Origin of the sequence: Enterobacter sp. RHBSTW-01064, from assembly GCF_014103035.1 — a bacterium.
GTDB classification, from domain to species: Bacteria; Pseudomonadota; Gammaproteobacteria; order Enterobacterales; family Enterobacteriaceae; genus Enterobacter; species Enterobacter mori.
In genome coordinates, this window is sequence record NZ_JABXOU010000001.1 from 1,209,950 (window position 1) to 1,267,620 (window position 57,671).

General features: G+C 52.9%; 53 protein-coding genes, 1 tRNA gene, 3 rRNA genes, 1 other RNA gene and 1 other annotated feature (1 of these 59 cut by a window edge). Of the genes, 26 read left to right on the plus strand and 32 right to left on the minus strand.

From position 1 onward, the window contains the following. Positions 1-182: 182 nt before the first annotated feature. Positions 183-872 carry a uracil-DNA glycosylase gene (gene ung, locus HV355_RS05580; RefSeq protein WP_182401165.1) on the plus strand — a complete coding sequence of 230 codons (690 nt, stop codon included), beginning with the start codon at positions 183-185 and terminating at the stop codon, positions 870-872. Positions 873-911: 39 nt separating this feature from the next. Here ung and HV355_RS05585 read toward each other — a convergent pair whose 3' ends face one another. Next, positions 912-2,042 carry a tRNA/rRNA methyltransferase gene (locus HV355_RS05585; protein ID WP_089598418.1) on the minus strand — a complete coding sequence of 377 codons (1,131 nt, stop codon included), beginning with the start codon at positions 2,040-2,042 and terminating at the stop codon, positions 912-914. 204 nt (positions 2,043-2,246) lie between these two features. Here HV355_RS05585 and trxC point away from each other — a divergent pair, with 204 nt between their 5' ends. The 5 genes from trxC (at position 2,247) to HV355_RS05610 (ending at position 7,967) form a co-directional block, all read left to right on the plus strand. Beyond that, a complete protein-coding gene (gene trxC / locus HV355_RS05590; protein ID WP_089598419.1) occupies positions 2,247-2,666 on the plus strand; it encodes a thioredoxin TrxC in 420 nt (139 codons plus the stop codon). Between the two features lie 69 nt (positions 2,667-2,735). Next, positions 2,736-3,434: a tRNA-uridine aminocarboxypropyltransferase gene (gene tapT / locus HV355_RS05595; RefSeq protein ID WP_089598420.1), complete on the plus strand. Its 699-nt coding sequence runs from the start codon at positions 2,736-2,738 to the stop codon at positions 3,432-3,434. A 35-nt stretch (positions 3,435-3,469) separates the two neighbouring features. Further along, positions 3,470-6,133 carry a protein lysine acetyltransferase gene (gene pat / locus HV355_RS05600; RefSeq protein ID WP_182401167.1) on the plus strand — a complete coding sequence of 888 codons (2,664 nt, stop codon included), beginning with the start codon at positions 3,470-3,472 and terminating at the stop codon, positions 6,131-6,133. Positions 6,134-6,245: 112 nt separating this feature from the next. Then, positions 6,246-7,598 carry a CDP-diacylglycerol--serine O-phosphatidyltransferase gene (gene pssA / locus HV355_RS05605; RefSeq protein ID WP_249420841.1) on the plus strand — a complete coding sequence of 451 codons (1,353 nt, stop codon included), beginning with the start codon at positions 6,246-6,248 and terminating at the stop codon, positions 7,596-7,598. 45 nt (positions 7,599-7,643) lie between these two features. Beyond that, on the plus strand, positions 7,644-7,967 hold the full coding sequence (locus tag HV355_RS05610; RefSeq protein WP_182401169.1) for a YfiM family lipoprotein: 324 nt from the start codon (positions 7,644-7,646) through the stop codon (positions 7,965-7,967). On the opposite strand, the gene HV355_RS05615 is transcribed toward HV355_RS05610, so the two are convergent. From HV355_RS05615 to rluD, 8 genes are all read right to left on the minus strand, one after another. Beyond that, positions 7,964-9,259: an MFS transporter gene (locus tag HV355_RS05615; RefSeq protein ID WP_120157677.1), complete on the minus strand. Its 1,296-nt coding sequence runs from the start codon at positions 9,257-9,259 to the stop codon at positions 7,964-7,966. The two genes, HV355_RS05610 and HV355_RS05615, sit on opposite strands and share 4 nt — an antisense overlap. Positions 9,260-9,470: 211 nt before the next feature. Continuing rightward, positions 9,471-9,586: ribosomal RNA gene (gene rrf / locus HV355_RS05620) — 5S ribosomal RNA — on the minus strand. Between the two features lie 72 nt (positions 9,587-9,658). After that, positions 9,659-12,564: ribosomal RNA gene (locus HV355_RS05625) — 23S ribosomal RNA — on the minus strand. Between the two features lie 192 nt (positions 12,565-12,756). Further along, positions 12,757-12,832: transfer RNA gene (locus tag HV355_RS05630), tRNA-Glu, on the minus strand. 84 nt (positions 12,833-12,916) lie between these two features. Further along, positions 12,917-14,456: ribosomal RNA gene (locus tag HV355_RS05635) — 16S ribosomal RNA — on the minus strand. Together the 16S, 23S and 5S rRNA genes with 1 tRNA gene alongside form the textbook arrangement of a ribosomal RNA operon. 428 nt (positions 14,457-14,884) lie before the next feature. Continuing rightward, positions 14,885-17,458, minus strand: coding sequence for an ATP-dependent chaperone ClpB (gene clpB / locus HV355_RS05640; protein WP_089600687.1), 2,574 nt, complete (start codon positions 17,456-17,458; stop codon positions 14,885-14,887). 129 nt (positions 17,459-17,587) lie between these two features. Next, on the minus strand, positions 17,588-18,319 hold the full coding sequence (gene yfiH / locus HV355_RS05645) for a purine nucleoside phosphorylase YfiH (protein WP_182401171.1): 732 nt from the start codon (positions 18,317-18,319) through the stop codon (positions 17,588-17,590). Beyond that, a complete protein-coding gene (gene rluD, locus HV355_RS05650; RefSeq protein WP_010434127.1) occupies positions 18,316-19,296 on the minus strand; it encodes a 23S rRNA pseudouridine(1911/1915/1917) synthase RluD in 981 nt (326 codons plus the stop codon). Before rluD ends, yfiH begins: the two co-directional genes overlap by 4 nt. Positions 19,297-19,427: 131 nt before the next feature. On the opposite strand from rluD, the gene bamD reads away from it, so the two are divergent. From bamD to pheA, 4 genes are all read left to right on the plus strand, one after another. Beyond that, positions 19,428-20,165, plus strand: a complete 738-nt coding sequence (gene bamD, locus HV355_RS05655; protein ID WP_010434129.1) for an outer membrane protein assembly factor BamD — start codon at positions 19,428-19,430, stop codon at positions 20,163-20,165. Positions 20,166-20,434: 269 nt separating this feature from the next. Continuing rightward, on the plus strand, positions 20,435-20,776 hold the full coding sequence (gene raiA / locus HV355_RS05660) for a ribosome-associated translation inhibitor RaiA (RefSeq protein ID WP_003863162.1): 342 nt from the start codon (positions 20,435-20,437) through the stop codon (positions 20,774-20,776). Positions 20,777-20,886: 110 nt separating this feature from the next. Continuing rightward, positions 20,887-21,012: a sequence feature (Phe leader region), on the plus strand. After that, positions 20,888-20,935, plus strand: coding sequence for a pheA operon leader peptide PheL (pheL, locus tag HV355_RS05665; protein WP_100249759.1), 48 nt, complete (start codon positions 20,888-20,890; stop codon positions 20,933-20,935). (Overlaps the previous feature by 48 nt.) A gap of 30 nt (positions 21,013-21,042) precedes the next feature. Further along, entirely contained in the window at positions 21,043-22,203 is a 1,161-nt protein-coding gene (pheA, locus tag HV355_RS05670; protein WP_182401173.1) for a bifunctional chorismate mutase/prephenate dehydratase, read from the plus strand. On the opposite strand, the gene HV355_RS05675 is transcribed toward pheA, so the two are convergent. Genes HV355_RS05675 through aroF form a run of 3 tightly spaced genes read right to left on the minus strand, consistent with a single transcriptional unit; the run spans position 22,200 to position 25,335 of the window. Further along, entirely contained in the window at positions 22,200-23,072 is an 873-nt protein-coding gene (locus HV355_RS05675) for an SMP-30/gluconolactonase/LRE family protein (RefSeq protein WP_182401175.1), read from the minus strand. The two genes, pheA and HV355_RS05675, sit on opposite strands and share 4 nt — an antisense overlap. Positions 23,073-23,132: 60 nt before the next feature. Then, entirely contained in the window at positions 23,133-24,254 is a 1,122-nt protein-coding gene (gene tyrA / locus HV355_RS05680; RefSeq protein ID WP_120159269.1) for a bifunctional chorismate mutase/prephenate dehydrogenase, read from the minus strand. 10 nt (positions 24,255-24,264) lie between these two features. Then, positions 24,265-25,335 (minus strand): 3-deoxy-7-phosphoheptulonate synthase AroF, encoded by a 1,071-nt coding sequence (gene aroF / locus HV355_RS05685; RefSeq protein WP_010434135.1) that lies wholly within the window; start codon positions 25,333-25,335, stop codon positions 24,265-24,267. A gap of 214 nt (positions 25,336-25,549) precedes the next feature. On the opposite strand from aroF, the gene HV355_RS05690 reads away from it, so the two are divergent. From HV355_RS05690 to HV355_RS05705, 4 genes are all read left to right on the plus strand, one after another. After that, entirely contained in the window at positions 25,550-25,924 is a 375-nt protein-coding gene (locus HV355_RS05690) for a DUF2799 domain-containing protein (protein WP_089600696.1), read from the plus strand. A 153-nt stretch (positions 25,925-26,077) separates the two neighbouring features. Next, the gene (locus HV355_RS05695) at positions 26,078-26,614 is read left to right on the plus strand and encodes a YfiR family protein (protein ID WP_182401177.1); all 537 of its coding nucleotides are present in this window, start codon (positions 26,078-26,080) and stop codon (positions 26,612-26,614) included. Next, positions 26,607-27,827: a diguanylate cyclase DgcN gene (dgcN, locus tag HV355_RS05700; RefSeq protein WP_182401179.1), complete on the plus strand. Its 1,221-nt coding sequence runs from the start codon at positions 26,607-26,609 to the stop codon at positions 27,825-27,827. The genes HV355_RS05695 and dgcN overlap by 8 nt, the downstream gene beginning before the upstream one ends. Before the next feature lie 13 nt (positions 27,828-27,840). Beyond that, positions 27,841-28,323, plus strand: a complete 483-nt coding sequence (locus HV355_RS05705) for an OmpA family protein (RefSeq protein ID WP_108416517.1) — start codon at positions 27,841-27,843, stop codon at positions 28,321-28,323. Between the two features lie 2 nt (positions 28,324-28,325). Here the strand turns inward: HV355_RS05705 and HV355_RS05710 are convergent, their stop codons facing one another. The 7 genes from HV355_RS05710 to ffh form a co-directional block, all read right to left on the minus strand. Then, positions 28,326-29,696, minus strand: coding sequence for a PepSY-associated TM helix domain-containing protein (locus HV355_RS05710; protein ID WP_182401181.1), 1,371 nt, complete (start codon positions 29,694-29,696; stop codon positions 28,326-28,328). A 38-nt stretch (positions 29,697-29,734) separates the two neighbouring features. Then, positions 29,735-30,139, minus strand: a complete 405-nt coding sequence (locus tag HV355_RS05715; protein WP_182401183.1) for a DUF2946 domain-containing protein — start codon at positions 30,137-30,139, stop codon at positions 29,735-29,737. 131 nt (positions 30,140-30,270) lie between these two features. After that, positions 30,271-30,618, minus strand: a complete 348-nt coding sequence (gene rplS, locus HV355_RS05720) for a 50S ribosomal protein L19 (protein WP_002914145.1) — start codon at positions 30,616-30,618, stop codon at positions 30,271-30,273. Between the two features lie 43 nt (positions 30,619-30,661). Then, positions 30,662-31,429, minus strand: coding sequence for a tRNA (guanosine(37)-N1)-methyltransferase TrmD (gene trmD, locus HV355_RS05725; RefSeq protein WP_010434154.1), 768 nt, complete (start codon positions 31,427-31,429; stop codon positions 30,662-30,664). Between the two features lie 31 nt (positions 31,430-31,460). Then, a complete protein-coding gene (gene rimM / locus HV355_RS05730) occupies positions 31,461-32,000 on the minus strand; it encodes a ribosome maturation factor RimM (RefSeq protein ID WP_021241995.1) in 540 nt (179 codons plus the stop codon). Positions 32,001-32,015: 15 nt separating this feature from the next. Then, on the minus strand, positions 32,016-32,264 hold the full coding sequence (rpsP, locus tag HV355_RS05735; protein ID WP_003863133.1) for a 30S ribosomal protein S16: 249 nt from the start codon (positions 32,262-32,264) through the stop codon (positions 32,016-32,018). Positions 32,265-32,380: 116 nt separating this feature from the next. Further along, complete coding sequence (ffh, locus tag HV355_RS05740) at positions 32,381-33,742, minus strand: signal recognition particle protein (RefSeq protein ID WP_003863132.1); 1,362 nt, start codon at positions 33,740-33,742, stop codon at positions 32,381-32,383. Between the two features lie 166 nt (positions 33,743-33,908). Here ffh and HV355_RS05745 point away from each other — a divergent pair, with 166 nt between their 5' ends. Both HV355_RS05745 and HV355_RS05750 read left to right on the plus strand, forming a co-directional pair. Beyond that, entirely contained in the window at positions 33,909-34,700 is a 792-nt protein-coding gene (locus HV355_RS05745) for an inner membrane protein YpjD (RefSeq protein ID WP_041951454.1), read from the plus strand. Between the two features lie 18 nt (positions 34,701-34,718). Then, complete coding sequence (locus HV355_RS05750) at positions 34,719-36,005, plus strand: HlyC/CorC family transporter (protein ID WP_089600713.1); 1,287 nt, start codon at positions 34,719-34,721, stop codon at positions 36,003-36,005. A 50-nt stretch (positions 36,006-36,055) separates the two neighbouring features. Here the strand turns inward: HV355_RS05750 and grpE are convergent, their stop codons facing one another. Continuing rightward, on the minus strand, positions 36,056-36,649 hold the full coding sequence (gene grpE / locus HV355_RS05755; protein ID WP_139157916.1) for a nucleotide exchange factor GrpE: 594 nt from the start codon (positions 36,647-36,649) through the stop codon (positions 36,056-36,058). 122 nt (positions 36,650-36,771) lie between these two features. On the opposite strand from grpE, the gene nadK reads away from it, so the two are divergent. From nadK to bamE, 3 genes are all read left to right on the plus strand, one after another. Next, a complete protein-coding gene (gene nadK / locus HV355_RS05760) occupies positions 36,772-37,650 on the plus strand; it encodes an NAD(+) kinase (RefSeq protein WP_042717523.1) in 879 nt (292 codons plus the stop codon). An 85-nt stretch (positions 37,651-37,735) separates the two neighbouring features. Next, positions 37,736-39,397: a DNA repair protein RecN gene (gene recN, locus HV355_RS05765; RefSeq protein ID WP_182401185.1), complete on the plus strand. Its 1,662-nt coding sequence runs from the start codon at positions 37,736-37,738 to the stop codon at positions 39,395-39,397. A gap of 138 nt (positions 39,398-39,535) precedes the next feature. Further along, positions 39,536-39,874 carry an outer membrane protein assembly factor BamE gene (gene bamE / locus HV355_RS05770; RefSeq protein ID WP_014884883.1) on the plus strand — a complete coding sequence of 113 codons (339 nt, stop codon included), beginning with the start codon at positions 39,536-39,538 and terminating at the stop codon, positions 39,872-39,874. A gap of 108 nt (positions 39,875-39,982) precedes the next feature. Here bamE and HV355_RS05775 read toward each other — a convergent pair whose 3' ends face one another. Both HV355_RS05775 and HV355_RS05780 read right to left on the minus strand, forming a co-directional pair. Further along, positions 39,983-40,270, minus strand: coding sequence for an RnfH family protein (locus HV355_RS05775; RefSeq protein WP_008502503.1), 288 nt, complete (start codon positions 40,268-40,270; stop codon positions 39,983-39,985). Then, positions 40,260-40,697 (minus strand): type II toxin-antitoxin system RatA family toxin, encoded by a 438-nt coding sequence (locus tag HV355_RS05780; RefSeq protein ID WP_010434164.1) that lies wholly within the window; start codon positions 40,695-40,697, stop codon positions 40,260-40,262. Before HV355_RS05780 ends, HV355_RS05775 begins: the two co-directional genes overlap by 11 nt. Before the next feature lie 156 nt (positions 40,698-40,853). Here HV355_RS05780 and smpB point away from each other — a divergent pair, with 156 nt between their 5' ends. Together smpB and ssrA are read left to right on the plus strand one after the other, a co-directional pair. Next, positions 40,854-41,336, plus strand: coding sequence for an SsrA-binding protein SmpB (gene smpB, locus HV355_RS05785; protein WP_006178063.1), 483 nt, complete (start codon positions 40,854-40,856; stop codon positions 41,334-41,336). A gap of 89 nt (positions 41,337-41,425) precedes the next feature. Beyond that, positions 41,426-41,789, plus strand: a transfer-messenger RNA (tmRNA) gene (gene ssrA, locus HV355_RS05790). Between the two features lie 141 nt (positions 41,790-41,930). On the opposite strand, the gene HV355_RS05795 is transcribed toward ssrA, so the two are convergent. The 9 genes from HV355_RS05795 to HV355_RS05835 all read right to left on the minus strand — a co-directional run bounded on the left by HV355_RS05795 (position 41,931) and on the right by HV355_RS05835 (position 50,928). Continuing rightward, a complete protein-coding gene (locus HV355_RS05795; RefSeq protein WP_182401187.1) occupies positions 41,931-42,977 on the minus strand; it encodes a methylated-DNA--[protein]-cysteine S-methyltransferase in 1,047 nt (348 codons plus the stop codon). Next, positions 42,961-43,737 (minus strand): isocitrate lyase/phosphoenolpyruvate mutase family protein, encoded by a 777-nt coding sequence (locus HV355_RS05800; RefSeq protein ID WP_182401189.1) that lies wholly within the window; start codon positions 43,735-43,737, stop codon positions 42,961-42,963. Before HV355_RS05800 ends, HV355_RS05795 begins: the two co-directional genes overlap by 17 nt. A gap of 545 nt (positions 43,738-44,282) precedes the next feature. Next, positions 44,283-45,293, minus strand: coding sequence for a TauD/TfdA family dioxygenase (locus tag HV355_RS05805; RefSeq protein ID WP_010434255.1), 1,011 nt, complete (start codon positions 45,291-45,293; stop codon positions 44,283-44,285). An 87-nt stretch (positions 45,294-45,380) separates the two neighbouring features. Continuing rightward, positions 45,381-45,920 (minus strand): 3-isopropylmalate dehydratase small subunit, encoded by a 540-nt coding sequence (locus HV355_RS05810; protein WP_010434257.1) that lies wholly within the window; start codon positions 45,918-45,920, stop codon positions 45,381-45,383. Next, entirely contained in the window at positions 45,910-47,265 is a 1,356-nt protein-coding gene (locus HV355_RS05815; protein ID WP_148400961.1) for an aconitase/3-isopropylmalate dehydratase large subunit family protein, read from the minus strand. Before HV355_RS05815 ends, HV355_RS05810 begins: the two co-directional genes overlap by 11 nt. 108 nt (positions 47,266-47,373) lie before the next feature. Further along, positions 47,374-48,600 carry an MFS transporter gene (locus HV355_RS05820; RefSeq protein WP_182401191.1) on the minus strand — a complete coding sequence of 409 codons (1,227 nt, stop codon included), beginning with the start codon at positions 48,598-48,600 and terminating at the stop codon, positions 47,374-47,376. Next, a complete protein-coding gene (locus tag HV355_RS05825) occupies positions 48,597-49,202 on the minus strand; it encodes an L-threonylcarbamoyladenylate synthase (RefSeq protein WP_042713381.1) in 606 nt (201 codons plus the stop codon). The genes HV355_RS05820 and HV355_RS05825 overlap by 4 nt, the downstream gene beginning before the upstream one ends. 12 nt (positions 49,203-49,214) lie before the next feature. Continuing rightward, positions 49,215-50,441 (minus strand): HlyD family secretion protein, encoded by a 1,227-nt coding sequence (locus tag HV355_RS24455; protein ID WP_182401193.1) that lies wholly within the window; start codon positions 50,439-50,441, stop codon positions 49,215-49,217. A 10-nt stretch (positions 50,442-50,451) separates the two neighbouring features. Beyond that, on the minus strand, positions 50,452-50,928 hold the full coding sequence (locus HV355_RS05835) for a YbhB/YbcL family Raf kinase inhibitor-like protein (protein WP_182401195.1): 477 nt from the start codon (positions 50,926-50,928) through the stop codon (positions 50,452-50,454). Between the two features lie 234 nt (positions 50,929-51,162). Here HV355_RS05835 and HV355_RS05840 point away from each other — a divergent pair, with 234 nt between their 5' ends. Both HV355_RS05840 and HV355_RS05845 read left to right on the plus strand, forming a co-directional pair. Further along, on the plus strand, positions 51,163-51,942 hold the full coding sequence (locus tag HV355_RS05840; RefSeq protein ID WP_029485171.1) for a Sua5/YciO/YrdC/YwlC family protein: 780 nt from the start codon (positions 51,163-51,165) through the stop codon (positions 51,940-51,942). Positions 51,943-51,981: 39 nt separating this feature from the next. Further along, positions 51,982-52,575 carry a Sua5/YciO/YrdC/YwlC family protein gene (locus HV355_RS05845; protein WP_108416444.1) on the plus strand — a complete coding sequence of 198 codons (594 nt, stop codon included), beginning with the start codon at positions 51,982-51,984 and terminating at the stop codon, positions 52,573-52,575. Here the strand turns inward: HV355_RS05845 and HV355_RS05850 are convergent. Then, positions 52,559-53,473 (minus strand): LysR family transcriptional regulator, encoded by a 915-nt coding sequence (locus tag HV355_RS05850; RefSeq protein WP_108416443.1) that lies wholly within the window; start codon positions 53,471-53,473, stop codon positions 52,559-52,561. The two genes, HV355_RS05845 and HV355_RS05850, sit on opposite strands and share 17 nt — an antisense overlap. A gap of 340 nt (positions 53,474-53,813) precedes the next feature. On the opposite strand from HV355_RS05850, the gene HV355_RS05855 reads away from it, so the two are divergent. From HV355_RS05855 to HV355_RS05865, 3 genes are all read left to right on the plus strand, one after another. Continuing rightward, positions 53,814-55,220: an MFS transporter gene (locus HV355_RS05855; protein WP_148401046.1), complete on the plus strand. Its 1,407-nt coding sequence runs from the start codon at positions 53,814-53,816 to the stop codon at positions 55,218-55,220. A gap of 184 nt (positions 55,221-55,404) precedes the next feature. Next, complete coding sequence (locus HV355_RS05860) at positions 55,405-55,761, plus strand: hypothetical protein (protein ID WP_042713370.1); 357 nt, start codon at positions 55,405-55,407, stop codon at positions 55,759-55,761. 740 nt (positions 55,762-56,501) lie between these two features. After that, positions 56,502-57,671, plus strand: the 5' portion of a protein-coding gene (locus tag HV355_RS05865) for a BapA/Bap/LapF family large adhesin (protein ID WP_182401197.1). The gene runs 10,263 nt beyond the window's last position; 1,170 of the gene's 11,433 nt are visible here — the first part of the coding sequence; it begins with the start codon at positions 56,502-56,504; its stop codon lies beyond the right edge, outside the window.

The window sequence follows — 57,671 nt, forward strand, 5'->3', positions numbered from 1 at the left end:
CCACATAAAGAGTGTGGTTTGAATTTATTGTTTTAGATCAATTTCACAGCCTTACCAATTCAACTTTCCCTGCATCTTTTCAAAATAAATTTAGCCACTTAGCGCACATTTCAGCGTGTAATTTTGCTCACCGGGGTTAAACAGGTAAGCTAGTCACAGATTGAGATTCGCAGGAGAGCGAGATGACGACACCTTTAACCTGGCATGACGTGCTGGCAGAAGAAAAGCAGCAGCCTTATTTTATCAATACGCTCAGCAGCGTTGCTGCTGAGCGCCAGTCCGGACAGACGATTTACCCGCCGCAGAAAGATGTGTTCAACGCCTTTCGCTATACCGAACTGAGCGATGTAAAAGTGGTTATTTTGGGTCAGGATCCCTATCACGGCCCAGGGCAAGCCCATGGGCTGGCGTTTTCCGTACGTCCGGGCGTGGCTATCCCCCCTTCTCTGCTCAACATGTATAAAGAGCTTGAGGGAACCGTGCCCGGGTTTACCCGGCCAAACCACGGCTACCTGGAAAGCTGGGCGCATCAAGGTGTGCTGCTACTGAACACCGTCCTGACCGTGCGCGCGGGCCAGGCGCACTCGCACGCCAGCCTTGGATGGGAGACCTTTACCGATAAAGTCATCAGCCTGATCAACGAGCATCGCGAAGGGGTGGTGTTTTTACTCTGGGGTTCTCACGCGCAGAAGAAAGGGGCGATTATTGACCGTCAGCGTCATCACGTGTTGAAAGCACCGCACCCATCACCGCTGTCTGCTCATCGCGGTTTCTTTGGCAGTAATCATTTTGTTCTGGCGAATGAATGGCTGGAAAAACGTGGCGAAACGCCAATTGACTGGATGCCTGTGTTACCGGCAGAGAGCGAGTAGGATTTGAATGTGCCGGGTCAGGCCCGGCACATAAGAGGCTTATGCCTTATTCTGACGCCACCATTCAGCCAGCAGCACGCCGGTTGCAACGGAAACGTTCAGACTTTCCACATTGCCTGTCCCGTCAATAGAGACGCTCAGATCCGCACTGGAGAGCGCTGCATCAGACAGACCATCGCGTTCCTGACCTAACACCAACACCATCTTACGTGGCAACGTCGCTTTAAACAGCGGCGTACCGGCATGGCTCGAGGTGGTCACGATGGAATAGCCCGCTTTACGGAACTGCTCAAGGGCATCCAGAACGCTGTCGCCGGTGATCGGCTGTACGTGCTCTGCTCCGCCTTCCGCAGTACGGATCGCGGCACCGGATTCCAGCAGCGCGGCATCCTGCAACAGTACGCCTTTCACGCCAAAGTGCGCGCAGCTACGCATCATCGCACCCAGGTTGTGCGGGTTGCCCACATCTTCCAGCGCCAGCACGCAGTCATCGGCATCCGCCTGGCTGACCCACTGCTGCACGGTGGTGCCGTTACGTTTTTTGATCAGGAAGCAAACGCCGCCGTGGTGTTCGGTACCGGACGCTTTGGTCAGCTCGGCATCATCCACAACGTGGTAGGCTTTGCGGTTCGCGGCCATCCAGCGCAGCGCTTCTTTGAAGCGCGGAGTCACGCTCTGGATAAACCAGGCGCGGACGATACACTCAGGACGGCTCTGGAACAGGGCCTGACAGGCATTCTCGCCATACACGCGGGTCTCTTCCGCACGCTGACGGCGCAGCACTTCCGGGTCGATAAAGCTCTTACCGCTGATACCGCCGTGATCGGCTTTTTCTGGCGTCTCATCGCCAGGAGCGCGAGAAACGGTGCGCCACGGTGAGGCGTTATCGCGTGAGAAGTCATCACGCGGACGATCGTCGCGTGGACGGTCATTGCGTGGGCGGTCGGAACGCGGACGGTCATCGCGTTTGCGATCGTCACGTTTGCGGTCATCACCGCGGGTATTTTTGTCATCGCGGGCGGGGCGACGGCCACCGTCTGCACGAGAAGACGCCGGACGCCCGCCCCCTTTTCCGGTACGCGGATTTTGGGTGCGTTTATCAGAGTCATCATCACTGCGGACATACATCACTTTGACCTTGCCGCTTTTGTTTTTCATTTCGTCGTTCATGCTTTTCTCCACCAGCGCTGCGCGAAGCGCGCAGATTACCCGATGTGCCAGCGCATAGCCATAATTTCGTACAAAAGCCTGTGACTATTGTTCTCATTGAATAAAACGCATTGTTGTTTCAAACAGGCTCATTGATAATATGTAACATATTAGAAACATTATCGGCGTTCTGCCGCTGTCCCACGGCTCTATCAGAGGTTAGTTATGAATACCGTATGTGCCAACTGTCAGGCTCTTAATCGCATTCCGGACGATCGGATGGAAGATGGTGCGAAATGCGGACGTTGTGGCCATGAATTGTTTGATGGCGATGTCATTAACGCGACGGGTGCTACGCTGGACAAACTCCTCAAGGACGATCTTCCTGTGGTGGTCGATTTCTGGGCACCGTGGTGCGGCCCCTGCCGCAGCTTTGCGCCGATCTTCGAAGACGTGGCCGAAGAGCGTAGTGGAAAAATGCGTTTCGTTAAGGTGAACACCGAAGCCGAGCGCGAACTGAGCGCACGTTTTCGTATTCGCAGCATCCCGACCATTATGATTTTCAAAAATGGTGAAGTGATCGACATGCTCAACGGCGCAGTTCCGAAGGCACCATTTGAAAGCTGGTTAAACGAGTCGCTGTAACAATCTCGGGGCACATCTTGTGCCCCGTTCTCGCCTCTGCGAAAATAGGGTTTTTCCTGCATTTCGCCCATGACTGATAACGCTGTTCTCCAATTACGCGCCGAACGCCTTGCGCGCGCCACGCGCCCGTTTCTTGCCCGCGGCAACCGTATCCGCCGCTGTCAGCGCTGCCTGCTGCCGCTGAAGGTTTGCCTCTGCGAGACGCTTACCCCGAGTACGGCGGAAAGCCGTTTTTGTCTCGTCATGTTCGATACCGAGCCGATGAAGCCCAGCAATACGGGGCGTCTTATCGCCGATATTTTGCCGAATACCGCCGCGTTTCAATGGTCTCGTACAGAACCCCCTCAGGCACTGCTCGATTTAGTCACAAACCCCGACTATCAGCCAATGGTGGTTTTCCCGGCGTCCTACGCGGGAGAACAGCGTCAGGTTCTTTCTGCGCCGCCATCCGGTAAACCGCCGCTGTTTATTATGCTGGACGGCACCTGGACCGAAGCGCGAAAAATGTTCCGCAAAAGCCCCTATCTGGATGCATTACCGGTGATTTCGGTCGATTTGTCTCGCGTCTCGGCCTATCGCCTGCGTGAAGCCCATGCTGACGGGCAATATTGTACGGCGGAAGTGGCAATTGCGCTTCTGGATCTGGCCGGAGATACCCTGGCCGCCAGCGCGTTAGGCAGCCATTTTTCCTGTTTCCGCGAGCGTTACCTGGCAGGAAAAACCGTTCATAAGGGCAGCGTCACAGCAGCCGAGGCAGAAAGCGTTTAAAATCATCAGGCCGCTTGCATTCACAGGAGAGTTGCATGAGCCAGCGAGGGTTAGAAGCGCTACTACGACCTAAATCCATTGCCGTTATTGGTGCCTCCATGAAACCGGACCGTGCGGGTTACCTGATGATGCGTAACCTGCTGGCTGGCGGATTTAATGGCCCTGTTATGCCCGTCACCCCTGCTTATAAAGCCGTTCAGGGCGTGCTTGCGTGGCCAGATATTCAGAGCCTGCCCTTCGTTCCCGACCTCGCCATCATCTGTACGCATGCGAAACGGAATCTGGACTTACTGGAGTCACTTGGCCAAAAAGGGTGCAAAACCTGCATTATCCTCTCCTCACCTCCTGAACAGCAGCCAGAACTCCTTGCTTGTGCCGGTCGCTTTCAGATGCGTATTCTGGGGCCAAACAGTCTGGGACTGCTCGCACCATGGCAAGGACTGAACGCCAGCTTCTCCCCGGTGCCTATCCGCAAAGGCAAACTGGCCTTTATCTCGCAGTCGGCAGCCGTATCGAACACCATTCTCGACTGGGCGCAGCAACGTGAGATGGGATTCTCCTACTTCATCGCTCTGGGTGATAGCCTCGATATCGACGTAGATGAACTGCTGGATTTTCTGGCCAGAGACAGTAAAACCAGCGCGATTCTTCTCTACCTCGAGCACTTAAGCGATGCCCGTCGTTTTGTGTCAGCTTCGCGTAGCGCATCGCGCAATAAACCGATCCTGGTCATCAAAAGTGGGCGTAGCCCGGCGGCGCAGCGTCTGCTGAATTCGCATTCAGGTATGGATCCCGCGTGGGATGCCGCGATCCAGCGTGCCGGTTTACTTCGGGTGCAGGATACGCACGAGCTTTTTTCCGCCGTTGAGACGCTGAGCCATATGCGTCCGTTACGCGGCGAAAAGCTAATGATTGTCAGCAATGGGGCGGCACCTGCAGCGCTGGCACTGGATGAGCTCTGGCTACGCAACGGCAAGCTGGCTACGCTCGGCGAAGAGACGCTTCAACACCTGCGTGAGGCATTACCCGTCAGCGTCGCACCCGGAAACCCGCTGGATTTACGCGATGATGCCAGCAGCGAGCGCTATATAAAGGCCATTTCAATTTTGCTGGACAGCCAGGATTTCGACGCGCTCATGATCATCCACTCGCCCAGTGCGGTTGCGCCTGGTACTGAAAGCGCGCGGACGCTCATTGACGCTGTGCGTAATCATCCGCGCGGCAAATACGTTACCGTACTCACCAACTGGTGCGGTGAATTTTCCTCTCAGGAGGCACGCCGGCTGTTCAGTGAAGCCGGGTTGCCGACGTATCGCACACCAGAAGGCACTATCACCGCATTTATGCATATGGTGGAATACCGTCGTAACCAAAAGCAACTGCGTGAAACCCCGGCTTTACCAGGTAACCTGACTGCGAATGCCGTCGACGTCCACCGACTGCTGCAGCAGGCTATCGAAGAGGGGGCGACCTCGCTCGACACGCATGAGGTACAGCCCGTTCTCGGCAGTTACGGCATGCAAACGCTGCCGACATGGATCGCCAGCGACAGCGCGGAAGCCGTCCATATTGCTGAGCAAATTGGCTACCCGGTTGCCCTGAAGCTTCGCTCTCCGGATATCCCACATAAGTCGGATATTCAGGGCGTAATGTTGTACTTACGCACGGCTGCGGAAGTGCAGCAAGCTGCAGATGCCATTTTCGATCGCGTCAAAATGGCCTGGCCGCAGGCCAGGATCCACGGCCTTCTCGTGCAAAGCATGGCTAACCGAGCAGGCGCCCAGGAGCTACGCGTGGTGGTTGAGCACGATCCGGTCTTTGGGCCGCTGATTATGCTGGGTGAAGGCGGCGTTGACTGGCGACCTGAAGAGCAGGCGGTGGTGGCATTACCGCCATTGAATATGAATCTGGCACGCTATCTGATAATACAGGCGATAAAGAGCAAAAAAATCCGTGGCCGGAGCGCCCTGCGCCCGCTTGATATTGCCGGATTAAGCCAGTTCCTGGTGCAGGTCTCTAACCTGATTGTGGATTGTGCCGAGATTCAGCGGTTGGATATTCACCCGCTGCTCGCGTCCGGCAATGAGTTTATCGCGCTGGATGTCACGCTGGATATTGCGCCATTCACAGGAGACAGAGAGAGCCGTCTGGCGATCCGCCCTTATCCTTTACACCTCGAAGAATGGGTGGAGATGAAAAACGGCGAACGCGCGCTCTTCCGCCCTATTCTGCCGGAAGATGAGCCGCAGCTACGCACGTTCATCTCTCAGGTGACCAAAGAAGATCTTTACTACCGCTACTTTAGCGAGATCAATGAATTCACTCATGATGATTTAGCCAATATGACGCAGATCGACTACGATCGAGAAATGGCGGTTGTGGCCGTACGGCGTTCCGGGCAGAGTGATGAGATCCTTGGCGTGACGCGTGCTATTTCGGATCCGGATAATATCGATGCGGAGTTTGCCGTGCTGGTACGCTCTGATTTGAAAGGCCTGGGCCTGGGGAGACGGCTGCTGGAAAAACTCATCAGTTATACGCGAGATCACGGATTGCTCCGCCTGAATGGCATTACTATGCCCAACAATCGCGGTATGGTCACTCTGGCGCGCAAACTGGGTTTTGACGTGGATGTTCAGCTGGACGAAGGGATTGTGGCCTTGTCCCTCCCCCTGACATCAGCAGATAAACAAGAGTAACCTACTGGAAATGTTACCCACTTTTGATAGCACTGGGGTATCATTGTCCGCTTATGTTGTTTGCATGCTACAGACAACCCTTCAATGAACAGAGAAGAAACGCACTGTGATGTTGTCAAAATTCAAGCGTAATAAACATCAACAACACCTTGCTCAACTACCGAAGATTTCTCAGTCAGTTGATGATGTAGAGTTCTTTTACGCTCCCGCTCATTTTCGGGAGACGATCCTGGAAAAGATCGCCAGCGCTACGCGACGTATTTGTATTGTGGCGCTGTATCTTGAACAAGATGAAGGCGGGCGCGCGATCCTGAACGCGCTCTATGAAGCTAAGCGTCAACGTCCGGAGCTGGATGTTCGCGTTCTGGTTGACTGGCACCGTGCACAGCGCGGCCGCATTGGTGCGGCGGCGTCTAACACGAATGCTGACTGGTATTGCCGCACGGCGCAGGAGAACCCTGGCGTCGATGTGCCGGTTTATGGCGTACCGGTCAATACCCGTGAAGCACTCGGCGTTCTGCATTTCAAAGGCTTCATTATTGATGATAGCGTCCTCTACAGCGGCGCGAGTCTGAATGACGTTTACCTCCATCAGCTCGATAAATATCGATATGACCGCTACCATCTGATTCGCAATGCGCAGATGGCGGATATCATGTTTAACTGGGTTGACAGACACCTGGTCCATGGCCGTGGCGTGAACCGTCTCGACGATCCCCATCGACCTAAAAGCCCCGAAATCAAAAACGATGTTCGCACTTTCCGTCAGGAGCTGCGCGATGCGGTGTATCATTTTCAGGGCGATGCCAATAACGAAGAGCTTTCCGTTACGCCACTCGTTGGTTTAGGCAAATCGAGCCTGCTGAACAAGACCATTTTCCATTTAATGCCGTGTGCGGGACAGAAACTGACCATCTGCACGCCGTACTTTAACCTTCCCGCGGTGCTGGTTCGCAATATCATCCAGCTGCTGCGTGATGGTAAAAAAGTGGAAATCATTGTCGGGGATAAAACGGCAAACGACTTCTTTATCCCGGAAGATCAGCCGTTCAAGATTATCGGCGCGTTACCTTATCTCTATGAGATCAACCTGCGTCGATTCCTGAGCCGTTTGCAGTATTATGTGAATACCGACCAACTGGTTGTGCGTCTCTGGAAAGATGAAGACAACAGCTATCACCTTAAGGGTATGTGGGTCGACGATGAATGGATGCTGCTGACAGGCAATAACCTGAATCCACGCGCCTGGCGCCTGGATCTGGAAAATGCCATTTTGATCCACGATCCGCAGCATGAATTAGCCGCGAAACGCGAGCGCGAGCTGGAATTGATTCGTACTCATACCACCGTCGTTCGCCATTACCGCGATCTGCAGAGCATTGCCGATTATCCTGTGAAGGTCCGTAAACTTATTCGTCGTTTACGTCGGATCCGGATAGACCGCCTCATCAGCCGTATTCTGTAATGTTCAGGCCCTGTCATTAGCAGGGCTTTTTTATGGAGTTCGTTAATGCGCATCCCTCTCTTATTCGCCCTCTTGTGCCTGACAGGATGTAGCCACATGGCTAACGATAGCTGGTCCGGTCAGGATAAAGCCCAACACTTTATCGCTTCAGCCATGTTGTCCGCTGCCGGTAATGAGTATGCGCAACATCAGGGATACAGCAGGGATCGGAGTGCGGCAATCGGCCTGATGTTCTCAGTAAGCCTTGGAGCATCAAAAGAGCTTTGGGACAGCCGCCCCGCAGGAAGCGGCTGGAGCTGGAAAGATTTTGCCTGGGATGTCGCCGGCGCAACGACCGGCTATGCCGTGTGGCAGTTGGCGCATTATTAAAGTCGAATACCTTTACCCTTGCGGTGCAGCATCAGGGACACAATGAAAGCCAGAGCCCCCATCACCGTGACATACCAGAAAAACGTTGTTTCACTGCCCCATGATTTTAGCGACAGGGCAACGTATTCCGCAGACCCGCCAAAAATCGCATTCGCCACTGCATACGAAAGCCCAACCCCCAGCGCACGAACCTGAGCCGGGAACATTTCCGCCTTGAGTATGCCGCTGATCGAGGTATAGAAACTAACGATCACCATCGCCACCATCACCAGCGCAAATGCCGCATACGGTGAGGAAACATGCTGAAGCGCAGTCAAAATGGGGACGGTACATAATGCAGATAATCCGCCAAAAATGAGCATCGACGTACGTCGACCCATCTTATCCGAGAGCGCTCCGATGAGCGGTTGTATGAGCATAAAAACAAATAAAGCCACCGTCATGACAACGCTGGCGACATTCGCATGCATACCTGTAGTGTTCACCAGATACTTCTGCATATAAGTGGTGAAAGTGTAAAAACTGAGAGAGCCGCCCGCAGTAAAGCCCAGCACCATCAGGAAAGCCTTGCGGTTACGCCATAACCCTTTGAATGTTCCCGCCTCCTTCAGCGTTCTGACTTCCTTCTGAGAGGTCTCATCTAACTGACGACGCAGCCAAAGTGCGACGATAGCCAGTACTGCCCCCATGGCGAAAGGAATCCGCCATCCCCAGGTGTGAAGCTGCTCATCCGTCAAAATCTGCTGCAGGATCACCACGACAAGGATGGCCAACAGTTGACCACCAATTAGCGTGACGTACTGGAATGAGGCGTAAAAACCTTTACGGCCTTCCAGTGCAATCTCACTCATGTAGGTCGCACTGGTACCGTATTCACCGCCGACAGATAGCCCCTGGAATAAGCGGGCCAGTAAAAGTAGCGCCGGTGCCCAGGTCCCAATCGATTCATATCCCGGTAGACAGGCGATCACCAGCGAGCCAAAGCACATCATACAAACCGAGATCAACATGGAGGCCTTACGACCACGACGATCCGCAATGCGACCGAACAGCCAGCCACCGATTGGTCGCATTAAGAATCCTGCAGCGAATACCCCTGCCGTTTGTAGCAACTGCGTCGTGGTGTTTCCCGAAGGAAAGAAGATATGTGCGAAATAGAGTGAACAGAATGAGTAGACGTAAAAGTCGAACCATTCAACAAGGTTCCCTGAAGAGGCACTGACGATTGCCCATACCCTTCTGCGGGTATCACTGTTAGCCAGCGTCCCGTTTGATGCAATGCTTTCTGTCATTGTGATTATGCTCCAGCCATAAACAGCGGCGTATTGAGCCAGGAGACTCAATTACCTCGTAAATGAAATGTTATAATTTTGTTATAAACAACATTGAGACAGAGATCACACATTCCATTAGCAGGATAAGCGATTAGGAGAAAGGCTAATTAAGAGAAAATCCAAAAGCAAAAAACCCCGCACCTTTCGGTACGGGGTTCTTCTGATTGATGCCTGGCAGTTCCCTACTCTCACATGGGGAGACCCCACACTACCATCGGCGCTACGGCGTTTCACTTCTGAGTTCGGCATGGGGTCAGGTGGGACCACCGCGCTAAAGCCGCCAGGCAAATTCTGTTAAATCTGTATCAGGCTGAAAATATCGTGTCTGTCTCTTCGCCGAAACACCTTCGGCGTTGTAAGGTTAAGCCTCACGGTTCATTAGTATCGGTTAGCTCAACGCATCGCTGCGCTTACACACCCGACCTATCAACGTCGTAGTCTTCAACGTTCCTTCAGGACCCTTAAAGGGTCAGGGAGAACTCATCTCGGGGCAAGTTTCGTGCTTAGATGCTTTCAGCACTTATCTTTTCCGCATTTAGCTACCGGGCAATGCCATTGGCATGACAACCCGAACACCAGTGATGCGTCCACTCCGGTCCTCTCGTACTAGGAGCAGCCCCCCTCAATTCTCCAGCGCCCACGGCAGATAGGGACCGAACTGTCTCACGACGTTCTAAACCCAGCTCGCGTACCACTTTAAATGGCGAACAGCCATACCCTTGGGACCTACTTCAGCCCCAGGATGTGATGAGCCGACATCGAGGTGCCAAACACCGCCGTCGATATGAACTCTTGGGCGGTATCAGCCTGTTATCCCCGGAGTACCTTTTATCCGTTGAGCGATGGCCCTTCCATTCAGAACCACCGGATCACTATGACCTGCTTTCGCACCTGCTCGAGCCGTCACTCTCGCAGTCAAGCTAGCTTATGCCATTGCACTAACCTCCTGATGTCCGACCAGGATTAGCTAACCTTCGTGCTCCTCCGTTACTCTTTGGGAGGAGACCGCCCCAGTCAAACTACCCACCAGACACTGTCCGCAACCCGGATTACGGGTCTACGTTAGAACACCAGCCATTAAAGGGTGGTATTTCAAGGGCGGCTCCACGCAGACTGGCGTCCACGCTTCAAAGCCTCCCACCTATCCTACACATCAAGGACCAGTGTTCAGTGTCAAGCTATAGTAAAGGTTCACGGGGTCTTTCCGTCTTGCCGCGGGTACACTGCATCTTCACAGCGAGTTCAATTTCACTGAGTCTCGGGTGGAGACAGCCTGGCCATCATTACGCCATTCGTGCAGGTCGGAACTTACCCGACAAGGAATTTCGCTACCTTAGGACCGTTATAGTTACGGCCGCCGTTTACCGGGGCTTCGATCAAGAGCTTCGCGTTGCCGCTAACCCCATCAATTAACCTTCCGGCACCGGGCAGGCGTCACACCGTATACGTCCACTTTCGTGTTTGCACAGTGCTGTGTTTTTAATAAACAGTTGCAGCCAGCTGGTATCTTCGACTGATTTCAGCTCCACCCGCAGGGGCTTCACCTACACATCAGCGTGCCTTCTCCCGAAGTTACGGCACCATTTTGCCTAGTTCCTTCACCCGAGTTCTCTCAAGCGCCTTGGTATTCTCTACCTGACCACCTGTGTCGGTTTGGGGTACGATTTGATGTTACCTGATGCTTAGAGGCTTTTCCTGGAAGCAGGGCATTTGTTACTTCAGCACCGTAGTGCCTCGTCATCACACCTCAGCGTTAAAAGAAGTCCGGATTTACCTAAACTTCCCGCCTACATGCTTAAACCGGGACAACCGTCGCCCGGCTAACATAGCCTTCTCCGTCCCCCCTTCGCAGTAACACCAAGTACAGGAATATTAACCTGTTTCCCATCGACTACGCCTTTCGGCCTCGCCTTAGGGGTCGACTCACCCTGCCCCGATTAACGTTGGACAGGAACCCTTGGTCTTCCGGCGTGCGGGCTTTTCACCCGCATTATCGTTACTTATGTCAGCATTCGCACTTCTGATACCTCCAGCAACCCTCACAGGCCACCTTCAACGGCTTACAGAACGCTCCCCTACCCAACAACGCATAAGCGTCGCTGCCGCAGCTTCGGTGCATGGTTTAGCCCCGTTACATCTTCCGCGCAGGCCGACTCGACCAGTGAGCTATTACGCTTTCTTTAAATGATGGCTGCTTCTAAGCCAACATCCTGGCTGTCTGTGCCTTCCCACATCGTTTCCCACTTAACCATGACTTTGGGACCTTAGCTGGCGGTCTGGGTTGTTTCCCTCTTCACGACGGACGTTAGCACCCGCCGTGTGTCTCCCGTGATAACATTCTTCGGTATTCGTAGTTTGCATCGGGTTGGTAAGCCGGGATGGCCCCCTAGCCGAAACAGTGCTCTACCCCCGAAGATGAGTTCACGAGGCGCTACCTAAATAGCTTTCGGGGAGAACCAGCTATCTCCCGGTTTGATTGGCCTTTCACCCCCAGCCACAAGTCATCCGCTAATTTTTCAACATTAGTCGGTTCGGTCCTCCAGTTAGTGTTACCCAACCTTCAACCTGCCCATGGCTAGATCACCGGGTTTCGGGTCTATACCCTGCAACTTAACGCCCAGTTAAGACTCGGTTTCCCTTCGGCTCCCCTATACGGTTAACCTTGCTACAGAATATAAGTCGCTGACCCATTATACAAAAGGTACGCAGTCACCTAACAAGTAGGCTCCCACTGCTTGTACGTACACGGTTTCAGGTTCTTTTTCACTCCCCTCGCCGGGGTTCTTTTCGCCTTTCCCTCACGGTACTGGTTCACTATCGGTCAGTCAGGAGTATTTAGCCTTGGAGGATGGTCCCCCCATATTCAGACAGGATACCACGTGTCCCGCCCTACTCTTCGAGTTCACAGCAAGTGTGCTTTCGTGTACGGGACTATCACCCTGTACCGTGCGACTTTCCAGACGCTTCCACTAACACACAAGCTGATTCAGACTCTGGGCTGCTCCCCGTTCGCTCGCCGCTACTGGGGGAATCTCGGTTGATTTCTTTTCCTCGGGGTACTTAGATGTTTCAGTTCCCCCGGTTCGCCTCGTTAACCTATGTATTCAGTTAACGATAGTGTGTCGGAACACACTGGGTTTCCCCATTCGGACATCGCCGGGTCAAAGGTTCATATCACCTCGCCGGCGCTTTTCGCAGATTAGCACGTCCTTCATCGCCTCTGACTGCCAGGGCATCCACCGTGTACGCTTAGTCGCTTAACCTCACAACCCGAAGATGTTTCTTTCGATTCATCATCAAATTGCGAAAATTTGAGAGACTCGAACACACATAACATGTGTGTCGTTTCAATTTTCAGCTTGATCCAGATTTTTAAAGAGCAAATATCTCAAACGTCACCCGAAGATGAGTTTTGAGATACTGAGGCAGGTGACTTTCACTCACGAACCAGCAAGTGGCGTCCCCTAGGGGATTCGAACCCCTGTTACCGCCGTGAAAGGGCGGTGTCCTGGGCCTCTAGACGAAGGGGACGTGAAGTCTCAATCGCAAGACGCCTTGCTATTTACTTTTCATCAGACAATCTGTGTGAGCACTACAAAGGCAGGTTCTTTAAGGTAAGGAGGTGATCCAACCGCAGGTTCCCCTACGGTTACCTTGTTACGACTTCACCCCAGTCATGAATCACAAAGTGGTAAGCGCCCTCCCGAAGGTTAAGCTACCTACTTCTTTTGCAACCCACTCCCATGGTGTGACGGGCGGTGTGTACAAGGCCCGGGAACGTATTCACCGTAGCATTCTGATCTACGATTACTAGCGATTCCGACTTCATGGAGTCGAGTTGCAGACTCCAATCCGGACTACGACGCACTTTATGAGGTCCGCTTGCTCTCGCGAGGTCGCTTCTCTTTGTATGCGCCATTGTAGCACGTGTGTAGCCCTACTCGTAAGGGCCATGATGACTTGACGTCATCCCCACCTTCCTCCAGTTTATCACTGGCAGTCTCCTTTGAGTTCCCGGCCGAACCGCTGGCAACAAAGGATAAGGGTTGCGCTCGTTGCGGGACTTAACCCAACATTTCACAACACGAGCTGACGACAGCCATGCAGCACCTGTCTCAGAGTTCCCGAAGGCACCAAAGCATCTCTGCTAAGTTCTCTGGATGTCAAGAGTAGGTAAGGTTCTTCGCGTTGCATCGAATTAAACCACATGCTCCACCGCTTGTGCGGGCCCCCGTCAATTCATTTGAGTTTTAACCTTGCGGCCGTACTCCCCAGGCGGTCGACTTAACGCGTTAGCTCCGGAAGCCACGCCTCAAGGGCACAACCTCCAAGTCGACATCGTTTACGGCGTGGACTACCAGGGTATCTAATCCTGTTTGCTCCCCACGCTTTCGCACCTGAGCGTCAGTCTTTGTCCAGGGGGCCGCCTTCGCCACCGGTATTCCTCCAGATCTCTACGCATTTCACCGCTACACCTGGAATTCTACCCCCCTCTACAAGACTCTAGCCTGCCAGTTTCGAATGCAGTTCCCAGGTTGAGCCCGGGGATTTCACATCCGACTTGACAGACCGCCTGCGTGCGCTTTACGCCCAGTAATTCCGATTAACGCTTGCACCCTCCGTATTACCGCGGCTGCTGGCACGGAGTTAGCCGGTGCTTCTTCTGCGGGTAACGTCAATTGCTGAGGTTATTAACCTCAACACCTTCCTCCCCGCTGAAAGTACTTTACAACCCGAAGGCCTTCTTCATACACGCGGCATGGCTGCATCAGGCTTGCGCCCATTGTGCAATATTCCCCACTGCTGCCTCCCGTAGGAGTCTGGACCGTGTCTCAGTTCCAGTGTGGCTGGTCATCCTCTCAGACCAGCTAGGGATCGTCGCCTAGGTGAGCCGTTACCCCACCTACTAGCTAATCCCATCTGGGCACATCTGATGGCAAGAGGCCCGAAGGTCCCCCTCTTTGGTCTTGCGACGTTATGCGGTATTAGCTACCGTTTCCAGTAGTTATCCCCCTCCATCAGGCAGTTTCCCAGACATTACTCACCCGTCCGCCGCTCGTCACCCGAGAGCAAGCTCTCTGTGCTACCGCTCGACTTGCATGTGTTAGGCCTGCCGCCAGCGTTCAATCTGAGCCATGATCAAACTCTTCAATTTAAGTTTGATGCTCGTGAATTAAACTTCGTAATGAATTACGTATGTTCACTCAGAGACTTGGTATTCATTTATTGTCCGGAGACATTAAGAATCCATGTCACTTTGAGTGCCCACACAGATTGTCTGATAAATTGTTAAAGAGCAGTGCCGCTTCGCTTTTCGCAGCGGCGCGGGGTGTGCATATTACGCCTTCCCGCTTCAGAGTCAAGCGTTTATTTTCGCTTTTCTCTGCTGACCCGGCGGCGTGTGTGCCGTTGTTCCGTGTCAGTGGAGGCGCATTATAGGGAGTAATTCCGAAGCTGCAAGGATAAAGTGAAAATTATTTACTGACTGCTCACTTTCCAGGCAAAGCACCTCCCACACCTCAATTTTTGCCTGGTTTTTAAACAAAAACGAGCCGCAAGCGGCTCGTTTTTGAGTTTTGTGATTTACTGCACTGCCACAATGCGATCGTCGTTGGCTTCGAGACGGATAACTTTGCCAGGAATCAGCTCCCCGGAAAGGATTTGCTGCGCCAGCGGGTTTTCGATCTGCTGCTGGATAGCTCGTTTCAATGGACGAGCCCCGTACACCGGGTCGTAACCATTCTCGCTCAGCAGCTTCAGCGCCTCGTCCGAGATGTGGATTTCATATCCACGCTCTTCCAGACGTTTATAAAGACGCTGCAGCTGAATCTGCGCAATCGACGCGATGTGTTTCTCACCCAGAGGATGGAAGACCACGACTTCATCAATACGGTTGATGAACTCCGGACGGAAGCTATGGCTGACCACACCTAGTACCAGATCCTTCATATGGCCGTAATCCAGCTCACCGAAGCGTTCCTGAATCAAATCGGAACCCAGGTTCGACGTCATAATCACTACCGTATTACGGAAATCGACCGTTCTCCCCTGCCCATCGGTCAGACGACCATCATCCAGCACCTGCAGCAGAATGTTGAACACATCCGGGTGTGCTTTTTCCACTTCATCCAGCAGGATGACGGAGTAAGGACGGCGGCGAACCGCTTCTGTCAGGTAGCCCCCTTCTTCATAACCGACATATCCCGGAGGCGCACCGACCAGACGCGAGACGGAGTGTTTCTCCATAAACTCGGACATATCGATACGCACCATCGCGTCGTCGCTGTCGAACATAAAGTTAGCCAGCGCTTTACACAGCTCGGTTTTACCGACACCGGTTGGCCCCAGGAACAGGAACGAACCGATTGGACGATTAGGATCGGAAAGCCCTGCACGGCTACGACGAATAGCGTTGGAAACAGCCTCAACCGCCTCGTTTTGCCCAATCACGCGATTGTGGAGATCCTGCTCCATGCGCAGCAGTTTCTCACGCTCGCCTTCCAGCATGCGTGCCACTGGAATACCGGTCCAGCGCGCCAGCACTTCAGCAATTTCTGCATCCGTCACTTTATTACGTAACAAGCGCATCGTTTTGCCTTCGGACTGCGTCGCAATCTCAAGCTGTTTCTCCAGCTCAGGGATTTTGCCGTACTGTAGTTCAGACATACGCGCCAGGTCACCGACGCGACGCGCCTGCTCAATGGCGATTTTTGCCTGTTCCAGCTCTGCTTTGATCGTCTGGGTGCCAGAAAGGGACGCTTTCTCCGCTTTCCACTCTTCTTCTAACTCAGAGTACTGACGTTCTTTATCGTCCAGCTCTTCGTTCAGCATATCCAGGCGTTTCTTACTGGCTTCATCAGACTCTTTCTTCAACGCCTGCTGTTCCAGCTTGAGCTGAATAATACGGCGGTCAAGACGGTCCAGCTCTTCCGGTTTCGAGTCAATCTGCATACGAATGCTCGATGCCGCTTCGTCGATCAGGTCGATCGCTTTATCCGGCAACTGACGGTCAGCGATATAACGATGTGAAAGCGTCGCCGCCGCAACGATGGCCGGATCAGTAATCTGCACATGGTGGTGCAGCTCATAGCGCTCTTTCAGGCCACGCAGGATCGCGATGGTATCTTCAACGCTTGGCTCAGCAACAAACACTTTCTGGAAACGACGTTCCAGCGCAGCATCTTTCTCAATGTACTGACGGTACTCATCCAGAGTAGTTGCACCAACGCAGTGAAGTTCACCACGCGCCAGCGCAGGTTTCAGCATGTTCCCGGCATCCATCGCGCCGTCCGCTTTACCGGCACCGACCATGGTGTGCAACTCGTCGATAAACAGAATGACGTTGCCTTCCTGTTTCGCCAGGTCGTTAAGCACGCCTTTGAGACGCTCTTCGAACTCGCCACGGTATTTCGCACCGGCCACCAGCGCGCCCATATCCAGCGCCAGCACGCGGCGGCCTTTCAGGCCCTCCGGCACTTCGCCGTTGACGATACGCTGCGCCAGCCCTTCAACAATGGCGGTTTTACCAACACCCGGTTCACCAATCAGCACCGGGTTGTTCTTGGTACGACGTTGCAGTACCTGGATAGTACGGCGAATTTCTTCGTCACGGCCGATCACCGGGTCAAGTTTGCCCTGTTCAGCACGCTCGGTCAGATCGACCGTAAATTTCTTCAAAGCCTGACGTTGGTCTTCGGCTCCCTGATCGTTCACGCTTTCACCTCCGCGCATTTTCTCAATCGCCTGAGTCACATTGGCGGTGGTTGCACCAGCAGATTTCAGCAGGTCGGTTAAGGTACCGCGTGATTCAAGCGCCGCCAGAACAAAAAGCTCTGACGATATAAAGTTGTCACCACGTTTTTGCGCCAGCTTGTCGCAAAGGTTCAGCACGCGCACCAGATCCTGAGACGGTTGAACGTCACCACCGGTACCTTCTACCTGCGGTAAACGGCTCAGCGCCTGATCGATAGCGGTGCGTAACTGGCCAGCATTAATGCCAGCGGACGTTAATAAAGGACGTACCGATCCCCCTTCCTGATTCAGCAAGGCGCTCATTAAATGAAGAGGTTCGATAAATTGGTTGTCGTGCCCCAGTGCGAGAGACTGGGCATCGGCGAGAGCAAGCTGGAATTTATTAGTAAGACGATCCAGACGCATAACTCCTCCCATTACAGGTCAAATTTGCTACTGGAGATTAAATGAGGTCATCCCTCAATTATTCAAGGTTAATGACCTGAATTATGTGAAAAGAAAACGGCACGTGCCGGATCGTCTTGATTCTTTAGGTTATATCAGCCAAATGAAACTTGCCATACGACCCGTCGTGTTGTCGCGGCGATAAGAGAAAAAATCACCCTTTTCGGTGAAGGTACAGCGATCGCCGCCGAAGATCTGCGTTACGCCCACGTTATTCAGGCGCTGACGAGCGAGCGTGTAGATATCGGCCAGATATTTACCCCCTGAAGGCAGGAAGGCTTCCACTGCTTGCGGATCTTTTTCCATAAAGGCTTCGCGGACCTCTGGGCCCACTTCAAATGCGCGAGGACCAATGGCCGGGCCGAGCCAGGCGATGATATTGTCTGGATCATCGTTAAAGCAGGCGACTGTTTCTTCCAGCACACCTTCACACAGACCACGCCAGCCCGCATGAGCTGCCGCGACTTCAGTGCCCGCACGGTTACAGAACAGAACCGGCAGGCAGTCAGCGGTCATCACGGCGCACACCGTTCCTGGCGTGTTGCTGTAGGAGGCATCGGCACGTTTAGACGCATAGGGTTCCCCCGACAGCGTCAACACATCCTTGCCGTGAACCTGCTCAAGCCAGACCGGTTTAGACGGTAACTTGCCCGCAGCAAACAGACGTTTACGGTTTTCTTCAACGTGTTCCAGGTTGTCACCACAGTGCGCGCCGAGGTTCAACGACTCCCACGCACCCTGGCTCACACCGCCGATTCGGGTCGAACTGCAGGCAGCCACGCCTTCGGGCAGCGGCCACTCTGGAACAATCAGTTTGGTCATAACCAGTCCACGTGATCCTTATGTTCTTCAAAGTCAGCGCGCATGGCGTCGATAAGTTCCACCATATCCTGTGGGATCGGCGCATGCCATTCCATCTGAATCCCCGTAATCGGGTGGTAAAGACGCAGCATGGTTGCGTGCAGTGCCTGACGGTCAAACTTACGCAGCACAGAAATGAACTCATCAGACGCGCCTTTTGGGGGACGAGGACGACCACCGTAAACCTGATCGCCCACCAGCGGATGGGTAATGTGCGCCATATGCACGCGGATCTGGTGAGTACGGCCGGTTTCCAGACGCAGACGCAGGCGCGTATGTATGCGGAAATGTTCCATGATGCGGTAGTGCGTCACCGCCGGTTTACCCATCGGGTGCACCGACATATGGGTACGTTTGGTCGGGTGACGACTGATAGGCTCTTCAACCGTGCCGCCAGAGGTCATATGACCAATGGCTACAGCTTCATACTCACGGGTGATTTCGCGCAACTGCAGGGATTCCACCAGACGGGTCTGAGCAGGAACGGTCTTTGCCACTACCATCAGACCCGTGGTGTCTTTATCCAGACGGTGCACAATACCGGCGCGCGGTACATCAACGATTGGCGGGTAATAATGGAGAAGTGCGTTAAGTACCGTACCGTCAGGATTCCCCGCACCCGGATGAACAACCAGGTCGCGCGGCTTGTTGATCACCAGAATGTCATCATCTTCATAGACGATGTCCAGTGGGATATCCTGCGGCTCGAAGCGGATTTCCTCTTCGATTTCAGCATTGATGGCGACAGCTTCCCCACCTAACACTTTCTCTTTTGGTTTGTCCCAGATCTTGCCGTTTACCATCACGCGCTGGTCAAGGATCCATTCTTTTATGCGTGAACGCGAATAATCAGGGAACAATTCGGCCAAAGCCTGATCTAAGCGTTGACCGAGCTGATTTTCGGAGACTGTTGCGGTGAGTTCTACTCGTTGTGCCATAAACTGCTTCTTCGTTTAACGTTGGGTTTTACGGCTTTGCCGTTTAATATAGTGTGCTATTGTAGCTGGTCTTAATCGGGAGCAGGAACAGAGTTTCTCCCGGACAAACATTTGAGGAAAGTCAAAACGTCATGACGCGCATGAAATATCTGGTGGCAGCGGCCACGTTGAGCCTGGCTTTGGTGGGCTGCTCCGGTTCAAATGAACAGGTCCCTGACAATCCGCCGAATGAAATCTATGCGACTGCACAACAAAAGTTGCAGGACGGTAACTGGAAACAGGCGATAACGCAACTGGAAGCGTTGGATAATCGCTATCCATTTGGTCCCTATTCACAGCAGGTACAGTTAGATCTTATCTACGCGTACTATAAAAATGCCGATCTTCCGCTGGCTCAGGCCACCATCGATCGCTTCATGCGTCTGAACCCAACTCATCCTAACATCGATTATGTCATGTATATGCGCGGACTGACCAACATGGCGTTGGATGACAGTGCGCTGCAGGGCTTCTTCGGCGTGGATCGTTCTGACCGTGACCCGCAGCACGCACGTGATGCCTTCAATGACTTCTCCAAGCTGGTGCGCGGCTACCCGAACAGTCAGTACATTACCGATGCCACCAAGCGTCTGGTGTTCCTGAAAGATCGTCTGGCGAAATATGAATACTCCGTAGCTGAGTACTACACCCGCCGTGGCGCCTGGGTTGCCGTGGTTAACCGTGTTGAAGGTATGCTGCGTGACTACCCGGACACTCAGGCAACGCGCGATGGCCTGAAGCTGATGGAAAATGCCTATCGTCAGATGCAGATGACTTCGCAGGCTGAGAAGGTCGCGAAAATCATCGCCGCGAACAGCAGCAACACCTGACAGAAGCGTTAATGCAAATCGGCAGCCTCAGGGCTGCCGATTTTTTATTCATTTCTGTCACCCGCTGAAGCGCTTTAGCGTCAACACATCCCGTCAACTATGGCCTCAATTTTTGTCTTCGACAAGGTAAATCTCACCTCTTCCTGCCCTGCCTCACAAAAAAGATTCCCTGACAAAAAGCGACAAAATAACGTGATATAAATCACACATTTTGACATTAGGTCGGGTATGCTGGAATCACCAAGACGGAAAGACAAGAGGTAAAATTTATGACAATGAACATTACCAGTAAACAAATGGAAATTACTCCGGCAATCCGCCAGCACGTCGCAGACCGTCTCGCCAAACTGGATAAATGGCAAACTCATTTGATTAATCCACATATCATCCTGTCCAAGGAGCCGCAGGGTTTCATCGCTGACGCAACTATCAATACTCCAAACGGCCATCTGGTCGCCAGCGCAAAACACGAGGATATGTACACCGCTATTAACGATTTGATCAACAAGCTGGAACGGCAGCTCAATAAAGTGCAACACAAAGGTGAAGCCCGTCGCGCCGCAACATCGGTGAAAGACGCCAGCTTCGCGGAAGAAGTTGAAGAAGAGTAATCCTTTAAATTGAGTGTACCGCCAACGCGCCTTCGGGCGCGTTTTTTGTTTTTTATTGACAGGGTGAAAACAGTACGGGTACTTTAACGGTATCAATTTCAGGATGACTTTATGAAACTTACGCCGTTCTTCTTCGCATTCTTTTTTACCTTCCCCTGACTGGGAGGCGTTTCGTCGTGTGATAAAGAATGCGAAGACGAACAACAAGGCCTCCCACAGCGGGAGGCCTTTTTTATTGATAACGATAAAACGAGACAGGCAACACTATGACACCGGAAAACCCGTTACTGGATCTGCGCGTAAAAATCAGCGCGCTGGACGAGAAATTACTGGCGCTGTTGGCCGAACGCCGCGCCCTCGCCGTCGAGGTGGGTAAAGCCAAGCTGGACTCTCACCGCCCCGTGCGCGATATCGACCGCGAGCGCGATTTACTGGAACGGTTGATTCAGCTCGGCAAAGCGCATCATCTTGATGCCCACTACATCACTCGTCTGTTCCAGCTCATCATTGAAGATTCCGTTCTGACCCAGCAAGCGTTGCTCCAGCAGCATCTGAACAAAACCAACCCGCACTCTGCACGCGTCGCGTTCCTCGGTCCAAAAGGCTCCTACTCCCACCTGGCTGCGCGCCAGTACGCAGCCCGCCATTTCGAAGAGTTCATTGAGAGCGGCTGTGCGAAGTTTGCTGATATTTTCAATCAGGTAGAAACCGGCCAGGCGGATTACGCCGTGGTGCCTATTGAGAACACCAGTTCCGGCGCCATTAATGATGTCTACGATCTGCTCCAGCACACCAGCCTGTCGCTGGTTGGCGAGCTGACGATCCCTATCGATCACTGCGTGCTGGTCTCCGGCTCAACCGACCTGAGTAAGATCGAAACGGTTTACAGCCATCCTCAACCGTTCCAACAGTGCAGCCAGTTCCTGAACCGCTATCCGAACTGGAAAATTGAGTACACCGAAAGCACCTCGGCGGCGATGGAAAAAGTGGCGCAGGCTAACTCTCCAACCGTCGCCGCGCTCGGTAGCGAAGCGGGTGGCGCGCTGTATGCCCTGCAGGTGCTTGAACGCAATCTGGCAAACCAGACGCAAAACATCACCCGTTTCGTGGTGCTGGCGCGTAAAGCTATTGATGTCTCGGATCAGGTTCCGGCAAAAACGACCCTGCTTATGGCCACCGGCCAGCAGGCAGGCGCACTGGTTGAAGCGCTGTTGGTACTGCGTAATCACAATCTGATCATGACAAAGCTGGAATCACGTCCGATCCACGGTAATCCGTGGGAAGAGATGTTCTACCTCGATATCCAGGCCAACCTGGAATCTGCATCCATGCAGAAAGCCCTGCGCGAACTCGGCGAGATCACGCGCTCCATGAAAGTGCTGGGCTGCTATCCGAGCGAGAACGTGGTCCCGGTTGACCCGGCTTAATGTTCGATAAAGCGGCTTTTCTTCATCCCTGCCACGCTGACGGGCAGGGTGAAGATGGCACCGGAGAGGGGGTACTTCGCCACCTCGTCCGCATCCATATTTTCCCGCGTGGTGGTAATAAACAGCGTTTTCATGTCATCACCGCCAAAACAGACCATCGTCGGGCAACGTACCGGCATGCGGTATTCTTCAAGTTGCTCCCCTTGCGGTGAAAAACGGGCAATACGCCAGCCGTCAAACAGCGCGCTCCAGTAGCAGCCTTCTTCATCCATAGCCGCACCGTCGGGTATGCCTTCCCCCTCGTTAAACCGGCGAAACGCCTCGCGCTTGCCGGGTTCGCCCTGCTCATCAAGCGGCGTACGGTAGATCACGCCGTTTGGCGTGTCTGAGGTAAACATCCACTGCTTGTCCGGACTAAACGCTAAGCCGTTATGCCCGTGAATATCACACTGGATCACTTTCGGCGTCAGGTCGTTATCGATACGCATCAGCATGGCACCGTTATAATCTCCCGGGCCCCAGAAGGTGCCTGCATAGAACCGTCCCAGATGGTCGGTACCCCCGTCGTTAAAACGAGCAAGCTGCGGGTTGGACGGGTTATCGCACACCTTGCGCCGGAGCAGACCGTGTTTATCGGTCAGCCAGATCCCCGTACGCATCGCCACAATAAACCCGCCACGCTCGCGCAGCGCGAAACAGCCCACCTCTTCGTGAAAAGAGAGCACGGAGTGTTCTGCCGTGGGCAGATGATAACGATGGATCTCCCCTTCCAGAATATCCGCCCAGTAGAGTGCATTCTCTTCCGCACTCCACGTCGGGCACTCTGGCAAATGTCCGGTGTAATTCAACAGCAGCTGCGGTTCAGCCATGACAGGTCCCCAAAATGAAAAAAGCCAGCAATGCTGGCTTTCAGTATATACATCATCGCATTACTGGCGACTGTCATTTGCCTGACGCAACAGCGTGCGGCTTTCACTCTGGAAACGCGTGGCGTAATCGCCGAACCAGTGCTCTACCTTACGGAAGCTGTCGATAAACGCCTGCTTGTCTCCGTGCTCCAGCAGCGTAATAGCTTCGCCAAAGCGCTGATAGTAGCGCTTGATCAGCGCCAGGTTGTTTTCGGAGGACATAATAATGTCCGCGTAAAGCTGTGGATCCTGAGCAAACAGGCGCCCGACCATCGCCAGTTCCAGACGATAGATAGGTGAAGAGAGCGCCAGTAGTTGTTCAAGCTGCACGTTCTCTTCCGCCAGATGCAGACCATAGGCAAAGGTTGCAAAGTGGCGCAGCGCCTGAATGAAGGCCATGTTCTGGTCGTGCTCAACCGCGCTAATGCGGTGCAGTCGCGCGCCCCACACCTGAATTTGTTCCAGGAACCACTGGTATGCTTCCGGCTGACGCCCATCACAGTAGACGACTACCTGCTTCGCCAGGCTGCCACTGTCCGGGCCAAACATCGGGTGCAGACCCAGTACCGGGCCCGTATGCGCAGCCAGCATTGCCTGCAGCGGACCATTTTTGACGGAAGCCAGATCCACCAGAATGCAATCATCCGGTAAAGGAGGAAGCTTCCCGATGATCTGCTCCGTCACGTGGATCGGGACGCTGACAATAACCATTCCGGCATCTTTCATGAGTTCCGGGGCATGCTCCCAGTCCTCTTTTTCCAGAATGCGTACCTGGTAGCCAGAAAGCGTCAGCATTTTTTCAAACAGACGGCCCATCTGACCGCCGCCGCCGACAATCACTACCGGGCGCAGCGAAGGGCAAAGGGTTTTGAAACCTTTGTCATTTTCACTGGAGTAAGATTCGCGCATCACGCGGCGCAGGACATCTTCAATTAAATCCGGAGAAACGCCCAGCGCCTGAGCCTCTTTACGGCGGGAGGCGAGCATAGAGGCTTCGCGTTCCGGGACGTAAATCGGCAGGCCGTATTTGCTTTTGACCTCACCGACTTCAGCAACCAGCGCCATGCGGCGCGCCAGCAGGTCCAGCAGCGCCTTATCCACTTCATCAATTTGATCGCGTAATGCGGTCAATTCAGCAACCATAACTACCCTCTTAAGCCAGACGCGTCGCCAGCTGGCCGTTCAAATCTTTGTGGATCTCACGCAGCAGCGCATCGGTGGTTTCCCAGCTGATGCAGGCATCCGTAACGGAGACGCCATGCTTCATTGCGCTACGCGGTTGTTCCGATGACTGATTGCCTTCATGAATGTTGCTCTCAATCATCAGACCGATAATGGAACGGTTGCCATCTTTAATCTGTGCGATCACCGATTCCGCAACCGCAGGCTGGCGACGGTAATCTTTATTCGAATTACCATGACTGCAATCTACCATCAGCGCCGGGCGCAGTCCTGCCTGTTCCATCTCTTTTTCACACTGCGCGACATCAGCCGGGCTGTAGTTTGGCGCTTTACCGCCGCGCAGGATCACATGGCCATCGGGGTTGCCCTGCGTTTGCAGCAGGCACACCTGGCCCGCCTGGTTGATACCGACAAAACGGTGCGGCATTGCGGCAGCACGCATCGCGTTAATCGCCGTCGCCAGACTGCCATCGGTACCGTTTTTAAAACCGACCGGCATCGACAGGCCAGACGCCATCTCGCGGTGGGTTTGTGATTCCGTGGTACGCGCACCAATCGCAGACCAGCTGAACAGATCGCCCAGGTACTGCGGGCTGTTCGGATCCAGCGCTTCGGTAGCCAGCGGCAGCCCCATGCTCACCAGTTCCACCAGCAGGCGACGCGCAATTTTCAGTCCTGCTTCCACATCAAACGAGCCATCCATGTGCGGATCGTTAATCAACCCTTTCCAGCCCACGGTAGTACGTGGCTTCTCAAAATAGACGCGCATCACGAGATAGAGGCTATCGCTGACCTCCTCCGCTAATGCTTTAAATCGACGAGCGTACTCAATGGCGGTTTCAGGATCGTGAATGGAGCAAGGACCGCAAACCACCAGCAGGCGCGGATCGCGGCCAGCGATGATGTCAGAAATGGTCTGGCGCGAGTGCTCGATTTGAGCCTCCTGCGCAATGCTCAGCGGAAATTCCGCTTTAAGCTGATCCGGAGTGATTAATACCTGTTCGTCAGTGATATGTACGTTATTCAGCGCGTCTTTTTGCATGATGGCGATCCTGTCAAGCTCGTTTGCGATAGTTGGTTTTCCTCTAAGAGGTGAAACCACCATACCATAAAAAGTAAACATTTCAATCCAAAATACGTACACATTAGTTTACACAAGCCAATTTATTGCAAAAATCAGCCGATAAAAACGTAAACTTTAAATTACATACAGATTTTCATTAGCCAGGCTATGCTGAAGAAAAAGGAGAATGGCTATGCGTTCAATTGCTCTTACGCTGTTGTCACTGTTCTTATCAGGTTGCCAGATCAATCCTTACACCTTCCAGCCTGACTGGACCAGCCCGAGTTGGTTTGATGCAGGTAAAGAAGACGCCATGAATGGCCTGCCGGTTAAAGATAATCAAACCCTGGCCGATAGTTTTAACGACCCCCATGTCGATCGGAGTGAATATCTCCGGGGTTATACTGACGGTCAGAAGAAAGTGTGTGAAGAGGGTTTTATTCACGCATGGGGATTAGCAGGTAAATCTTTTCCTGCCAGTTGTGATACTGCCGAAAATGCAGCAAAGCTGCATGAGTCATGGCAAAAAGGGATGGATGAAAGTATGAGTACCAGCAGACTTAATTGAGTCTGGCTTTTAATGTCCAAATATAAGCAATTGTAGGATTTAGCTTAAGTCTGGCCTGCGATTTTTCTGACATAATGACGGCGTTGATAAACAATGGTATTCTGCCAACAACTCTTAAGGACAACTATTTCCAGAGCAGTGTGGCGGAATCTGGTGAGAAATTTATTCTTGATCTCTTTGTTCCGATTCACTCTGGTGATAATGCTGTTCTTTACGGCAGGTTCAGCGACGGCAGCTCCGTTCACAGATACCGATAAATCGGTACGTTCGATTGTTTCCGGTATTGTGAGCTATACCCGATGGCCTTCACTCTCAGGGCAGCCTAAGCTCTGTATTTATGCTTCATCTCACTATACGCAAGTACTCAGCAGTGAAGATGCGCAAAGCCAGTTACCTTATACTCCTGTCATTGTACGTAACGATCGGGAAGCACTCTCCGCGACGTGCGATGCTATTTATTTCGGGGCTGAATCGCCTGCAAAACAACTTGAATTAATTAGTCAATATCAGGGCCGAGCGTTGCTATTAATCTCAGAGCAAAATCCTGAATGTGTTATTGGCAGTGCATTTTGCCTGATAACAGAACAGAACCAGGTCAGATTTTCCGTCAATCTGGATGCATTGACGCGCAGTGGCGTGCGCGTCAATCCAGATGTATTAATGCTTGCACGGAATAAAAAGCATGAATAAGGATTTCGCCTCTACACCGCGTCCGACGTTTAAAAGAACGTTGCGCCGGATCAGCATGATAAGCGTCATCATTACAATGACATTTATATGGTTGTTGCTGTGTTTCGCTTCCGTGGTGACATTAAAGCAATACGCGCAAAAGAATCTCGAACTCACCGGCTCAACCATGAGTCACAGCCTTGAAGCCTCGTTGGTTTTCAATGATTCACTCGCGGCCAATGAAACACTTGCAGCCCTTGGAAAACAGGGGCAATTTGCCGTGGCGGAAGTTCTCAATGCCCACCAAAAACGTTTCGCTTACTGGTCATGGGATCCGGAAGATAACACCGACACCCTGGGTGCGCTGGTCAGCCGCTGGCTGTTTCCTGTCCCTGTTGCACAACCGATCGTGCATAACGGCACGGTGATTGGCGAAATTCGCCTTACCGCACGAGACAGCCTTATCAGCCACTTTATCTGGCTGTCGTTTGCTGTCCTGACCGGCTGCATTCTGTTTGCATCTGCCGTTGCGCTCACCATTACACGTTCCCTGCATCACGGCATGGTGACGGAGATGCAGAATATTACCGACGTCGTCCATGACGTGCGAGCCAACCGTAATTTCTCCCGTCGGGTGACGGAAGGCCGTATTGAAGAATTCCACCAGTTTGGCGAAGACTTCAACAGCCTGCTGGATGAGATGGAAGAGTGGCAGCTAAAGCTTCAGGCCAAGAATGCCCAGTTACTGCGTACCGCCATGCACGATCCCTTAACCGGGCTGGCTAACCGCGCCTCGTTTCGTAATAGCATTGCAGCACTGATGAACGATTCATCGGCAAAGGCAAACTCGGCCCTGCTTTTCCTCGATGGGGATAACTTCAAGTTTATCAACGATACCTGGGGACATGCGGCAGGTGACGGCGTGCTGATTGAAGTCGCCAGCAGGATGGTTGAATTTGGTGATAAACGTCATCAATCATACCGCCTGGGCGGGGACGAGTTCGCCATGGTGCTGTACGGCGTCCATTCTGAGCGTGAAGTTCAACATATTTGCGCTGCGCTTTCGCAGCAGTTTATCCGTCCGTTTGATCTGCATAACGGGCAAACTGCATCATTATCACTCAGCATTGGCTTCGCTCTGGCGTGGGAAAATGCCTCCGTGGAAGCATTACTGGAGCAAGCCGACCGCAATATGTACCTGGTCAAGAATCAGCGTACAAAAACAATAACTTAGAAAGGAATGTACTATGTTAAAGCGATATATCGCGCCCTTGTTACTCGGATCGCTGGCCCTGGCAGGCTGCCAGACACCGCCAGGTAAATTTACACCAGAACAAGTTGCGGCGATGAAGTCTTACGGCTTTAACGAACTGAATGGCGACTGGTCCCTGGGGCTGTCGGATAAAATCTTATTTGATAAAAATGATGCAAGACTGCGCCCGGAGAGTGAAACACAGATCCAGACCATGGCCTCGCGTCTGGCGGCAACCGGTCTGAACCACGCCCGGATGGACGGTCACACGGATAATTATGGTGAGGACAGCTATAACGAAGCGCTCTCGTTAAAACGCGCCAATGCCGTTGCAGACACCTGGGCAAAGGGTGCGAATATCCCACGCAGTAACCTCACCACGCGGGGATTAGGCAAAAAATATCCCGTTGCCAGCAACAGCACCTCGCAAGGGCGCGCTGAAAACCGCCGGGTCGCGGTAGTCATCAGCACGCCATAAGGTTATTTAACGGAGGATTCGGCGAGCGACACGCCTGACGCCGCTCGCCAGCGTAGCCAGTCGACAAATATAAACAAGGCCAGACTAACGCCCATCACCGGCAACGCCAGTCCCAGCAGAGCACTAACCACTATCGTGACCACCCTCCCCCAGAATGACAGCGCAAGCCAGCTCTGACAAAGCGTCTGCACCGGGTTCGCAGCTGACCTCGCCGGACGACGCATCCACCACATTCGGTATCCCCAGATAATGAGCACGCAAAGGGCAAGTCCGAACGCAACGAGCAGCAGCTGATTCACCAGCCCGAATAAGATCCCCATATGGAAATCCACGCCCCAGCGGGTCAGTTTTGCCATTAACGGGAAATCTTCAAAGCGGGTTCTGTCGATGACCTGCATCGTATTGGGATCAACCGCAACGGCATCAACCTGCGTTGGCCAGCTGCGATCGATTTCCGTTACCGTCCAGGCTCGATCGGACGTACTGGCGGGGCGGATCTCAAGCTTGTCAGCATCAATTCCTGCCTTTCGCGCAGCACTCAGCACGCCATCAAACTGCGTCAGATCCATCGCCATCTCCGGCACGATCATTCCCCCGTGATGGCCGCGATGTTCGGCGTGTTCGTCCATGACCATGGGCGTACCGGAGAGCATTGTATTGACCTGCGGCGTCAGCCAGTTCATCTCAGCACGCAGCTTATCAACGTTCCCTCCCGCCCACTGGGACCAGGTCAGGCCGGTTGCTGAGAATAACAACATTCCACCCAGCAGCGTCCAGCCTAACGCCACATGCACTCGACGTCGGTTCTGAAAGGGGTTGTTAATGCGCCGTTTGGGTCGGGTATAAAACCACAGCGCAATGCCGCCGAGCGCAGCGACCCACATCCACGAGGCCGCCAGCTCGCTGTAGAGCCGCCCAACATCGCCCAGCATCAGCGACGTATGCAGATAATCAATGGTCTGACGCAGCGGTAAAATTCCGCTGGTGCCGTATACCGTCATATCCCCCAGCACCGCCAGGCTTATCGGATCGACAAAGATAGCCCGATGTTCCGACGGACCAAGCGACGGGTCAGCAAACATCACGCGGGTGGTTTCACCTTCAGCCAGCCCCGGACGAACGGCGTGCAAACGCAGATCTGATCCAACGGTTTTTTCCGCCACGGCAATTTGTTCCGCCAGCGGCTGCAACTCGCCCACGGAATTCGTGTGGAGCGCGTGCCGGTAGAGCGCATTCTCCAGCTGCGGGGTTGCCACATACAGCGTACCGGTCAGCGCGGCGAAGAAGATAAACGGGCCGACAAACAGCCCAACGTAGAAATGGAGGCGACGCAGCAGGTTTCCCCATGCCGCGCGCGGCGTGCAGGTAGTCATACTTTTCCTTTTTAAGGCAGTAAGTTATCGATTTATTTTTAAAGGGAAAAAGCAGACTGCCGCGGCGGCGCGCGGGTATCAGGGTAAAGCCAGGGGAAAAAGTGCCAGTGGCTGACCACCTGGCGCGGCGGCTTAACGCGAAGCCTCTGCAGCACCACGCTGAGCAGAACAATCAGCGCCAGCATCACGCCAGGAACATGCGCTAACAGCACGCAGTAGCCGCAGGCCTCCGCATGGTCAACAGGCATGGAATGCTGCATATCACCGTGATGGTCATCCATCGACATCATGCTCATATCATGGTGCATGCCCGGCATGGAGCTCATGGGATCTTTTTGCAGCGAGACAGAGATAAGCGGCGCGACCACGATCAGCAGGATCGCAAACAGCGCGGTCAATGCCGCTGCGCGTTTCCCATTATGCTGATGCAGTACGTTATCCACTTACCCTCCGGTGAAGAGGCAAGCATTGTAAATGATTTATGTCGAAAGAGTTAATGCGTGAGATGCGATTACAAAAAAAAGGGCCAGCCTTTCGGCCAGCCCTTTCTAACAGGATGTCGCTTAAGCGAATCTTAGTTCAGACGCTCTTTAATACGAGCAGACTTACCAGTACGCTCACGCAGGTAGTACAGTTTAGCTTTACGTACAGCACCACGACGTTTAACAGCAATGCTGTCAACTACCGGAGAGTGAGTCTGGAAGACACGCTCAACGCCTTCGCCGTTGGAAATTTTACGAACAGTGAATGCAGAGTGCAGACCGCGGTTACGAATAGCGATAACCACGCCCTCGAATGCCTGCAGACGTTTTTTGGAACCTTCAACAACCCATACTTTCACTTCCACGGTGTCACCTGGACGGAAGGAAGGTACGTCCTGCTTCATCTGCTCTTGTTCAAGTTGCTTAATAATGTTGCTCATAATTTAATCTCTTATCCTGGGTAAACTGATATTCGGGAGCGTATTACGCATTCCCATCATGTTCATGCTGCTGGTGCGCGTGTTCAGTTTTGAACTCAGCCAGCAGCTTTGCTTGCTCTTCAGTCAGAGCCAGGTTTTCCAGAAGTTCAGGTCTTCTAAGCCAGGTTCGGCCCAGCGACTGCTTCAAACGCCAGCGACGTATCTCGGCATGGTTTCCAGACAGTAACACTGCCGGGACGTCCATCCCTTCTAACACTTCAGGACGAGTATAGTGTGGACAGTCCAGCAATCCATCGGCAAAGGAATCTTCCGTTGCCGAAGCTTCATGGCCCAGAACCCCCGGAATAAACCGGGCGACGGAGTCAATCAGCGTCATTGCGGGTAACTCACCACCGCTGAGAACGTAATCGCCGATAGACCATTCTTCGTCAATCTCGGTTTGAATTACGCGCTCATCTATCCCTTCGTAACGACCACAGACCAGAATCAGCTTTTGATTCGTCGCCAGTTCGCTCACGCCCGCTTGATCAAGCTTGCGTCCCTGAGGTGACAGATAAATCACCTTTGCGCCTTCACCTGCCGCGGCTTTTGCTGTGTGAATGGCGTCCCGTAAGGGTTGCACCATCATTAGCATCCCCGGTCCGCCGCCGTAAGGACGATCGTCCACGGTACGGTGCCGGTCATGAGTGAAGTCACGAGGACTCCAGCTCTGGATGCTCAGCAGGCCATTCTTTACTGCCCGGCCAGTTACCCCGTAATCGGTAATCGCGCGGAACATTTCAGGAAACAGGCTAATTATGCCAATCCACATAGCGCCGTCTTTTACCGTTTATCCGGAGAATTTAAAAACCAGGATCCCAATCTACTTCAATGGTTTGAGTAGTGAGATCGACTTTCTTGATAACCTGTCCATCGAGGAACGGAACCAACCGCTCCTTGATGCCAAATGCATCTTTCAGGTTTGCCTTAATGACGAGAACGTCATTTGACCCGGTTTCCATCATATCGATGACTTTCCCCAGGCTGTAGCCTTCGGTAGTGACTACCTGGCAACCCATAAGGTCTTTCCAGTAGTAGTCGCCCTCTTCCAGCTGTGGCAACTGCGACGAATCCACGACAATTTCACAATTAGTCAGGGCATTCGCGGCATCACGATCGTCAACGCCTTTCAGCTTGATGATGATGTCCTGATTGTGGTGACGCCAGCTTTCCAGCTCGACCTCTTCCCACTTACCGCCTTTCTGGATAAACCAGGGCTGGTAATTAAAAATGCTATCAGCGTCTTCAGTGGAGGAAAACACTCTGAGCCAACCACGGATACCGTAGCAAGAACCCATTTTTCCCAATACGATCGGTTCAACAGGTGCTTTATTGCTCATCATGACCACCGTGACAGATTAAGCTGCTTTGTTTGCTGCTTTGATCAGCGTAGCAACGCGATCGGAAACAGTAGCGCCCTGGCCAACCCAGTGAGCGATACGATCCAGATCCAGACGAGTTTCTTCTTCTGCGCCAGCGGCCAGTGGGTTGAAGAAACCAACGCGCTCGATGAAGCGACCGTTGCGTGCATTACGGCTGTCAGTCACAACAACCTGGTAGAACGGACGCTTTTTAGCGCCGTGACGAGCTAAACGAATAGTAACCATAACATCCTCTTGTGTGAATAAAACAACCGGGCCCCATCGAGGAACGGAGCCCGGGTGTCATATTAAAAGCCCGAAAATTTTACTCATTTTCGGGCAAAAAGCAATCTCAAAAGCGATTAACGCCCTGGAAAACCGGGTGGCATCATGCCTTTCATGCCGCGCATCATCTTCGCCATGCCGCCTTTCTTCATTTTCTTCATCATGCGCTGCATGTCGTCGAACTGTTTCAGAAGGCGGTTTACGTCCTGCACCTGCATGCCGCAACCGGCCGCGATACGGCGTTTACGGGAACCTTTGATGATTTCTGGCTTCGCACGCTCTTTCAGAGTCATCGAGTTGATGATCGCCTCCATACGCACCAGCACTTTGTCATCCATCTGGGATTTTACGTTGTCAGGGATCTGGCCCATGCCCGGCAGTTTGCCCATCAGGCTGGCCATGCCGCCCATGTTTTTCATCTGACGCAGTTGCTCAAGGAAGTCGGTGAGATCGAAACCGTCACCTTTTTTCAGCTTGCTGGCCAGCTTCTCGGCCTGCGCGCGGTCAACCTTGCTCTCGATATCTTCGATCAGCGACAGCACGTCGCCCATGCCGAGAATTCGAGAAGCAATGCGGTCCGGATGGAACGGCTCCAGCGCTTCGGTTTTCTCACCGACGCCGAGGAACTTGATTGGCTTACCGGTGATATGACGAATGGAGAGCGCCGCACCGCCGCGGGCGTCGCCGTCCACTTTGGTCAGCACCACGCCGGTTAACGGCAGCGCTTCGTTAAACGCTTTCGCGGTATTCGCCGCATCCTGACCGGTCATGGCGTCAACAACAAACAGGGTCTCTACCGGGTTGATAGAGGCATGCACCTGCTTGATCTCGTCCATCATCGCTTCGTCGACGTGCAGACGACCGGCGGTATCCACAAGCAGCACGTCGTAGAATTTCAGCTTCGCTTCTTTCAGCGCCGCGTTAACGATGTCGACAGGCTTCTGCGCCACGTCCGACGGGAAGAAATCCACGCCAACCTGCTCTGCCAGCGTTTCCAGCTGTTTGATCGCCGCCGGGCGATAGACGTCCGCAGACACCACCAGCACTTTTTTCTTGTGCTTTTCGCGCAGGAATTTTCCCAGCTTACCAACGCTGGTCGTTTTACCCGCACCCTGCAGGCCCGCCATCAGCACCACGGCCGGAGGCTGAGCGGCCAGGTTAAGCACCTGGTTCTCTTCGCCCATCGCCGAAACCAGTTCGTTACGTACGATTTTGACGAATTCCTGACCCGGAGTCAGGCTCTTGTTAACTTCATGTCCAACCGCTTTTTCTTTTACGCGGTTGATAAAATCACGCACGACCGGTAACGCAACGTCTGCTTCGAGCAGCGCCATGCGCACTTCGCGCAGCGTTTCCTTGATATTCTCTTCGGTGAGGCGTCCGCGGCCGCTGATGTTGCGCAGCGTGCGCGACAAACGATCGGTTAAATTATCAAACATTGTCTCTCGCCTGGGGTAGAAACGTTGGGTCGCGTAAGCGACACATACACAGAATTTTGCCGGAGTATAACATGAAGGCAGCTTTGTTGTTATGCAACGGTTGGAGCACGCGTCACGTAACGTTATACTGCTTATCTTTCTTATTAAGACAACTGTCGACGCCTATATGCCTGTTTTCGCACTGATCGCCCTTGTTGCCTACTCTGTCAGCCTCGCGCTGATCATTCCCGGCCTGCTGCAAAAAAACAGCGGCTGGCGGCGCATGGCTGTTCTTTCGGCGGTGATAGCACTGATAAGCCATGCTTTTGCACTGGAATCTCGCATTATTCCTGGCGACGGCAGCGTGCAAAACCTGAGCGTATTGAATGTCGGCTCACTGGTCAGCCTGATGATTTGTACGGTGATGACCATTGTTGCGTCCAAAAACCGCGGCTGGCTTCTGCTGCCGATTGTTTATGCCTTCGCGCTGATCAATCTGGCGTTAGCCACGTTTATGCCCAATGAGTTCATTACCCATCTGGAAGCGACGCCGGGGATGCTGGTGCATATCGGCCTGTCGCTGTTTGCCTACGCGACGCTGATTATTGCGGCGCTTTACGCCATGCAGCTCGCCTGGATTGATTACCAGTTGAAGAACAAAAAGCTGGCCTTCAATCACGAAATGCCGCCGCTGATGGTCATTGAGCGTAAGATGTTCCACATCACCCAGGTCGGCGTGGTGCTGCTGACGCTCACGCTCTGCACCGGTCTGTTTTACATGAAGAACCTGTTCAGCGTGGAGAATATCGATAAAGCGGTGCTCTCCATCATCGCGTGGTTTGTCTATATTGTCCTGTTGTGGGGCCATTATCACGAAGGCTGGCGCGGTCGTCGCGTAGTCTGGTTCAACGTCGCGGGCGCGGGCATTCTTACCCTTGCCTATTTTGGAAGTCGCTTCATACAGCAATTTGCTGGCTAAGTAACAAAGGAGTTCCCCCTGGAACACATCTCCACCACCACGCTGATCGTCACCCTGATCATCATGGTGGTCATCTCCGCCTATTTCTCAGGCTCGGAAACCGGCATGATGACGCTCAACCGCTACCGGTTACGCCATCGCGCCAAACAGGGTAACCGTGCCGCCCGCCGTGTCGAAAAGCTGCTGCGTAAACCGGATCGCCTGATTAGCCTTGTGCTTATCGGTAATAACCTCGTGAACATTCTCGCCTCGGCACTGGGCACCATCGTCGGGATGCGCCTGTATGGCAACGCTGGCGTCGCGATTGCCACCGGGGTACTGACGTTTGTCGTGCTGGTGTTTGCTGAAGTACTGCCCAAAACCATTGCCGCGCTTTACCCGGAGAAGGTCGCTTACCCGAGCAGCTTCCTGCTGGCACCGCTGTTGATCCTGATGATGCCGCTGGTCTGGCTGCTGAATATGGTGACTCGCCTGCTGATGCGCATGGTCGGCATCAAAGCAGACGTCACCATCAGCAGCGCGCTCAGCAAAGACGAGTTGCGCACCATCGTGAACGAATCCCGCTCACAGATCTCCCGGCGCAATCAGGACATGCTGTTGTCGGTACTGGATCTGGAAAAAGTCAGCGTGGACGACATCATGGTGCCGCGTAACGAGATCGTTGGGATTGATATCAACGACGACTGGAAAGCCATCGTCCGACAGCTGACGCACTCCCCACACGGGCGCATCGTGCTGTATCGCGATTCTCTGGATGATGCCATCAGCATGCTGCGCGTGCGTGAGGCGTATCGTCTGATGACCGAGAAAAAAGAGTTCACTAAAGAGGTGATGCTGCGCGCCGCAGATGAAATTTACTACGTGCCAGAAGGGACACCGCTCAGCATACAGCTGGTGAAGTTCCAGCGTAACAAGAAGAAAGTCGGTCTGGTAGTTGATGAGTACGGCGATATTCAGGGATTAGTGACGGTCGAAGATATTCTGGAAGAGATTGTCGGCGACTTTACCACATCCATGTCGCCTTCCCTTGCCGAAGAAGTCACCCCGCAAAATGACGGCTCGGTGCTGATCGACGGCAGTGCGAACATCCGTGAACTCAATAAAGCTTTCAACTGGCATTTACCGGAAGATGAAGCGCGCACCGTAAATGGAATGATTCTGGAAGCGCTGGAAGAGATCCCGGCAGCAGGAACGCGTGTGCGTATTGAACAGTATGATATTGATATCCTGGACGTGCAGGACAATATGATTAAGCAGGTGAAAGTCCTGCCCGTTAAGCCTCTACGCGAAAGTATTGCCGAATAAAATGTAGGCCGGGTAGGCGAACGCCGCCACCCGGCACTACAGGCAGCACATTACGCTTTCGCTTTCGCCACGGTCACCATTGCCGCGCGAATGGTACGGCCGTTCAGGGTATAACCTTTCTGCATCACACCCAACACCTTACCGGCTTCAATCTCTTCAGATTCCACCATGGCGATCGCCTGGTGTACGTTCGGATCCAGCGGTACATTGGTATCGGCAATCACTTCCACGCCAAACTTACGCACCACGTCCAGCATCGACTTCAACGTCAGCTCGATACCTTCGATCATTGCCGCGTTATCCGGATTCGCTTTGTCTGCCACTTCCAGCGCACGATCCAGGCTATCGATGACCGGCAGCAGTTCATTGACGAATTTTTCCAGCGCAAATTTGTGCGCTTTCTCAACGTCCAGCTCGGTACGACGACGCAGGTTTTCCATTTCCGCTTTGATACGCAGCACGCCATCGCGTTCGCGATTTTGCGCTTCTACCAGCTGGGCTTCCAGGTTGGCAATTTTTTCATCGCGCGGGTCCACCTGCTCAGCAGACGCTTCTGGCTCTACAGCCTCAACTTCATCGTGCTGTTCCGTGATAATTTCTTCAGGGGCTTGCCCCTCAGGCGTTTTCTGTTCTTTACTACTCATGAATTTCTCCGCGTTTTTCTGCATTCATCTCGCTAACTTCGCTTATTATGGGGATCAGTTTCCGGGATTCAAGGGAACAAGACAGATTGTCATCATTCATCAGGCACAAGGACCTCCAGAAAATGAATAATCATTTCAGGTGTATTGGGATCGTCGGGCATCCGCGTCACCCTACCGCATTGACGACACATGAAATGTTGTATCGCTGGCTGTGTGGCAAAGGCTATGAAGTGATGGTCGAACAGCAGATTGCTCAGGAGCTGCAGCTGAAGGGCGTTAAAACCGGCACGCTGGCAGAAATTGGTCAGCAGGCGGATCTCGCCGTGGTGGTGGGCGGCGACGGCAACATGCTTGGCGCAGCCCGCACGCTGGCGCGTTATGACATCAAGGTCATCGGCATCAACCGTGGCAATCTCGGTTTTTTAACCGATCTCGACCCGGATAACGCCCAGCAACAGCTGGCTGACGTGCTGGAAGGGCACTACATCAGCGAAAAACGTTTTTTGCTGGAAGCGCAGGTGTGCCAGCAGGACTGCCAGAAGCGCATCAGCACCGCGATCAACGAGGTGGTTCTCCACCCCGGTAAAGTGGCGCACATGATTGAGTTCGAAGTGTATATCGACGAAATCTTTGCTTTTTCGCAGCGCTCTGACGGGCTGATTATCTCAACGCCGACGGGCTCTACCGCCTACTCGCTTTCCGCTGGTGGCCCAATCCTGACGCCATCACTGGATGCCATTACCCTGGTGCCGATGTTCCCGCACACGCTCTCCGCCCGCCCGCTGGTTATCAACGGCGACAGCACGATTCGTCTGCGCTTCTCACACCGCCGTAATGACCTGGAGATCAGCTGCGACAGCCAGATAGCGCTGCCGATCCAGGAAGGTGAAGATGTCCTCATTCGTCGATGTGATTACCACCTGAATCTAATTCATCCGAAAGATTACAGCTATTTCAACACATTAAGCTCGAAGCTTGGCTGGTCAAAAAAATTGTTCTGATTTTGCACCCAGCACTTTACTGTATAAAAAACCAGTTTATACTGTATGAAAACACAGTCATGGTTTTTCATACAGGAAAACAATTATGCTGGCACAACTGACCATCAGCAACTTTGCCATTGTTCGTGAGCTTGAGATCGACTTCCACAGCGGCATGACGGCAATCACCGGTGAAACCGGTGCGGGTAAATCTATTGCCATTGATGCCCTCGGCTTGTGCCTTGGCGGCCGCGCAGAGGGCGATATGGTGCGCCGGGGCGCAACCCGTGCCGACCTGTGCGCCCGTTTTTCCCTGAAAGACACCCCTGCAGCCCTGCGCTGGCTGGAAGCGAACCAGCTCGAAGACGGACGTGAGTGTTTACTCCGCCGCGTCATCAGCAGCGACGGTCGTTCCCGCGGTTTTATCAACGGTACAGCGGTCCCCCTTTCCCAGCTTCGCGAGCTTGGCCAGTTGCTTATCCAGATCCACGGTCAGCACGCGCATCAACAGTTGATTAAACCCGAGCAGCAGAAGGCCCTTCTTGATGGCTACGCAGGTGAGTACGCGCTTACTCAGCTTATGGCGGAACACTATCGCCAGTGGCATCAGAGCTGCCGTGAACTCGCTCAACATCAGCAGCAAAGTCAGGAGCGAGCAGCCCGTGCGGAACTGCTGGCATATCAGCTTAAAGAGCTGAACGAATTCAACCCGCAGGCGGGAGAGTTTGAGCAAATCGACGAAGAGTACAAACGTCTGGCTAACAGCGGTCATTTACTTTCAACCAGCCAAAATGCGCTCAACATGCTGGCAGATGGCGAAGACGTAAATCTACAGAGCCAGTTGTATAACGTCCGTCAACTGGTTACCGAACTGGTCGGGATGGACAGTAAACTCTCTGGCGTCCTGGATATGCTGGAAGAAGCGGCCATTCAGATCTCCGAAGCGGGTGACGAACTGCGCCACTACTGTGAACGTCTGGATCTCGACCCGAACCGTTTGTTTGAGCTTGAGCAGCGTATATCCCGTCAGATCTCACTGGCGCGTAAGCACCACGTCACGCCGGAGGAGTTGCCAGCCTTTTATGAGTCTCTCCTTGATGAACAACACCAGCTCGACGATCAGGCTGATTCACTGGAAACGCTGTCTCTGGCGGTAAACCTGCACCATCAGCAGGCGCTGGCAACGGCGAAACAGCTGCACGATATCCGTCAGCACTATGCGCAGGAGTTAAGCCAGCACATCACCGACAGCATGCACACCCTGGCGATGCCGCACGGCGTGTTCAGTATTGATGTTCGCTTCGAAGAGAGCCACCTGACTGCGGAAGGCGCGGATCGCATCGAATTCCGCGTCACCACGAACCCAGGTCAGCCTTTGCAGGCCATCTCTAAGGTCGCCTCCGGCGGCGAACTGTCGCGTATTGCACTGGCGATTCAGGTGATTACCGCGCGTAAAATGGAAACCCCGGCGCTGATTTTCGATGAAGTGGATGTAGGGATCAGTGGTCCGACAGCGGCCATTGTAGGCAAACTGTTGCGCCAGTTGGGCGAATCGACTCAGGTGATGTGTGTCACCCACCTTCCACAGGTGGCTGGCTGTGGTCATCATCACTTTATCGTCAGCAAAGAGACGGATGGTGAAATGACCGAAACGCACATGAAACCGCTGGATAAACGCGCGCGTCTGCAGGAGCTGGCTCGCCTGCTCGGTGGTAGCGAAGTCACCCGCAATACGCTTGCGAATGCGAAAGAACTGCTGGCGGCATAAACTTTTTCGGGATCTCAGAGTCATAGAGAACAACAAAAACGCCGCCAGACCGGTTTCAAAGTGGGGCAAGGTCTATTATCATCGGCATATTACATATGAGCCGCGTTCTGCTCGGGCCCGAAAAGGAATCAAATCACTATGCGTTGTAAAATGCTGACCGCTGCCGCAGCGGTTCTTCTGATGTTGACCGCAGGCTGTTCCACTCTGGAGAAAGTGGTTTACCGTCCTGACATCAACCAGGGGAACTACCTTACCCCTAACGATGTGTCCAAAATCCGCGTGGGGATGACACAACAGCAGGTCGCTTATGCACTGGGAACCCCGATGATGTCCGATCCGTTCGGTACAAATACATGGTTCTATGTATTCCGTCAGCAGCCAGGCCACGAAGACGTGACCCAGCAAACCCTGACGTTGACCTTCAGCAGCGCCGGTGTCTTAACCAACATCGACAACAAGCCTGCCCTGACCAAGTAATCAGGTGTCAGAAATGCAAAAAGGTGCTCAATGAGCACCTTTTTTGTATCTGAGTTCTTACGAAGTATCGTAGCCCCGGTAAGCGCAGCGCCACCGGGGAAGAAAGCGCTACTTACTGGCCTTCTCCGCGCGCTGACGACGCAACTCTTTCGGGTCAGCAATCAGCGGGCGATAAATCTCAACCCGGTCGCCCTCTTTCAATACGTCGCCAAGTTTCACCGGACGGCTGTAAATCCCGACCTTATTCTTGGCCAGGTCGATGTCGCTGCGAAGCTCAAGGATGCCGGAAGCGCGAATAGCCGCCTCGACGGTGGCCCCCTCTTCCAGCGTCACGCGCTGCAGATACTGCTTCTCCGGCAGCGCGTACACCACTTCCACCGCGATCTTATGCGACACTGTAAACCTCTTTGGCGCGGGTCGTGAACGCCTGAACCATATTAGACGCCAGCTCTTTGAAGATGCGGCCAAACGCCAGCTCAATAAGCTTGTTGGTAAACTCGAAATCCAGCTGGAATTCGATACGACAAGCATCTGCGCTCAGCGGCGTAAATTTCCAGCCGCCCATCAGGGTCTTAAACGGACCATCCACCAGATGCATCAAAATACTCTGATTATCGGTCAGCGTATTGCGGGTGGTGAACGTCTTGCTGATCCCCGCTTTGGAGACATCCACCGCCGCCGTCATCTGCGTTGGGCCGGACTCCAGAACACGACTCCCGGTGCACCCGGGGATGAATTCAGGATAAGACTGAACGTCGTTCACTAACTGATACATTTGTTCCGCGCTGTAAGGCACGAGCGCAGTACGGCTAATCTGAGGCATAGCATTTTCCATGGTCACACAACGGACAAATAATAACATTTATCACCTGTTAAAAAAACGCTAAGCCTCATCTCGTGCTAATATAGCGCGTTAGACCTCACGGGACGCAATGAGGTGACTTTTTGAAATCAGATTACCGACGGCTTTACGACACTTATGACGAAGAAAAAAGCACATAAACCAGGATCGGCGACCATTGCGCAAAACAAGCGTGCTCGCCACGAGTATTTCATTGAAGAAGAATTCGAAGCAGGCCTTGCGCTGCAGGGCTGGGAAGTAAAATCGCTGCGCGCGGGTAAAGCGAACATTGGCGACAGCTACGTGATCCTGAAAGACGGCGAAGCTTTCCTGTTCGGTGCGAACTTTACACCGCTGACCGTCGCCTCTTCACACTACGTATGCGACCCAACACGCACGCGTAAACTTCTGCTGAACAAGCGTGAGCTTGAATCTCTTTACGGGCGCATCAACCGTGAAGGCTTTACCGTTGTTGCGCTCTCTATGTACTGGAAAAATGCCTGGTGCAAAGTGAAAATCGGCGTCGCGAAAGGTAAAAAACAGCACGACAAACGTACTGACCTGAAAGAGCGCGAATGGCAGTTGGATAAAGCGCGTATCATGAAAAACGCAGGACGTTGATTCTGCACACTTATTGTACTATTCAATAAGTTAGCGTTTCGGGCTGGTATCCAGGAAGTGAAATCTGGTATACTCAGTTCAACACTATTGGGGCTGATTCTGGATTCGACGGGATTTGCGAAACCCAAGGTGCATGCCGAGGGGCGGTTTGCCTCGTAAAAAGCCGCAAAAAAATAGTCGCAAACGACGAAAACTACGCTTTAGCAGCTTAATAACCTGCTAAGAGCCCTCTCTCCCTAGCTTCCGCTCTTAAGACGGGGATCAAAGAGAGGTCAAACCCAAAAGAGATCGCGTGGAAGCCCTGCCTGGGGTTGAAGCGTTAAAACTAATCAGGCTAGTTCGTTAGTGGCGTGTCTGTCCGCAGCTGGCGTGCGAATGTAAAGACAAACTAAGCATGTAGTACCGAGGATGTAGAAATTTCGGACGCGGGTTCAACTCCCGCCAGCTCCACCAAAATTCTCCATCGGCGATCACCAGAGTCGACTGATGAAGTCCTGAAAGCCCGCATGGCGCAAGCCCTGCGGGCTTTTTTGTGCCCTCAATTTGTCCCGCGAAGTCCGTAAATTTTCCCGACCATACTGGAGCATCACGCCATTAAACATTCTTCCTCTCATGCTCAATAAGCCATTCTTTTCGAGAAATCCCCCCTCCGTAACCCGTCATCGCGCCATCTTTTCGAATTATCCTGTGACAGGGGATCACAATCGCAATCCGGTTTGCACCATTAGCAGCAGCGACGGCGCGCACAGCATTTGGCTTATTCATCCGTTGTGAAATGGCCTGATAGTGTGAGGTCTGTCCATAGGGAACTGCCCGCAGCTCGCGCCAGACGGATTGTTGAAAATCACTCCCCGGGGCATCTACTGAGAGATCAAACTGTCGGCGCGTTCCGGCAAAATACTCGCTGATTTCTTTTACCGTCTGCCGGGTATGGCTGTTTTCTCCGGTGACGATTCTGGCGTTAAATAAACGCTGAATATCACGAAATTCTGTTTCTAACATCCGGCGATCGGTAAACTCCAGTAGACAAACTCCCCGCTCTGTCGCACAGACAAACATAGGACCAAGCGTCGTGGTAAAACGGTGAATAACAATCACCTGGGTTGCCTGAGTTGGCGCTGCACCAGTAAGTCGCTTGTAGGTATAACCAAACCCGCTCAGGGATTCATAGCCGTTGTCCAGCGCAACGTCAGTCGCCGTTCGTCCGCTTTTCAGCTCCTGCAGGGCAACGTTCACCCGCTGCATTCGTTGGAAAGCCTGAAAAGTAATGCCGTGATGTTGCAGGAACCAGCGTCTTACCCGCTCCGGACTGATTCCATGCTGGCGAAGCTCCGCGTCTGCAACACGGGATTTAATATCGCGCCTGACAAGCTCAAGCGCCTGTTCAACAAATAATGGCGCGCTGTGCGCATTCTCAGCAGGTCTGCAGACCTTACAGGGTCGAAAACCGGCCGCAAGGGCAGATTTGGCATCTTTATAAAATTCGACATTTTCACGTTTGGGCTTTCGCGCCCGACATACCGAAATGCAGAACACGCCAGTGGTTTTGACGCCGACAAAAAACACGCCAGTATATTCTGAAGCACGTTCCAGTAATGCCTGATACCAGATATCACATAAATTCTTATCGGTTATTTTCATCACCAAAAAGTCCTTCAAACGTCTGACGAGATCGGATCGTAAGCATGATATCAGTCAGCGTTGACTGCATGGCTGAATGCACAAAATTGCCCATTGAAATGCGGCTTACCCCGGCCAGCTTTAGCCTGTCGAACGACGGAAGGTCGGGCATACACATGACATTAAGAGGCAGACCCGTTGCCTCTGCAATGAGGTTGATGTCTTTCTCGGACGTCAGACAGGGAACAAAAAGGCCGTCAGCACCTGCAGCTTTATAGCTCTGACCCCGTAATATCGTCTCCTGCAACGCGTCAACCTGTCCGAGCAGGTAAGTGTCAGTCCGGATGTTCAGAAACAGGCTGAAATTTTCACTTCTTAGCGCATCGCTTACTGCTTTCAGATTGCGGGAAAACACAGAGGGATCGTCAATCTGACGCACCCCGTTTATGACTCTGCTGTCTTCGAGGTTAACGCCTGCTACGCCTGTCTGAGCAAGGCGCCTGAGATTGGCTGTTATCTCTTCGGCTGAATCACCATACCCTGCTTCCATGTCAACGCTCAATGGCAGTTTGCTGACAGCCTGGATACGGGTGACCATATAAAATAACGCATCAAACGGTATTCCCTGCCCGTCTTCATATCCTAGTGTGGACGCGATTGCTGCGCTGGACGTTCCCAATGCCTGATAACCTGCTTCTTGTGCTGCGACAGCACTGGCGGCATCCCAGACATTAGCGATAAGAAGTGGCTCATACTGGTTGTGGAGTTCTGCAAAGTTCATATTCAAATCCTCTCGATAGATTGAAAATGAATCTAAGCAGTCGGCTAAAACGTCACAACCGAAATTCAGACGACCATTTTTTTAGCAAACGTCGTCTGAACTTGGGGGCGAACCAGACCAAAACCTTTAGGGTCGGGTTCAGGCTTTCAGCATGGCAAAGTACTGATGAAATCCAGATTTAACCGGGAAGAGATCTTCAGAATTGTGGATGAGGAAGTCGCCCCTGCTTACAGGCTAATCTGCTTTACAACCCAACGCCGGTGATGGACGGTTGGTCAGAGGAAGACATCAAACGGCTTGTCACAGCGTATTTGAAAAGTAAGCCGACAATTATCGAATGCATCATTCCTGCCCGGCTACTGTTAAAACAACGGCGTAAACACATCAGCAAGGAACTTAACGGGCTATCCGCTGAGCTGGATAAAGGTGTAATAAGTTAGAAAGCGAGATGATAACTAAAGGATGTTAATAGCACAGGTCTTCTCGCACAGACAAAAAACCGCATACCTCAGGCATGCGGTTTTTATATACCCGTCAGGTCAACCTTACTCGGCGACCACAAACCCCGGCAGCTCGGCATCGAAATAGTTGTGATACATATTCATCACCTCAGGGTTGCGGAAGCTGTAGGTTTTTAGCAGCCAGCGTTTTTCCGCGGAATAAGGATCTCGCACCTGGATGATTTCCCGGTTATGCAAAGAGTCCTGATTGGCGAAGGAGAACAGGTCGCCTTTGTTAATCGCGACGCGGCCTTTTGCCGCTTTGGTGATCGACACCTTAAGGTCAATCAATGCTTTGATCGCCTCTGCTGGCGCGTCCGGAGAATAAGTCGTTCGTGTGTCGTAGTAGCGAAAAGTATGAATATTTTCCAGGATAGGATGCAGTTCAGAATCAATCTGGCTGGCGTTCGAATCGCGAGAGTATTCATCAAAAGGGGTAATAAAAAGCGGCTTTCGTAACCACTCCTGGGATTCAGCTTTCAGGTTATCCAGAATCGCTTTACCGTCCAGGTAGCCGGTAAAAATCAGGTTTTCTTCGCTGCAACGCATGCCTAATAAGCTGAGAAAATCAGCGCGCACGGGGTGAGCCGTACGATCGTTGTGGTAGTAAAGTTCGCCGTCCGTTTTTTGCGTTTGTGTGTTGCTGTATTTTTTGTCGGCATAAACATCATGGAAAAAATCACCGTTGTTGCGCGTGCGGTAGGCCAGTAACGGGGAGTCGGTGAGCTGAGCGAACAGCTCCAGCAGCGCCTCTCCAACAAAGGTCAGCTTTTTGGCGTACTTATCGTTAACGGGATTGGTCTGATCAAATTCAGGAATGATGGTGTCGAGTGGAACGTTTTTTAATAAATGCGCGTTAATCCCCTGATCCTTGCGTTCTTGCCTGACGCGCTCGCAGGCCTGTACAAAAAAAGTGGGAACCAAACCATTTTCAATGAGTTCGGTGATGGACTGCTTGAAAAGTTTGTAGTCCGTATAAGGGCTGATGGTGACGCGGCTGATAAGTTTTGATAGCTCATCTTTTTGAAGATCGTTAAACTCTAGCTGGGTGATCATAGTTTGATTGCCTTATGTACGCTCAAAACAGACGCTGCACCCTGAGAAAGTAAGGCGTCTTGTTTTGAGTCTTATGGTTGTAATGGATTAAATCTTTCCTGTTTGCCTTGCGTAAGCGAACAAGCCACCCGCGGCGACAATGTTCGCAAGTTCCCCTACCGGAGCGGTTTTCAGAATCCCATCAGCAGTAGCGATCTGATGAGCGTCTAAATCGATTTCAATGGTATCCCCCGTTTTCAGCGCACGGATATCGCAGCCTTCATTCAGCGTGACGGGCATGATTTGCCCCGTGGATACACAGTTGCGGAAAAAAATACGGGCGAACGACTGCGCGACAACGGCCTTCACGCCGGATGCTCCCAGTGCCACTACCGCATGCTCGCGCGAAGAGCCACAGCCAAAATTTTTCCCGGCCACAATAAAGTCATAACCGGCACGCTGCGTCTGCGGATTGATAAACGGCAGCGCCCCTTCCGGCAGTCCGCACATGGCAAGCGTTGCCAGCTCCTCACGCCCCTCGGCAGAGGCCGGGTTAATTTTCAAATATTCCGCCGTTAATATCTGGTCGGTATCGATATTGTCGCCTAACACATAAACCGTACCGCGCATTACGTTATTAATAGTCATTAGTTAAGTACCGTTCTGGATTAGTAATAAAACCGGACACTGCTGCGGCAGCCACGGCATACGGTGAGGCCAGATAAATCATCGCGCCCTTATTTCCCATTCGTCCCACAAAATTACGGTTGGTGGTTGAAATCACGCTTATCGGATCCCTGACTCTACCAAAGGTATCCGCGGGTCCGCCGCAGCAGGCCGCGCAGCCGGGTTCAGACGATAATTTGACGCCAGCACGGGTCAGAATTTCGTAAACGGAACGGCCCTTCACCTGCGTAGTGATCAGATTATGAAATACCTCTTTGGTCGCAGGGACGGCATAGGTTGGAATGGTCACCTTGCGCTGCCAGAGTATTTCTGCAGCAGCAATAAAATCATCCGTTTTACCGCCCGTGCAGGAGCCAATATAGGCTTGTGAAATAGCAATGTTTTCCAGCTGCGCTACCGCCACCACATTATCCGGCGAGTGTGGCCGTGCAATAACGCTGGTTAATCCCGAGACGTCAATATCAATCGTGCGAACGTATTGAGCATCTTCATCAGGCGTCATCACGGTATACGGGATGCGGGTTCGGGTCGCCAGATAATCCAGCGTGGCCTGATTTGGCACCATAATGCCGTTTTTAGCCCCGCACTCCACGACCATATTGCACATCGTCATCCGCTCTTCGACCGATAATTCGTCGATGACGTTTCCGGTAAATTCGATGGCATTATAGGTCGCCCCTTCCACGCCCAGTTCTTTCATCAACACCAGAATTAAATCTTTCGCCTGGACGCTTTTCGCTTTCTTTCCGTAGTAATTCACTTTTATGGTGGCGGGAACCATCAGCGGAATCTCCCCCGTGCCCAGGGCATACGCCCCGTCAGTGATCCCCACGCCAATGGCGAAAGTGCCAAAGGCGCCAGCGGTCACGGTGTGAGAATCGGTCCCCAACAGCACCTCTCCCGGCCGGGTATGTCCCCCTTCCGCCAGACCGATATGGCACACACCTTTATAGTCTGGGGTACCCACATCATAAAAATGCGTAATATTTTGCGCGTTTGCGAATTCCCGCATCACCCGAATATTTTGATTCGCCTGTGGGTCTGCGGAATAAACAAAGTGGTCAGGGATCATAATAAAACGATCCGGGTCCCAGACTTTTGCTTCCTCACCAAACTCTTTTTTAAATACGCTGGCGACGCCAGGCGTGCAGGGGTCGTGGGACATCAATACATCAACATTCACGAAAATAACTTCACCCGGTGAAACATGCGTTCTGTTACTGGCTTTGGCGATAATTTTTTCGGTTAACGTCATCCCCTGATTGATATTTACCGACGCATAATCATCAGTCTCGTGAATATTCATTTTTTTCTCCTCATTATCTGATGAGGAAATTACACCGTACAGAGGAGGGTCTTTCAACGGGAATCCGTTATTAGTCAGGTTAGTTTCATTTTGCGTGTGAATTGTTCCTCAGGTGGAACTGTGGTCCCCGCTGCGCAGATTCTTTAAGTAAAGAAGAGCAGATATGCATACCACCGAAATATAGATCAGACAGAAGATCAGCATCAGCGTGGTAAAGTCCCGACTCACCAGCAGCCACGCCCCGACGGCCAGTAAAAATGCATTGGCCAGCCCGAAATCACGCTCCATGCGTGCAAACACGCGCATGCGTTCATCCGGGGTATTGGCAGAGAGATCGAGGTTAGCAAGCGTGACGGGCCGAATCGTCCCTGAGCCAAACCCCAGCAGCACCAGCGCCAGCAGCCCGGAGATAAAATAGTCCATGCCTTTCGCTGCAAGCCATTCATTGCTGGCAAAAAGGCCCAGCGCCGCCGTCATGAAAAGGCTGGTCGTCGCCAGCAACGCCGTTACCCCAAACCGGGCGATGAAAGGTCCGGCTATTTTGATTGCCCCCCAGGACGAGAGCGTGAAGCAGCTCAGCACGGCACCGAAAAGCAGAGGGTCGACGTTCACCATAATAAAGTAGAACGGAATAAAGCCGATGAAAGGTGCCAGCGTAAACGCTCTTGAGATGGAATAGAACAGCATCCAGAAGAGCTGATCCCCTCTGGGTGAAAAAGAGACCCGCTCAACAGGCCGCGCAGGTTCATGCTCTGACCCCTGCACGCGAATCAGCAATACGCATCCGGAGGAGATAACGCTCACCAGAATGGCGGCGATAAACGGCCACTGGGGATTATAGTCAAACAGAATGCTCCCCAGCGATCCTGCCACCAGCGTGGCAATAAACATCCCGCTTTGCGACGTGGTCTGGATCTGCATAAACCGGTGCTGATCGCCTGCGGTGAGCTGGCGCAGCAGGGCCGCATCCGTGGTTAGCGCGATGGTAAACCCCGCGCCGCCAAGCAGCTGCGACGCCACCAGCAGAGTAAGATTGACCTCACTTTGCCGGGTACTCCACAGCATCAGCGCCATTCCCAGCGCCTTCAACAGTTCGCCTGCAATCACCGTCTGTCTGGGAGACGAGAAGCGCAGCAGCCAGCCAGGTATGCCGCTGCTGAAAGTACTGGTTAATCCATACAGCGCCAGCAGGAAAATAATCCGGTACATCCCCATATCTATCGTCCAGAAATAGAGTAACAAGACGGGAAGATGGAAATAGCAACGGGAAATAATACGGTAGGCCAGGAACAGGCCATGGTTGCCAGATCCGGGATGTGACCGGCGCGTCGTCATGACGACAGCATCGCCATAATGTCCATATCTCCCGCACGAAGGATGTTAATCTCCTCCTCCAGCAGCGAGACGATGGTGCTCGAGACCGTTGTCACAGGGCGCTGGGCTGCGGGCAGAATATAACCCACACGGTCGCCAAACGTCTGGCGGGCGGCATCAATGTCGATCAGGCAGTCAGACTCCACGCCGGAGAGATTGGCAGAACTCATCCCCAGCGGGCGGCCAAACAGCGCAATGACCTCTCGCAACACGCTCTGATGGTTGCACACCAGAGAAACAGATTCAGGCTTCAGATACGGGTTCTGCGGTACTTTATCCGATGCCGGAACCACCACATTCAGCGCGCCGGGCATGGCACCAATCAGCTTGTCGAGCGCAGCGCGGTGCTGAAGCTTATCAACAGCGATGTACTCCCACGCCTGTGCCGGTTCCGCGACAAAAAGCGTCAGCGGTTTCTGTCGTTCGCGTTTTTTGAGATCGTAAATTTTCTGGCAGGCGTCAATATTCCACGGGTCTGCCGCCAGGGCGTAATTGGTGTCCGTGGGAACCAGAACCACCTCACCGCGCTTGAGGGCGGCGACCGTATTGTGTATATGCTGCATCTCTTTTCCTGTTTAAATGTTAACGGTTACGCTACGGCCCGCGAGACAAAAACTGGCGGGATCCGGCACGTCTTTCCAGTCGATATCGATATGTGCAGTCAGGACTTTCACGGGCAACTGGCGCCGCGCGATTTCAGGTGGGGGCTGAACGTCCCTTTCGCCTACCGCCACACGTCCACTCCCCGCGCGGAGGGTTCTTATTGTTCCTTTCCAGCGCATGGCTGACGAGGTGCTCAGGTGAACCGTGACGGCCATCCCCGGACGCAGACGATCGGCATCAGACTCATCAAAAAACGCCTCAACCCAGCGGGTGCGGCAATCCAGAATGCGCACAATCGGCGAGCCGTTCTGAACGCTTGCGCCATTCTCCTCGGTGACGTCCCAGATCACGCCGTCCGTGCTGCTGCTGAGCGCCGCCTGCTGACGAGAGTGAAGGAGCGCGGCAACTTCCTGAATGCTTTGCGTCGTCGCCTGCCTGCGGGCAATCAGCTGCAGCCTCTCCTGCTGCATATTCTCGATCGTGAGCGACATATCGCGCTGATTTTGCTGTGGCGCATCCAGCGTTCTTGGCCCTGTCAGCTGAAGGCCGGATTTCGCGGCATTCACGTCCAGTAAACGCTGACGCAGCTCGGCCGCTTTCGCCTCCTGGCTGGCCTGTAGGACCCGCGTGTTGTTCTTACGCTCTTCATACTCCATGCTGCTGATAAAACGCTGCTGGTAGAGGTTTTTATAGCGCTGAAGCTGCTGTCGGGAGAATGCGGTTTGCGCCGTAATCGCGCTCAGCTCCTCCTTCAGCTGCACAAACGTGGCAGCCGATTGTTTCTCACCTAACTGCTGCTGCATCCTGCTCTCGGCGAGGTATTGCTGTCGCTGCTGCTGATAAACCTGCAGTCGCTGATCGATCCCCGAAATGTGCTTGTCGAGCTCAGCAAGCTGGATCTCCAGCGCGCTGCGCTGGGCCACCAGGCCAGGGATCTGATCGTTTGCCTGTGTGGTCACCACATTGCCCAGGGACTGTCGGGCCTGGACCGCCTGGCCCGGCGCGATGTTCTTCGCCAGCACGAGCTGTCCCGGCAGCGGGGAGAGCACCGTGGATATTCGGCCATTGATAAACGCCTCCTTGCTGGAGACCCCCATTCCCGCGAAAAACAGCAGAACAATGGCCGCCAGCACGCCACCCGCCACGCCCCATTTGAGGAGGCTATGCCGGGCGAAAACCGCTCTGATTCGGTTAATCACACACGCCTCATTAACGCTTATACAGCGTGACGACGCTGGCTTTCTCAAGGGTATGCATGTTGATGAGGAAACGTATCACCGCGTTGGGCAGATCCGGCGTCACGCCCAGATCATCACAGCTCAGGGCGTGCAGGGTGAAGATGTAGCGGTGCGGAATATCGCCTTCTGGCGGGCAGCAACCGCCGTAGCCAGGCGCGCCAAAATCTGATTGTGCGTGTTTGATGTCGGGTGTGTTCGCCGGGTTTCCCGCTCCCGCCGCAAGCGCGGTCAGGCTGGCAGGAATGTTATAGGCCACCCAGTGCCAGAAACCACTGCCCGTTGGCGCATCAGGATCGTAAGCGGTGACGGCAAAACTTTTGGTCCCCTGCGGGACATGTTCCCAGGACAAGGCGGGAGAGACATTATCGCCATTTCCGCCAAAATTATGATATTCGTTCGCTTTAGTCAGAAAACCGTAGTCGCATAAACCTGCAATAGATAATTTCATAGCGTTAACCTCTGCTTGATTGTTGGCATTTACCGGTGGGTTGTTCTATTGGTAACCGATTGAAAGCAAAACCGGTAACAGAATTCGCCAACCCGGCGAATTGCCCAGGAATAACGCGATATTGTTCCAACACTGAAACAATGCGGTGAAAATTTCTCTGCCGATTGCGAAGCCTCTTATTACACGACATCCTTGCCCTAAATTTATGACACCAGTGTGGTGCAGGGAGAATGAATGATGAATAAGAAAGTCGCGTGGAATGGTCAGGTTCAGCCGGAAGCGATTAACGTATTATCGGCGGAAGGCGGAATGATTGTTTGCCCTACGAAAGTGGGTTATATCATTATGACCTCGGATAAAGAGGGGCTTGAGAGAAAATTCGAAGCGAAACAGCGAAACCGTAATAAACCCGGCGTGGTATTGTGCGGCAGTATGGAACAGCTGAAATCGCTGGCGGAAATGAACCCGGAAATTGAGGCATTTTATCAGGCACACTGGGATGCAGACGTATTACTGGGCTGTATTTTGCCGTGGCGAGAAGATGCCATCGCCAGATTGCCTGATAACGGCCTGAAAGATCTGATGATGGACGGCAGAAAAACCAGCTGCTTCGTGATTAAATTTGGCAAACCCGGTGAAATGATTGCCAAAGAGCTGTGGGAAAAACATCAAAAATTCTCTTTTGCCAGCTCGGCGAATCCGTCAGGCAAAGGCAACCGCGGCATGGTGGAGTTCATTGGGGAACGCATCGAAGCGCGTGCAGACGTAATTATTTGTGCCAACGAGTACGTTAAGTCTATTCAGCCTGATGAAACGCAGGAGAGTCGCTATGAACAAGGCGTCATGGTGTCAATGGTAGACAGTGAAGGGAAACTGGTTCCTGAACAGGGTAGCGCCCGAAAAGTGACCCCTTGCCCGGTATTAATTCGCAAAGGTCTCGACGTCAATAAAATTATTAACTTCATGTCAGCCCAGTTTAATACCTGGGACTATCGCCACGGGGATTATTATTAATATTTCGGGTTTAACCACGTCATAGGGATGTCGATAATTATGTCATTTATAGACAAGGCCATTACCGTATTGCGTAATAGCGGGATCATACTGATCCCTACCGATACCCATTTTGCACTGGCGGCCGATCCTTACAGCCCGGACGCCATGGAAAAATTGACGCTGTTAAAAAGATCGCCCGGTACGAGAGAGATGACGTTTTGCTTCTGCGAACTGGCTGATATATGGGAATGGGTGGATGTCAGCCCGTGGCAAAGAAGCAAAATTGAAATGCTCAGCCGGGCCTGCTGGCCCGGCACCCTGAAAATCAGCCTGCGAAAGAAACAGCGAGCCGGTTTTCTTCCCGGCGCAGGCGATATTCTTCCGGTCGTCTGCGTGAAAAACAGTCAGATGCGAACCATCATCAGCCGGTTAGGCAGGCCTTTGGCGGTCATCCCGGCAGGATATCCGCAGGCTGAGGGCGATCTTGTGAGTTTTACGCTCGCCCGGGAAGACATGGGAGACCGCGTCGATCTGGTCGTCCCGTCCAACTGCAAAAATCCCAGCCGTACCGCCACCACGCATATCTCTTTGCTGGATGACAACGTCTCGATCCTTCGTCATGGCGAGCTGGATATCAGTAGCCTGCTTTGACCTCAGCTCCGGTGATAAGCTGCTGAAGTTCGTCGCTAAAACGCTTAATGCCCGACGTCATCGTATTTTTATTTTTTGACAGCAGCCAGACTTTATATTCATCCATCTGCCAGCCGGGTAAAAGCCGGACCAGTTTTCCGGTGGCGAGACTTTCTCGCGCAATGTAATTGGGCAAGTAGGCAATGCCCAGACCGGAAAGTGCCATGCTGATCAGCGCCACGCTGTTATTACTTCTGAAGCGGCTATGGACGTCAATATTGACCTTCTGTTTCTCTTTTCTGAACGGCAGCGAAACCGTACGTGCCACACCACGGAACAGGATGTAGTTATGGGCGGGGAGATCGCTCGGGGTCTGGACAGGACGCATCCGGGCGATAAAGTCAGGGGTGGCATACAGCCCCCACTGGATAGAGCATAAAAATTTGGTATGCTCATGCGTTGGCGTGTCCTGAGCCACGATGATGGACAGATCGTACGGGCTCTCTTTGATATCCACCGCTTTATCGGATAAATCGAGATCGACGTTGGCCATAATATTTCGTTCTAAGTAAGCATTTAAAGCTGGCACAACATACTCTTTTCCGAACGTCACCGGGGCCAGTATTTTTATTGTCCCCGCCGGCTCCTCATAATAATCCCGTATAAACCGTTCTGCAGAACGCAGCTCATTCAATATTTTGAAGCAGTGCTGATAGTAGCTCAACCCCAGCTCCGTAATCTCTATTTTCCGGGTGGTACGCTTAAGCAGCATTGCACCAATACGTTTTTCCAGCGTTGAAATATCCCGGCTAACTGACGACTTCGACATTCCCAAAGAGAGTGCGGCCTCGGTGAAGCTCAGGGTTTCGACGACACGCGCGAAAACCACCATCGGAATTAAATTCTCGATTTTTTCCATTCTACAATCTGCACCCGATCAGCAAACGTCACCCGACAATTAGTCGCAAAAGTCCTTACTAGCGTCAAGTGAAAAATTTCCAGCGTGCCGCCTTTTGTGCGTTTTTTATTAACGCAAAGAGGGCGTGTTGATATTTTTTCTCATCGACATAAGGATATATTTTCGTCGAAAAATGAGAGAAGCCGGCAGGTGAATATCCACGCACTAAAAGAAAAATATCTGGTTTTTTATGCTTTATTTATTGCTTCTGAATACGAATTAAATATTTAAATCCGCTAATTTCCCACTAGCATAACGACTCAGGGTGAATGTTACTAGAGGGTTAACAGTGAGTGAATGCATAGTTTCAGGAACACAGTGGGGGGCACAAAACCCCATCCGCGAGGACGATCTTGCGGCAAGGATCGATGCCTTACCGGCTTCCGCCGGGCTTTGGCGATTCATCGCCTTGCTGTCTCTTGGCGGTTTTTTTGAGCTTTACGATCTGTTTCAAACTGGCTATATCAGCGCCGGGCTCATTGCTGATGGGATCTTTCATACCGGGCAGCAGGGTGTGTTCGGTATGGCCGACCAGGCCGCATTTGCTTCCGCGACCTTTCTGGGGCTCTTTATCGGTGCCAGCCTGCTGAGCCCCTATGCTGACCGCATTGGCCGACGCGCGACCTTTATGTATGCCCTGCTCTGGTACGGGCTGTTTTCCCTCGTCATGGCGTTTCAGCATCAGGCGGAATGGGTGATCTTTTTCCGTTTTATGGTGGGGATCGGGCTCGGCGTTGAACTGGTGACCATTGATACCTATCTGACAGAGTGGGTACCCGCTCACCTTCGCACCCGCGCATTTGCTTTCGCCTTTTTCATTCAGTTTCTCTCCGTTCCTGCCGTGGCGCTGATGTCGTGGTGGCTGGTCCCGCAGACGTGGTTTGGCCTGAGCGGATGGCGGTTCGTGGTGATTGCCGGCGCGCTGGCGTCCATCGTCATCTGGCTTGTACGTAAGGGGCTGCCGGAATCGGCACGCTGGCTGCTGCAGCAAAAGCGCTATCTGGAGGTGAGAAACGTCATGCATGAGATGGAAAAACGCTGCGGTGCCGACGAGCAGGTTGATTTCCCTCTCCGTGCCGGGCAGCACAGCGACCAGGCTTCCATTAAGGGCAGATTTAAAGACATCTGGTCCCCGCGCTACCGTGGCCGGGTTGTCATGCTGGTGGTGATGAATATCTTTCAGGCGATCGGCTTTTTTGGCTTCGGAAACTGGCTCCCTGCCCTGCTGTCCGGCAACGGGACATCGGTCACGCACAGCCTGCTGTATGCCTTTTTCATCACGCTGGCCTATCCTCTCGGCGCGCTCATCTGTAGCCGCTATGCCGATCGGATGGAAAATAAATGGCAAATCGTCTTGTCCTGTCTGACCACGGTCATCTTTGGTTCGCTGTTCGCGCTTCAAAGCAACCCGCTGCTGTTGATTGCCTGCGGCTTCTTTATTACCTGGTCCAATGCCTGGCTGACCTACAGCTACCACTCCTATCAGTCTGAGATTTTCCCCACCCGTATTCGGGCGCGTGCGGTCGGCTTTTGTTATTCCTTTAGCCGTTTATCCACCGTATTCAGCAGTATAATTATCGGTCTTATCTTGCAATATAGCGGCTCGACGGCAGTCATTGCCTTCATTGTAATAAGTATGCTGATTGTGATGCTGACCATTGGTATTTTTGGCCCCAACACGCGCGGTATCGACCTGGAAAACATTTAATCACCGTGACTAATAAAATGCCGTCTCACGACGAGTGAGCGGCATCCATGATTATTTTTGCTGCCCCGGAAATAATAGCCCCGTCATGGCATCTCCTTTTTTACAGTTTTTTCCTAAAGCCGCTCCGCTTCGTCTGTGACATGCTGAATCACGCTCATAACCGATAACGTTAAATGAGGATATTATGAAAAAAACAATTATCGCATTATCTGCCGTTCTGCTGGCTTCCCCCGTTTTTGCTGCGACCACACATGCAACTGACGACACTGTCGCCGCGGCGAAAGCAAACGCCAACGACGCGAAGCAAAAACTGCACGAAGAGCAGAACAAAGGTGAAGAACTGAAGCTGAAAAACGAGCATGCCGCAGAAGGTAAAAGCGAAAGCTTTGGCAGCAAGGTCAGCGAAGACTCCCAGAAAGCCTGGCATAAAACCAAAGAAGGCACCGAAAAGGGGTGGGATGCCACCAAAGAAGGTGCTGAGAAAGGCTGGAATAAAACCAAACAGGGTGCCAGTGAGTTAGAAAAGAAAGTCACTGAGTAATCCCCAAAGCGGCCGCGTTAGCGGCCTTTTTTTTGTCTCTCCGAATAAAGACGCAAGATACCCGCGTGGCGTGCAGAAAAAGATCGGTGTTGCTATCAACCGAATGTATTTACCCTTCTCTCAACGACGTTTAGCGCGCTCTAATTAGCAGGAATTTGTCTGCGCACCAGAATATATTTCATTATTTAAAAAACATAATATATCTTACATCAAAAATGTTACCCTAACTTAAATGTGCATTAAGTAACCATAAACAATATAATTTAAAATAACGGGTAACTTTCTTTCTTCCGCATTAATTTACTTCTCAAGAAACGTTTAAAAACACACCAACCCTTAATAAAAAATCTTTAAAAACAGAGGGTTGATTATTTGCATCGATAATTAACATCAATATATTAATGCCAACTTCACAATATCCACCTGTATTTACAGCAGCTTAATTTGCATATCGAGACTTTTCTGACTATATCATTTTCATACCGTTTCGGATTAATTCCTCTATTAATTACAGGGTTATCTAGAGCACAAAAAAAAGAATACGCAATAATTTTCCATCAAATAAATAGATTCGCTCTGATGTTGCCACTCTATATCCTGGCGGGCATCGTTCGCTCTAAAAAAAATACGGTGAGTACTGCTTAATTGCAGTGACTCCGCCGGGGGCGCGCTTTTCCCTTCATAAACAGATGGCTCATCTTGCACGCCGTTCACGACAACTCGTCTGGAGTAATGACTAAATGAGCCAAATCTCTGTTATATCGAAACTTACTGGCGTGGAAACCACCACCGAGGGCACCCAGGTTACGCTGAGCCATTCCTCTATCGTGGAGCTACACGTAGAGCGAACCGATATTTCTCATTTTGCCCGTAGCGGTAACGATCTGGTGGTGACGCTGCACTCCGGCGAGGTGATCACCCTGAAAAACTTCTACGTCACGGATGCCCAGGGCGTGAGCCAGCTGGTGCTGGAGGAGAGTGACGGCGCGCTGTGGTGGATTGAAGACCCTACCGGGGCCGCCACATACGAATCAATCGCCTCCACGGACGTATTACTTGCCGCGTCAGGGAGTGATGCAGGCGGTGCCGCCGTCTGGCCATGGGTGCTGGGTGGTCTTGCGGTAGCGGGTGGGATTGCCATCGCGGCGGGCACCGGCGGAGGAGGTGGCGGTGACGATGATGACAACAGCAACCCCGGCAATCCGGGCACGCCGACGGATCCCGATACCACGGCGCCAACCGCGCCAACCAACTTACAGTTCTCCGACGATGGCAAAACCGTCACGGGTACCGCGGAGCCGGGCAGCACCGTCACGCTAAAAGATGCCGACGGTAACGTGGTCGGCACCGGAAAAACGGGCAATGACGGCAAATTTACCATCGTGCTGGATAAGCCCCTGACCAACGGCGAGGTGATCACCGCTACCGCGACGGATTCATCCGGTAATACCAGCCAGGCCGGGCACGTCACCGCGCCCGATACCACCGCACCGGATGCACCCACCAATCTGCAGGTATCGGATGACGGCACCACCGTCACGGGTCGCGCTGAACCGGGCAGCACCGTCACGTTAAAAGATGCCGACGGTAACGTGGTCGGCACCGGGAAAGCAGGCAGCGATGGCACATTCACAATTGAACTGGGTAAACCGCTGACCAACGGCGAGCAGCTTACCGCCACCGCGACGGACACCGCGGGCAACACCAGCCAGCCTGGTCAGGTCACCGCTCCAGACTCCACCGCGCCGGATGCGCCAAACCTTCTCATCGTAAACGATAACGTCGGCACGGAAACGGGCCCGCTGGACAATGGCCAGCGCACTGACGACGCCCGCCCTACCCTCAGCGGCATTGGCGAAGCCGGAACCACCCTCACCATTTACGATAACGGCACCCAGATCGGCACCACC

Excerpts from the sequence above, each read along its gene's own strand:
- ung (WP_182401165.1), top strand. The coding sequence starts at position 183 with ATGACGACACCTTTAACCTGGCATGACGTGCTGGCAGAAGAAAAGCAG.
- HV355_RS05585 (WP_089598418.1), bottom strand. The coding sequence starts at position 2,042 with ATGAACGACGAAATGAAAAACAAAAGCGGCAAGGTCAAAGTGATGTAT.
- trxC (WP_089598419.1), top strand. The coding sequence starts at position 2,247 with ATGAATACCGTATGTGCCAACTGTCAGGCTCTTAATCGCATTCCGGAC.
- tapT (WP_089598420.1), top strand. The coding sequence starts at position 2,736 with ATGACTGATAACGCTGTTCTCCAATTACGCGCCGAACGCCTTGCGCGC.
- pat (WP_182401167.1), top strand. The coding sequence starts at position 3,470 with ATGAGCCAGCGAGGGTTAGAAGCGCTACTACGACCTAAATCCATTGCC.
- HV355_RS05610 (WP_182401169.1), top strand. The coding sequence starts at position 7,644 with ATGCGCATCCCTCTCTTATTCGCCCTCTTGTGCCTGACAGGATGTAGC.
- HV355_RS05615 (WP_120157677.1), bottom strand. The coding sequence starts at position 9,259 with ATGACAGAAAGCATTGCATCAAACGGGACGCTGGCTAACAGTGATACC.
- clpB (WP_089600687.1), bottom strand. The coding sequence starts at position 17,458 with ATGCGTCTGGATCGTCTTACTAATAAATTCCAGCTTGCTCTCGCCGAT.
- yfiH (WP_182401171.1), bottom strand. The coding sequence starts at position 18,319 with ATGACCAAACTGATTGTTCCAGAGTGGCCGCTGCCCGAAGGCGTGGCT.
- rluD (WP_010434127.1), bottom strand. The coding sequence starts at position 19,296 with ATGGCACAACGAGTAGAACTCACCGCAACAGTCTCCGAAAATCAGCTC.
- bamD (WP_010434129.1), top strand. The coding sequence starts at position 19,428 with ATGACGCGCATGAAATATCTGGTGGCAGCGGCCACGTTGAGCCTGGCT.
- raiA (WP_003863162.1), top strand. The coding sequence starts at position 20,435 with ATGACAATGAACATTACCAGTAAACAAATGGAAATTACTCCGGCAATC.
- pheA (WP_182401173.1), top strand. The coding sequence starts at position 21,043 with ATGACACCGGAAAACCCGTTACTGGATCTGCGCGTAAAAATCAGCGCG.
- HV355_RS05675 (WP_182401175.1), bottom strand. The coding sequence starts at position 23,072 with ATGGCTGAACCGCAGCTGCTGTTGAATTACACCGGACATTTGCCAGAG.
- tyrA (WP_120159269.1), bottom strand. The coding sequence starts at position 24,254 with ATGGTTGCTGAATTGACCGCATTACGCGATCAAATTGATGAAGTGGAT.
- aroF (WP_010434135.1), bottom strand. The coding sequence starts at position 25,335 with ATGCAAAAAGACGCGCTGAATAACGTACATATCACTGACGAACAGGTA.
- HV355_RS05690 (WP_089600696.1), top strand. The coding sequence starts at position 25,550 with ATGCGTTCAATTGCTCTTACGCTGTTGTCACTGTTCTTATCAGGTTGC.
- dgcN (WP_182401179.1), top strand. The coding sequence starts at position 26,607 with ATGAATAAGGATTTCGCCTCTACACCGCGTCCGACGTTTAAAAGAACG.
- HV355_RS05705 (WP_108416517.1), top strand. The coding sequence starts at position 27,841 with ATGTTAAAGCGATATATCGCGCCCTTGTTACTCGGATCGCTGGCCCTG.
- HV355_RS05710 (WP_182401181.1), bottom strand. The coding sequence starts at position 29,696 with ATGACTACCTGCACGCCGCGCGCGGCATGGGGAAACCTGCTGCGTCGC.
- rplS (WP_002914145.1), bottom strand. The coding sequence starts at position 30,618 with ATGAGCAACATTATTAAGCAACTTGAACAAGAGCAGATGAAGCAGGAC.
- trmD (WP_010434154.1), bottom strand. The coding sequence starts at position 31,429 with ATGTGGATTGGCATAATTAGCCTGTTTCCTGAAATGTTCCGCGCGATT.
- rimM (WP_021241995.1), bottom strand. The coding sequence starts at position 32,000 with ATGATGAGCAATAAAGCACCTGTTGAACCGATCGTATTGGGAAAAATG.
- rpsP (WP_003863133.1), bottom strand. The coding sequence starts at position 32,264 with ATGGTTACTATTCGTTTAGCTCGTCACGGCGCTAAAAAGCGTCCGTTC.
- ffh (WP_003863132.1), bottom strand. The coding sequence starts at position 33,742 with ATGTTTGATAATTTAACCGATCGTTTGTCGCGCACGCTGCGCAACATC.
- HV355_RS05745 (WP_041951454.1), top strand. The coding sequence starts at position 33,909 with ATGCCTGTTTTCGCACTGATCGCCCTTGTTGCCTACTCTGTCAGCCTC.
- grpE (WP_139157916.1), bottom strand. The coding sequence starts at position 36,649 with ATGAGTAGTAAAGAACAGAAAACGCCTGAGGGGCAAGCCCCTGAAGAA.
- nadK (WP_042717523.1), top strand. The coding sequence starts at position 36,772 with ATGAATAATCATTTCAGGTGTATTGGGATCGTCGGGCATCCGCGTCAC.
- recN (WP_182401185.1), top strand. The coding sequence starts at position 37,736 with ATGCTGGCACAACTGACCATCAGCAACTTTGCCATTGTTCGTGAGCTT.
- bamE (WP_014884883.1), top strand. The coding sequence starts at position 39,536 with ATGCGTTGTAAAATGCTGACCGCTGCCGCAGCGGTTCTTCTGATGTTG.
- HV355_RS05780 (WP_010434164.1), bottom strand. The coding sequence starts at position 40,697 with ATGCCTCAGATTAGCCGTACTGCGCTCGTGCCTTACAGCGCGGAACAA.
- smpB (WP_006178063.1), top strand. The coding sequence starts at position 40,854 with ATGACGAAGAAAAAAGCACATAAACCAGGATCGGCGACCATTGCGCAA.
- HV355_RS05795 (WP_182401187.1), bottom strand. The coding sequence starts at position 42,977 with ATGAAAATAACCGATAAGAATTTATGTGATATCTGGTATCAGGCATTA.
- HV355_RS05800 (WP_182401189.1), bottom strand. The coding sequence starts at position 43,737 with ATGAACTTTGCAGAACTCCACAACCAGTATGAGCCACTTCTTATCGCT.
- HV355_RS05805 (WP_010434255.1), bottom strand. The coding sequence starts at position 45,293 with ATGATCACCCAGCTAGAGTTTAACGATCTTCAAAAAGATGAGCTATCA.
- HV355_RS05810 (WP_010434257.1), bottom strand. The coding sequence starts at position 45,920 with ATGACTATTAATAACGTAATGCGCGGTACGGTTTATGTGTTAGGCGAC.
- HV355_RS05815 (WP_148400961.1), bottom strand. The coding sequence starts at position 47,265 with ATGAATATTCACGAGACTGATGATTATGCGTCGGTAAATATCAATCAG.
- HV355_RS05820 (WP_182401191.1), bottom strand. The coding sequence starts at position 48,600 with ATGACGACGCGCCGGTCACATCCCGGATCTGGCAACCATGGCCTGTTC.
- HV355_RS05825 (WP_042713381.1), bottom strand. The coding sequence starts at position 49,202 with ATGCAGCATATACACAATACGGTCGCCGCCCTCAAGCGCGGTGAGGTG.
- HV355_RS05835 (WP_182401195.1), bottom strand. The coding sequence starts at position 50,928 with ATGAAATTATCTATTGCAGGTTTATGCGACTACGGTTTTCTGACTAAA.
- HV355_RS05840 (WP_029485171.1), top strand. The coding sequence starts at position 51,163 with ATGATGAATAAGAAAGTCGCGTGGAATGGTCAGGTTCAGCCGGAAGCG.
- HV355_RS05845 (WP_108416444.1), top strand. The coding sequence starts at position 51,982 with ATGTCATTTATAGACAAGGCCATTACCGTATTGCGTAATAGCGGGATC.
- HV355_RS05850 (WP_108416443.1), bottom strand. The coding sequence starts at position 53,473 with ATGGAAAAAATCGAGAATTTAATTCCGATGGTGGTTTTCGCGCGTGTC.
- HV355_RS05860 (WP_042713370.1), top strand. The coding sequence starts at position 55,405 with ATGAAAAAAACAATTATCGCATTATCTGCCGTTCTGCTGGCTTCCCCC.